Raw genomic sequence first — 56,798 nt, 5'->3', positions numbered from 1 at the left:
TACCTATGCCAAGGCGCAATACGACGCCTTCAACAAGGAAAAAGCGGCAGCGCCGACCAAGTAAGCGGCATCACCACTCGGTGCGCTGCGGCAACAGGCCGCGCAGTTCGGCATCGGTGAGATTGCGCCACTGCCCCGGCTTGAGATGGCCGAGCTTGACCGCACCGATGCGCACGCGCACCAGCTGTTTCACCCGATAACCGAAGTGCGTCGCCATCAGGCGGATTTGCCGGTTCAGGCCCTGCACCAAGGTGATGCGAAACCCGAACGGCCCGAGCTTGCCGGTCTTGCACGGCAAGGTGAGCTGGCCATGCACCGGCACCCCGCGTGCCATCCCGCGCAGGAACTCATCGACGACCTGGCGGTTGACCGCGACCAGGTATTCCTTTTCCAGCTTGTTTTCGGCGCGCAGGATCTCGTTGACGATATCGCCGTTGCTGGTGAGCAGGATCAACCCTTCCGAATCCTTGTCGAGCCGACCGATCGGAAAGACCCGCTGCTGGTGATCGACGAAATCGACGATATTGCCCTTCACGTCGGGCTCGCTGGTGCAGGTGATCCCGATGGGCTTGTTCAGCGCGATGTAGACATGACGGCGCTTGCCAGCGGCAGCTCCACGCACCGCCAGCTTCTCACCATCGATGCGGACATCATCGCCCTCGGCCAGTTCCTGGGCGACGCGGCCGCGTTCGCCATTGACGCTGACGCGGCCGGCAGCGATCAGACGATCGGCCTCACGGCGCGAGCATAGCCCGGTCTCGGAGATATATTTGTTCAATCGCATGGGACGATTGTCCCACGGAAGACCATGGTGGGTGCCGACGCTCAAAAAAGAGCCCGGTTGCCCGGGCTCCTCTTCTTCCTTTGATCAATGCCCTTGCGACATCGATTTCTGCTGTTGCAGGTGTAGAGCGTTTTGCTGTGTCTGTTGCAATTGCTGCACATCCTGCTGCAACTGTTGCGTGCTCTGAGCCACCGGCACCTGCGAGGCCTGCGCTTTGTTGGACAGCTCGCGTTGTTGCGCCGGATCGCGCAGATCGCCCTGGATCATCACCAGGTTCTGCTTGTTGGTGGTTTCCATCACGTGATCGACCTGCGTCAGGCCCGACGCGCGTGCTTGCCAGGTCATGTTGGCCAGGGCTTGCGTGTATTCCTTGTCGCTGTGGAATCCCAGTACCTTCGCGCCACCGAGCTTGTCGGTCTGCGCCTTGATCTGTTCGTACATGGCGTGCGATGGATGGCCAGCTTCGTTGATCAGCGGGTGACGAGCGGCATGTGCCTGAGTCGCGACATGGGCTCCATGGCCCGTTGTCGAGAAAGAATGATACCCAGCAGCTGTGTGATGACGAGGCACCATGTGACCATGCGGCGGGTCGGCATGAGTCGGTTGCCCGAGCTTGCCTTCCTTGATGTTTTGAATCGTCTCCGGCGTCAATACTTTTTGCCAGTGCTCGAAACGTTTCAGCCGATCGGGCAGGCCATTTTCCTTGCCATTGATATCATGGGTCGCAAGTTTGACGTTGCCGTGATGCTTCTCGGATACCCGCGTATCCCAGTACCACAGCGCAATCTTGGTCGCGTTTTCCGGCCTTGATGCCAACTCCGGATGATTGACCAGATCGAGTCCGAGATCCTTTCCGGCAGCGGTATAGTTCGCCTTCCCGGTCAATTGGATATATCCGCGACCGTGATATTTGAAGCCATCCCCGGGCAGGTCGTTGCCGAGATCCTTGCGCATCCCATACATCAACTCCGCAAGTGCGTCCGGCCGACCGTGCAACGCCTCGACTCGTGCAGCCTCCAACACTTTGTCGCCGTGTCTGTGGGCTTGAGCAACTGGTATCTGGCCAATGCCCTTGGTGTAACGAAAGCCTTCCTCCAACCGGCTCAGCCCCATCGACTCATGGGTCGTCTGGGCCATGAAATTCGCAAGTTCCCTCGGATTCGTGATCCCGTGGGCAACTGCGGCCTTCAATACTTCCTGCTCTCTATCCTGACTCATTTGCAACTCCTGTGTTACGGCGCGCTGACGACGCGGTGATCCTTGTCTCGCCTCTATCGAGGCTGTTTCTCCTGGAAATCATTCGGATTGAATTCCGAAAACGCAGCGCCATGCGCCTTCTGGAACTTCGTGATTTTTGGGTCCTTCCCGTCCTCCCAAACCGTATTGACGTAGCTCTCGGCAAACCAGCTCTTCTTTTCACTGGAATATTTGAAGGTCGCTTCGTCCCCCCATTTGTCCGAAGAGCCACCGCCCATCGCGATCACGAACACGCCTCCATCATCAATTCGAATAAAGGCAAACGGGTCTCCCGCAATTCCTCCACACGTCGCGCAGGGCACGATATGGTCGTTCGTCGCTGCGACGACGTATTTGCCACCTTGATCCCCAATCAAGATCATCAGCTTGCGCCTAGCGCCTTCACCGGCCACTTTGCTTGTGTTGACTGAATCCTCGACGAGCATCAAGACATCGGGAATGCCATCACCATTCAAATCACCTTTTTGGGTATCGACGATTGTGTAGCCACGTGGCACCAGTGCGTTCAGCTCCATAGGCTTCTGGTTTCCTGATTGGGGACGAGCTGTCGGTTGAGATATGGCCATGGCCGCTGTTGTTGCAGTCGGCTGTTTTGCATCAGATGCAGGCGCCTTTTGACCTTGGACGTCACTGCCGGGCGGTGGTTTGCAAGCCACGATAGCTCCACATATCAGTGCGATCGCAAAGAGTGGGCGCATCACCGAATCCTCACAGACAGGCTGCAGGCGCTATATTCAACTTTGCATGCTGTGCCACTAATCTGCTCGCAATTGTTCACGGACTCTTCTTCAGCTTTCCGCAGATCGACATTTGCCCCAAACCCAGATTTACCGCCCCCCCAAGCTGTAGCTAGGCAGGAATTACGCACTTGCGCTTGAATTTTGCAGCCGCCGCCACCGCAGTCTTCGATGGCCTCCTTAGCTGCTGCTCTTTTACTTCTAGCAACTGAAGCCCATCCGATAGAACCAGTCTTACTATCTAAGGCAATCGCACCGTATCGGTCCTGCCAAATCGGACCGGTGTAGGTTTGAGCTGATGAATTGCTCCCGTCGTCTCCGCCACATCCCGGCTGCCCCGGCACTACACCAGGGGGGCATCCGGGCACCTGTACTTGCGCATGTCCTGTAAGAGAACCGAATAACAGCAGAACCATCAGCAGAAATTTGTTCACGCCTGATCTCCATCCACACGCAACTTGCGCTGGGAATTCGACCGTATTTCATCCTGTGTCGGCTGAATGGATGATTGATTACCTGCCAAGTTCCTATTGGCACCATGATGGGAGCCGGGATTGCTTGCCCCTAGGTTTCTCTGCTCATGGTTCGCCGAAGGCGCCTGCTGCCCAATCACACTCCCTTGACCATCCCTCACCATGCCTCCGCCACCATGCGGATCCGGCTTGGTATGTCCGAATTGCGAATACGCGTTGAACCCACCCACCGTCGCATTGAAGAACTGTGCCGCCAGCGGCGGACAAGTCACCAGCAACACCGTCAGCACCATCCCCAATCCACCCTGCTGCATCGCGACGGTGTTCAAGCCCTCCATCGCCCCGACGTTGTTGATCGCCAGCGTGTATTTGACGAACATCGCCGCGCCTACCGCCGCCACCATCTTCATTGCTACTGACACCATGAAGCAAAGCACAGCCAGCGAGAAGCAGGTGCCGATACCGTATTGCAGCCACTTCGAGAAGAGGCTCTTGGTCGACTGGAACAGCAAGCACATGATGAACAACGGCCCAAGGCCGACGAACAGTGCCAGCGCGACCTTGTACATCAGCAGCAGCGCACCGCCGACCACTGCCGGGCCCGCGGTTCCCACAGCGCTCATCGTGGTGATATGGCTGAGCTGATCCTTCCAGGCATCCGCACTGCCGCCAGCGGTTGCATAGGAATCCAGCAAGGCGAATGTCGACTGCATCAACGTCAGGTTCTGGTCAATCTGCTGCGCCGGTGAGACCTCATCGACTGTCACCAGCCCGGTGATCGCCCGCGGCAAAGTGTTGCTCAGCAAGTCGGAAATGTCGTTGCCAAATAGCGAGAACGTACTCGCAACCAAGGTGATCAGCACTACCCGCATCGAGTTGGTCACCAGCGCCATCATCGGTTCGCGCGAACGACCGGTGACGATCAGCCAGCCTTGGAAGATGATCCACGACACCACCATGATCGTGCCAAACAAAAGGATCCACTGGATCAATCCGCTGACCAGGTTGGTGCGGAAGATCTCGATTTCCTTGTCCAGGAACTTGAAGATCAGGCTGAAGAATATCCATTGTCCGATGCTGCCCATGTGCTCTCCTCAATCCCCCTGAACGCAGCCGTTCACTGGCCGCGCTGCTTGCTGTGCAACGGCGAGTTGTCACCCAATGCAAGTGTCATTACAGCCATCGTCGCCGCGTCATTGGCCAACTGGCCGCCAACACCGCCCAATGGGCCGCCGCCACTGCTGTCGGTACCACTCGTGCCATTTAGTGCCATCTGACTCAGGCGATCCTGCACACCCCGCAGATAAGTCACACGCGCGCTATAGGCATCGTTGTAGGTCTTCTGTTGTTGCTGGTCGATCTGGATCAGCGCGATCAACGCCAACATGCGGTTGGTATTGTCCTGGAGCTTTCCGGCCGCGAGCTCATCGATGTTGCCGCGATCACGCTCGATCTGCTGCAAGCGCTGATAACGGACGTCGGCCAATTCGCTCATCATCACGTTGTATTTGAATTGCGCTTTTTGCGTTTCCAGAATGTCCTTGCACAACTTGTACTGCTGGTCCGGGATGCCGTCCCCGGCTGTACTGCTGGCGCTGGAAATCGCCGAGCCAGTGTCGATTCCATCCACCTTGGGCGCATCGGGCTTCTTCGGCTTGGGACACCTCGTTTCGTCGCTCATGTCGACACTGGACAGCTTGGCGGATGCATTGGCCGTCAAGGTCACATCCGTCGACTTGAACATGACATCAGGATCTTTGTAGCGCCCCTGCTGCTCACCCTTCTGAGCATCCGGACTGAGGTCACCTTTGGTCACATTACTTTGATTCTTTTGATAAGTGAGCAAATCATCGCTGTTCGGATCGCCGATGGACTTGTGGATCGCCTTGAGCTCATCTATCGCCTCGCTGTCATTCACCGCCCAATCCGCCCAGGCGCCCACGCTGATGGTGAGGCAGGCGGTCATGACGATCGCCATCGCGGTGCGCAGCCGGCGGCGGCCCGGATTATTGTTCTTGATTTGTGCGGTCGCCATGTGCGTGCCCTCCCTAGTTTGTGCGTTCAATTGCCGCGCCCGGCCATGCGGCGGGTTGTGGCATCTTTGTCGTCATTACCACGACGTTTGCCGGAACCCTTGCGGCGCTCGTAGAACTCGGGCAACCACTGTTCGGGTTTCAGTTCGTTCTGAGATACTTCGTGGCGCATCGCCTGTTCTTCCAGCAGTGCGTGCAGGATTTCGATGTTGTCGGTCGATGCGGAAATCACCGCGAGTTCGTCGTCCATGCCGCGCAGGTTGAGCTGGCAGACATTGGCGGCGTGGCCCTGCTTCACCAGGAAGCAGCGCGAGCGTTCATCCAGGCTCACCACCACGTTGTATTCGGCTTCGGTGAGCTTGAGGCCGTCGACGTAGTCTTCCTTGCTGGCGTTCGGGTTCGGCAGCAGGATCAGGGTCGCGGTCTGTTCGATCAGCGCGGCGGCGATGTCGCTCTGCAGCGCGTCTTCCGGGCTTTGCGTGGCGAAGATGCCGAGGCCGTTCTGCTTGCGGATGGTCTTCTGCTTGTTCTTGGCGAAATCCTTCAGGCCGCCCTTGCCTTCCAGGATCTTCCAGAATTCATCCATCACGTAGATCAGCGGACGGCCGTCGATCAGCGCTTCGAGGCGGTGGATCAGGTAGTTGATCACCGGCACGCGTACTTCCGGGTTTTCGATGATGTCGGTGTAGTCGAAACCAATGATGCTGGCGCGGCTGAGATCAACGGTATCGACCGGGTTGTCGAACACCCAGCCCAGCGAATTGCCCATGGTCCATTTGCGCAGGCGTGCGAACAGGCCGTCGTCGCCCATGTTGGGCAGGCTCTTCTGGAAGTTGGTCATGCTGCGCAGCTGCATCGGCATGTCGAGCATCGCCTCGACCGCGCGATAGATTTCTTCTTCCTCGCGCGCGGTGTAGACCGGCTTGGCCGCCAGCACCTTGATCAGGTCGGAGAGGAACTGGACGTTGGCTTCGCTGTTCTCGCACTGGAACGGGTTGAAGCCGGTGGGCTGGCCGCTTTCCAGCGCCAGGTAGTTGCCGCCGCAGGCGCGCACGAAGATTTCGGCGCCGCGATCCTTGTCGAAGAAGAAGATGGTTGGCACCGGATCGAACTTCTGCACCTGGCTCAGCAGGAAGTTGATCAGCGCGGTCTTGCCGGTACCGGACTTGCCGATCACCATGGTGTTGCCGATCGCCTTCTCTCCCAGCGAATTCTCGCCCGGGTGGGTGGCGTGGAAGTTGAAGAAGTACGGCTGACCGTTGGTGGTCTGCAACGTGGTGACGCACTCGCCCCACGGGTTGTTGTCCTTCTTGCCGACTGCGAAGTTGTGCAGCGGCGACAGCCCGAGGAAGTTCAGCGAGCTGACGTTTGCGGTACGGGTGCGATAACGCCAGTTGCCGGGGAATTGCGAATAGAACGATGGCGCGACGGCCATGTCTTCCTTCGACGAGACGAAGCCGGCATTGGAGAGTTCGGCGCGCGTTGCCGCGATCTGCTGGCCGAGTTTGTCCTGCGATTCGGCGTACAGCGCGATGATGAAGTGGTATTCGCCGAGCACGAAGTTGCCGGAGGTAAGCTGGTCCATCGCCACATCCAGTTCCTGGATCTGCGTATAGGACTTGTCGCCGGACGAGATCATCATGCCCTTGGTGCGTTCCAGTACCTTCAGCGCATCGGCGCGCCCCTTCGGGCTGAAGGAGTGGGTGATGACGTATTCGAAGTCGAGGTACTTCAATCCATTGAGGATGCCCGGCCAGGTGCCTTCCGGGTATTCCTTGACGTTGAGGATGGCGCCGTACTGGTTGACGTTGTTCGGCGGGTTGACGACGAAATCGCCGCTCTTGACCGAGAACATCAGGCGACTGACCGGCAGGTAATCCTTGATCGCCGCGTTGAGCACCGGCACCGGCTCGTCGATGCGATTGAGGATGTAGCCGTAGAGTTCGAGGATTTCCGAGAACACCACGCCGTTGTCGGCCTCATACATGCCGAGGCGATACGGCGAGTAATCCTTGAGCACGGCCTCGACGTTGGCGGCGAGTTCCTGGATGCGCGCGACCGCTTCCTTCTGCAAGCGTTCGAGGCGGCCGACGTCGCTGACCTTGTCCTTGATGCGCAGGCCGCCGTGCGGGCGATAGACCATGCACAGGTACAACTCGTTCTGCATGATCTTCTGCGACGACAGCGCTTCGAAATAGCGATCCGACATCTGCTGGTTGAAGTCATGCCTGAACTTGGCGCCACTGCCGATCCTGCGGCGGCGACGGATGTCGTGGACCCAGAACGCGACGTTGAGGAAATCCGGCGCGCGCAGGGTCTGCAACAGGCGGTTGAACGTGGCGTGCTTGTGCTCGATCTCCCATTCCTCGCGGCCAACGAACGGCAGCCCGCCAAGGTTCCACACCACGAGGTAATCGCCGCCCGTGGTCTTGATCACCGTGGGCGAGACATGGGTGGAGAACGGGAGGAATTCGCTGACAGGGGTATCGGGTCTGAACATCAGTCGCGTGGCGCCGGTTTTTCGCGGTAGGGATTGGGATTGAAGACCCACAGTCCATCGTGGTCGCCGGTATTGCGCATACGCGTGCGCATGCCCAGCTTCAATCCCAGCAAGGTGAAGATGTGTTCGTCACGCCGGGCCATCATCCGCATGATGTAGATGACGACCGGCGCGAAGACGATGAACAGCAGGTTGCCGCTGTACATCGCGATCAGCAGCACGCCGCCCGCCCCGAGGAAAAACGGGACATAGGGCACGCCCAGGAACATGGGCGGGCGGGTGCAGCCGCGGAACATGACGTTCTTATGCACGGTAGCCGCGATCGAGGGTGATCACGTAGCCGGTGGTGGTGGTACCGCCAACATCCGCTGCGCAATCGCCACTGCCCTTCATCTTGTCGTTGCCGATCACCATCGAGGCGATCTGGGCAGCGGCACCGATCAGCAGGCCACCGATCAGGATCGGGGCGACGTCGGAAATGCGCTTGTGGGCGAAGGCGATCTGGTAACCGGCGAAAATGACCGCAACGGTCACGATCAGGATCGAGGCAACCTTGAGGATGTCGTAGACGTTCTTCATCACGCCGCACAACTTGGTCTGCGCTTCGGTCTGCGCCATCACGTCAGGCGCGAACAGACACAACGTGGCCAGCAGCAGCATGGCGAGCAATGTCAGGTTGGGCTTGCGGGAAGAAAGTTTCAGTTTCATTTTCGACTCCTGGGTGGATGCAACGGTTAAAAGACGAAGGCATCGTCGCCGGCAGATTTCTGCGTTGGCGACGACATGGGTTGCGATTGCATTTGTGCCTGCATGGGTTGCGCCATGACCGGCTGTGCCATGACGGGCATGGCGACGGCAGGCAGCGCCTGCATCGGCAGTTGTTGGGTGGGAACGGCCTGCGCTTGCACCAGCGCAGGCAGCACGCCACCACGACGATCGATCAGGCTGCGGATATCAAGCTGGCCTTCGTTGCGGATCACGGCTGCCCGGATGGCCTTTCCGCGCGCGGCAACACGCGCACCCGCTGCGCCGCGCTGCGTGCGGTTGCGTGAATCAACCACCGGGATTGGCGCGACGCCATCGGCCTGCGCGACGCGATCGCCCCACATCGAGCGTTCGATCTTCTGCACATAGCCCTGGCGATAGCCGGTGACGAAATTGCCCGAGTAGTAGCAACTGAAGGACTTGCCCCAGTGGCCGCTGGCGCGCTGGTTGCATTCGGCCAGGATCTGCGAACCCGCCTTGAGGTTGGCGCAGGGCTGGAACGCGGCGGCATAGGTCTGCAGGCCGTACTTGCGCAGGTTGTAGCGATTCACCTGGGCCAGGCCGAGCGAGAAGTTGTAGCCGCGGTCTTCCAGCATGCGCACGGTCGCCAGCGCTTCCGGCAACGTCTTCGGCTGGCGCGCCAGATGGCCGCCGACGACCCCTATCGCATAGGGGTTGTAGGACGACTCGACGTTGACGACGTGCTGCATCACCTGGGCCGGAACGGCCAGCGGGCAACCCATCAGTTCAAGACCAAGCAGCATCTCTCCCCCCTGAAAGAAGTGTGCATACGGCAAGGAATGTGCCATTGCGCGACTGCATTGTCAATGAATTTGCGATGGCCATCACGTCTTCTCCACTAGGCTTCCGGAATCTGGCGGCCCGGCTGGTAGTCGATGCCGGTGATGTAGCGACGTCCACCGTGGGCCTTGATGTGGACCAGGATGTCGATGGTCAACATCAGCAGGCGCTTGATCGTGGCGAACTCCAGTCCTGCACCCTCCTGCGAGGCCTTCACCATCAGCGCCATCTGGTCCCAGGTCTGCTCGGTGCTGCCGGCGTGGCAACTGGTGATCGAGCCGGGGTGACCCGAGGCGCAGTTGCGGATGAAGTAAAACGATTCGTCGCCGCGCAGCTCGGCCAGGATGATCCGGTCCGGCTTCATGCGCAGACAGGCTTCCATGCAGGTCTTGGCGGTGACATGGCTGGCGCTCTGCCCGCCCTTGGAATACAGCAGGTGCGCCACGTTGTTCTGCGGGATGAACAGTTCGCGCGCGTCCTCGATGGTGATCAGGCGCTCGTCCATCGGAATGTGATCGACCAGCGCCTTCATGAAGGTGGTCTTGCCGCTGCCGGTGGCGCCGGAGACGACGATGTTCTTCTTGTAGTGCACGGCCTTGCGGAAGAATTCGCCGTAATCGCGTGCCTCGCGCAGCGCCAGCAATTCCTGGTCGTGTGCCGGCAGTTCGCCGTTGGTCTCGAGGATCTGGCCGAAGAACCCGTCTTCCTCGTACTGCTGCAGGGTGCGGCTCTGCTTGGCCGGCAGGCGGATGGTGATCGACACCTTGCCCGGATCGCAGGCGGGAGGAATCACGAACTGCGCGCGCTGGCCGGTCGGGAAAGTCAGCGACACCATCGGATCGATGTCGGTGATGCGCTGGCCGGTGTTGCTCTCGTTGACGACGGCGGTGCAGAACTGGCGGGCGCGTTCGAAGGTCAGGCCGGGCACCGACAGGTGTTCCCAGCCATCGCGCGTTTCCAGGTACAGCTCGCCCGGGCGGTTGATGCAGATTTCGGTGACGCGCGGCGAGTTGAGGTGCTCGAGGATGCCGAGCACCCCGTATTGATACTCGAGGAAGTCGTTGGAGATCCGCGCAACCGGGGAGCTGTCGTCTTCCACCGTGCCCCCGGTCAGCGCCGTGCCAGCACGTTGCTGAAGTCGACGTCCTGCGCCACGTACACGTTCAACTGCGTGCCCTGGTTGATGGTGACCGTCGGCTTGCGGTTGGCGCTTTCGTTGATGGCCTGTTCGGCCATGCTCTGAACGGTGCGCGCGGTATTGCTCTCGTACGGAGACTCGTAGGCGACGCCGCTTGGCGTTACCACCGTGCCGGAGGGGCCGTGTTTCTGGCCCTCGTACTTGAACAGGTCGCTGACCATGCTGATCAACATCGCGGTGGCGACACGACTTGGCCAATGGGCGTCGTACTGGCCGGGATGGCCGGCGCCACCGAGCTGGTCGGTGCCGGGGCTGGCCATGCTGATGTCATAACCGTTGGGCGTGGTGATGCGATCCCAGATCACCGCGACGCGACCGCGGGCGATGCCGGCACTGTCGTACTTGCCCAGCATCTTCGAGCCGCGCGGCAACAACAGGCGACGACCGTTGATCGAATACACCGGCTCGGTGACGATGCACGAGGTGAAGCCGGGAATGTCGGTGATGATGCGCGTTTCGAGGATGCAACGGATGTAGGTACCGCGCACCAGCAATGCATCGGGGTTGGACAGCAACTTGGCGCTGCTGTCCGCTTCTTTCACCATTTCCTTGTTGGGCACCCACATCGGGCCGTTCGGACCCATCACCATCATTCCGCCTTGCTGGCCTTGCGCACCAGCCATGCCTTGTCCCTGCGCTTGCGGCGCGGCATCGGGCGGCGGCATGTTGCCGTTCCACATGCGGCGCTCGACCAGGCTGGGCGGGCGCGGGCCGGCCGGCATCGCCTGTGACTGATCGCCACCATCGCCATAGTCACCGGCACGCGCGCGATTTGCCGATGCATGGTTCGGCGCGGGTGGCAACGGCGGTGCGTTGTTCACCACGTCGATCGGCTGGGCGGCATCGTTGTTGACCGGCGGCGCGGGCGCGGCGCGAGGCAGGTCGGGTGTTTCCACCACTTGCGTCGGGCGTTGCGCGTCGGCGGCCTTTTTCTTGCCGTCGTCGCGATTGGACAGCGAATGCATGATCCAGAACGCGACCAGCAACAGCAGGCCAACGATCGCGGCAAGGAAGAACATCGCCTTGCGATTGAGCTGCTGCATTTCCGTCTGCGTCAACGTCGGTGCGGCGGCATCGAGATCGGCTGCGGTGCCGCCCTGGACGCGATCGAAGTAGGGATTGCCCTGCGCCTGCGGTTCTTGCCCGCCCTGCTGCTGGGAGTGGTTGTTGTCGTCGGAAGGTGGGTAGTGCTGGCTCATTGCTGCGATCCCCTGCGCAAGCCGATGACATTGTCACCATGGCGGATGGTCAGGAACGGGTAGACCCCGTGGACGATGATGGTGTTGTTCTCGACGGTGGTATTGACCAGGAAATCACTGGTCCGCGCCTTCTCGCGGCCATACACCGCCGGGAAATTGCCGGTCGGGATGCTCTTGAGATCGCTCATGCGGATGTAGGTGAAACTGCCGTCGTCGTAAACGGCGACCGGCACCAGCCAACCCGCCTTGCTGCTGGTCGAATAGTCGTAGTTGTAGTTGTAGACGCGCCCCGCCGACAGCGCGGTATCCGCGGCGGCCGGTTCATCGGCCTTCTTCTGGGTGAAGCGTGTGTCTTCCGGATAGCGGAACGTCACCTTGTATTGCACGCCGGCGGCCTTGGCCTGGTCGAGCGCGCGCCAATCGGTGGCCACCACTTTCAGTTCGAAGATGTAGGTATGCGTTTCGGTGCGCACCATCAGGTTGGTGTCGACGTCGGTGTTCTTCGGGCGGATGTAGAACACGTTGTCACGCCGCTGCAGGTCCCAGCCGCCGCTGAAGCCGACGCTGTAGTCGACCACCTTCTCGCTGGGGCTCAGTTCGATCTGGGTGGTGATGCCAAGGCCGGTTCGGATTGGATAGATGCGATCGGCGGCATAGGTGTATTCCTGCACGACCTGCGCGGAGGCATTGCCCGCGAACAGGCATGCAACTGCAGTGACACCGGTGATCAGAAAGACAAACAGACTGCGCATGCGCATCATCAATGGACTCCTTGCGCCGGGCTGGCCGGTGTCGTGGGACTGGCGGTCGCCTGGGGCGACGCCGGAATGGCTTGCGGATTGACCGGTGCCGTGGTGGCCGGTGGCGCCGATGCCGCGGCATTGGTCGCTGCCGGTGCCGGCATCGCGCCGGGCTGCGCCGGTATCGCGGCCGGGAATTCGACAGGCACCGGTGTGGCGCTATCGAGATCGCTGCGGTAATTGATCACGCGGAAACGCAGCGGGTTGACCATGTTGTCGTCCTCGCGGTCCATCTTCAGCTCGGGCCGATAGGCGAATTCCATGGTGGCGATGCGGCTGTCGAGGACGCGGGTGGCGCCGTTCGACTTTTCATAGAGCTGGCGCTGGTAGCGCACGGTGGCGCCGGTCGGCGGCTTGCCCGGACGGGCACCAAGCGGCGTGACGCTGGTGATCTTGACGCGGATGGCGGTGCGCGCGCCGTACATCGTCGCCGGGCTTTCCGGATTGCGCGGATCGCGCGAGGCGGAATACGCGCTCCACACGTCCGGTTCCGACATGGTGTACACGGTGCGGTAGTCGCGTTCGTTGATCAGGCCGGAATCGTAGGACTCGCGGGCGAGGATGTACGAGGCGATGTTGGCGCGGCTGATCGCTTCCTTGGCGATGACGCTCTGGTAGCCGTCGTCACCGGTCACGCGCGCCAGGCGTGCGATGCCCGCGTAGGGATCGACCATCACCAGGTACGGCACTTCCTTCTTCAGCGGCACCATGTACGCGAGGATGCCGGCCATCACCAGCGTCAGCAGCAGCGACAGTCCCGCGACCCACCACGCACGTTTCTCGCTGCGCCGCGCCAGGTCGGACACGGTGATTTCGAAATTCGCGGCCTTGTTGACCGCAGCGTCGATCCCGGCCGACGCCTTCTTCTTGCCGAATGCCATGTCGCCCCCGGATCAGTTCTTGGCCGGACGGGCGGTGATGGCCCCGTTCTCGACCGCGAGTTCGATCCGCTGCGCCGCATAGACCTGCGCCAGCTGCTGCAGCGCCGCGGCGCCATCGGCGGTACGGATCTGCCCGACCGCGGCCGGCAAGGTGTAGTCCGCAGACAACTGGTAGGCCAGCCCGGCGTGGGTGTCCTTGGCCCAGCGCGTCAACACGCCCTTGAGCGTGCCATCCATCGGCAAGGCGTAATAGATGTAGGCAGGATTGAGCGGGATTTCCCGCGCGGTGTCGGCGAAACGGTTCACGGGCCGCCATTTGCCACCGAATTCCGGTGCTGGCGTGGTCGTACAGGCCGACATCAATACCGCTGTTGCCATGGCCAAGGCCATGTGTTTGGTCAGATTCTTCACGTGATCCCCTGTTGTACAGCCGTCACCCATCGCGCCCTCCAGCGGTCTTGCCCGTCTGGAAAGGCGACGGATGGCACGTTTTTCCGTGCCTGCATCCACGTTATCCCAGAATTTGTGACAACGTCAACCTCATGGAAGCGCATTCCGTTGCATGAATGGGTGATTTCCGCTCCAGCGAGGCGACGCGGCTAGAATCGGGCGATGCTCCGCATCGATACCCACGCCCACGTCCTGCCCCGCGATTGGCCCGACCTGGCAAGCAAATACGGCGAACCGCGCTTCCCGGTGATCCACCACGGCGAGGACGGCCGTCACCGGATTTATCGCGACGGCAAATTCTTCCGGGAAATCTGGCCCAAGACCTGGGACCCGCAGGAACGCATCGACGACTACGCGCGTTTCGGCGTGCAGGTGCAGGTGATCAGCACGGTGCCGGTGATGTTCAGCTACTGGGCGCAACCGCATCAGGCGCTGGAGCTGCACCGCTCGCTCAATGACCACATGGCCGAGACGATCCGCGCCTTCCCGCGCCACTACGCCGGCATCGGCACGGTGCCGCTGCAATCGCCGCAACTGGCGATCCGCGAACTCGAACGCTGCATGGATGAACTCGGCTTGCAGGGCGTGCAGATCGGTTCGCACCTGCAACTGCCCGATGGGCGCCACTGGAATCTCGACGCGGAAGAACTGTTCCCGTTCTTCGAAGCGGCGGCGCAACTCGATGCCGCGATCCTGGTCCATCCGTGGGACATGATGGGCAGCGAATCGATGCCGAAATACTGGCTGCCGTGGTTGGTCGGCATGCCGGCGGAACAGGCGCGCGCGGCATGCTGCCTGATCTTCGGCGGCGTGCTGGAACGCTTGCCGAAACTGAAGATCGCGCTGGCGCACGGTGGCGGCAGTTTTCCCTGGACCATCGGCCGCATCGAACACGGCTTCAACATGCGGCCCGATCTGGTCGCCACCGACAATTTCCGCAATCCGCGCGAATACCTGAAACGGTTGTATTTCGATTCCTGGGTCGCCGACGACCGCGCCTTGCGTTATCTGCTGGACGTCTGCGGCAGCGATCGCGTGATGCTAGGCACCGACTATCCGTTCCCGCTCGGCGAGCAGTCGCCCGGTGAGGGCATCGAGCGTTTGCAGTTGCCGCAACCGGACCGCGATCGCCTGTACCACGGCACCGCGCTGGAATGGCTGGGGTTGCCGGCATCGAGGTTTGCATGACCAACCTGCTTTCCCCCGGACACGCCGCGGCACTCGACGCCGCCGATCCCTTGCGCACATTCCGCGACGAATTCCTGATCCCGCGCCACGATGGCCACGAACAGGCGTATTTCTGCGGGAATTCGCTGGGCCTGCAGCCGCGCGGCGTGCGCGCGCATGTGGAGGAAGTGCTGGACAAATGGGCGGCAGAAGCGGTGGAAGGCCACTTCACTGGCCAGGCGCAATGGATGCCCTACCACGAGCTGGTGCGCGAACCGCTGGCGCATCTTGTCGGCGCGAAAGCGCAGGAAGTGGTGGCGATGAATTCGCTCACCGCCAACCTGCACCTGATGATGGTGAGTTTCTACCAGCCGACCATTGAACGCACCGCGATCCTGATCGAAGCCGGCAGTTTTCCCTCCGATCGTTACGCGGTGGAATCGCAGCTGCGCTTCCACGGATTGCCGCCGGACGCGACGCTGATCGAAGTCGAGCCCGACCTGCCGAATGGCGTGTTCTCGATGCAACGGATCGAACAGGCAATCCGCGACAACGCCCAGCGCTTGTGCATGATCCTGTGGCCGGGCGTGCAGTACCGCAGCGGCCAGGCCTTCGATCTCGCGCGTATCGCCGCGCTGGGTCATGAAGCCGGCGCAATCGTCGGCTTCGACCTCGCGCACGCGGTCGGCAATCTGCCGCTGCAACTCCATGACTGGAACGCCGATTTCGCCGTGTGGTGCCACTACAAATACCTGAACTCCGGACCGGGCGCGGTCGCCGGCTGTTTCGTCCACGAACGTCACGCCGCCACCCAACGTCCGCGCTTTGCCGGCTGGTGGGGCAACGACGCATCAGTGCGTTTCAGGATGGGCCCGCAGTTCCAGCCAACGCCGGGCGCCGATGGCTGGCAGTTGTCGAATCCGCCGATCCTCGGGCTGGCGCCATTGCGCGCGGCCAGCGAACAATTCCTGCGCGCGGGGATGCCGGCATTGCGCGAGAAATCACTGAGGTTGACGACCTATCTTGGCCAGTTGGTCGACGCGCATCTGGCCGACGCGATCGAGATCGTGACGCCGCGCGACGATGCGCAACACGGTTCGCAGTTCTCGCTGCGGGTGAAGGCCGGGCGCGATGGCGGGCGGGCGTTGTTCGAACATCTCGCCACCCAGGGCGTGATCGGCGACTGGCGCGAACCCGACGTGATCCGCATCTCCCCCGCCCCGCTCTACAACAACTTCGAGGACGTGCGGCGCTTCGCGTTGGCGGCGATCGATTGGATGAAGGCGCGATGACGCCTCCGGCATCACTCACCACACCGCTTGCGATCATCGGCGGCGGATTGGCCGGCGCGTTGCTGGCGACATTGCTGGCGAAACAAGGCTGGCAGGTCGATGTGTACGAACGCCGTGGCGATCCGCGCGTTGAAGGCTATGCCGGTGGTCGTTCGATCAACCTGGCATTGGCCGAACGCGGGCTGCATGCACTGCGACTGGCCGGTCTCGACGATGCCGTGCTGAAACAGGCGGTGATGATGCGCGGGCGCTTCGTGCATCCGCTCGATGGCGAGCCGCACCTGCAGCGCTACGGTCGCGACGACAGCGAAGTGATCTGGTCGATCAGCCGTGGCGAGCTCAACATCACCCTGCTCGACGCCGCCGAACGCGCCGGCGCACGTCTGCATTTCGACATGGGCCTGGAATCGGTCGATTTCGAGCGGCGCATCGCCACGTTCGACACCAACAGCGGCCCGCGCGAACTTCCGTTCACCACGTTGATCGGTGCCGATGGCGCGGGATCGTCGTTGCGCCAGGCGTTGCAGCACTATCGGCCGTGCGAGGAACGCAGCGAGTGGCTGGATCACGGCTACAAGGAACTGGAAATTCCGCCGGACGCGAATGGCGATTTCCGCATCGAAGCCAATGCCCTGCACATCTGGCCGCGTGGCCACTACATGTGTATCGCATTGCCGAACGACGAGCGCACCTTCACCGTCACCCTGTTCATGCCGCTGCAAGGCGCAGCCCCGAGTTTCGAGACGATTCGTGACGGCGCGCAGGCGCTGGATTTCTTCCACCGCGATTTCCCGGACGCGATACCGCTGATCCCGGAACTGGTCGAAGACTACGCTCGCAACCCGGTCGGCAAGCTGGCGACGTTGCATTACCAGCATTGGCATCTCGATGATCGCGCCGCGCTGATCGGCGACGCTGCGCACGCGATGGTGCCGTTCCACGGCCAGGGCATGAATTGCGCCTTCGAGGACTGCATCGCGCTGGCTAACCATCTCGCACGCGACCGCGGTCTCGCCGAGGCGTACGCCGCCTACGAAGCCGAGCGCAAGCCGAACGCGGCGGCGATCCAGCAGATGGCGCTGGAAAACTACATCGAGATGCGCGACAAGGTCGGCGACGCCGCCTTCCTGCTGCAACGCGAACTGGAGCTGGCCCTGCAGGCGCGCCACCCCGGGCGCTTCGTGCCGCATTACACGATGGTGACCTTCATGCGCATTCCCTACGCAATGGCGCTGGAACGCAGCGACATCCAGCGCGAGATCCTGGTGAATGCGACGCGCGGCCGCGAATCATTGGACGGCATCGATTGGGCTGCGGTGGATGGCGAGGTGATGGCGCGGCTGGAGCCATTGCCCGGATAATGCCGACATGACTGACAGCTTCCTGTTCTACGATCTGGAAACCTGGGGGCAGGATCCGCGGCGCACGCGCATCGCCCAGTTCGCCGCGATCCGCACCGATGCCGAACTCAACGAGATCGAGGCGCCGCACGAATTCTTCGTCCAGCCCGCGCAAGACCTGCTGCCCTCGCCCGTCGCCACGCTGATCACCGGGATCACGCCGCAGCATGCATTGCACCATGGCATCGTCGAGGCCGAAGCCTTCGCGCGGATTTCCGAGCTGATGTCAGAACCGGGCACCTGCAGCCTCGGCTACAACAGCATCCGTTTCGACGACGAATTCATCCGCTTCGGCCTGTATCGCAATTTCCACGACGCCTACGAACGCGAATGGAAGAACGGCAATTCGCGCTGGGACCTGCTCGACATGACGCGACTGGTGCATGCGCTGCGGCCGGAGGGCATCCCTTGGCGCGCACGCGAGGATGGCGGCGGCACCAGTTTCAAGCTGGAACATCTCGCCGAGGACAACGGCCTGCGCGATGGCGACGCCCACGAAGCATTGTCGGACGTGCGCGCGACGCTCGGGCTGGCGCGACTGCTGCGCGCGTCGCAACCGCGCCTGTGGGACTATGCCCTGCGCCTGCGCGACAAGCGCCATGTCGCCGATCTGGTCGATCCGATGCGGCCGCGCCCGCTGTTGCACGTCTCGCAACGCTATCCGGCTTCGCGATTGTGTGCGGCGCCGATCCTGCCGCTGACGCGCCATCCGGAATTCGACGGTCGGGTGATCGTGTTCGATCTCGCCAGCGATCCGCAACCGCTGTTCGATCTCGATGCCGACGCCATCGCCGCCCGCCTGTTCGTCGCCAGTGATGCCTTGCCCGAAGGTGTCGAACGCATCGCACTGAAGGAGGTCCACCTCAACCGCTCGCCGATGCTGGTGCAGTGGGACCATCTGCGCGATGCGGATTTCCAGCGTCTGGCGATCGATCCGGAGCTGGTCCACGCGCGTGGCGAACGCCTGCGCAACTCCGGCCCGGCATTCGCCGAGAAGATCCGTCAGGTGTACGCGCGCGCCAGGGAATTTTCCCCGAACGATGCCGACGGCGCGCTCTATGATCGCTTCGTTCCCGACAGCGACAAACGCATGTTCCCCTTGCTGCGCGGCACGCCGCCGCAACGCTTGCGCGAGGAGGATTTCCCATTCCGCGACGCCCGCCTGCGTGAGCTGCTGTTCCGCTACCGCGCACGCAACTGGCCGCAGACGCTGTCGTTCGCCGAACAGGATCGCTGGAACGCATTGCGCCGCGCGCGCATGGAAGAACCGGGCCTCGGTGAGGCCACGCTGACGTCGTATCGCGGCGAAATCGCGATCCTGCGCCAGCAACACGCGGAAGCCCCGGAGACGCTGGCGCTGCTCGACGCACTCACGCACTGGGGCGACCAGATCGAGGCTGGCCTGACATGAACCATTTCAGCGACAAGAGCTTCCGTTTCCTGCGCGCGTTGATGCGCAACAACAACCGCGAATGGTTCCTCGCGCACAAGGACGACTATGAAAAACACCTGAAGACGCCGTTCCAGCAACTGCTGCTGGACCTGCAGCCGGAACTGGCGAAGATCAGCCCGCGTTTCCGCGCCGACCCACGCGGCAATGGCGGTTCGCTGTTCCGCATCCATCGCGATACGCGTTTCTCCGGCGACAAGTCGCCGTACAAGGGCTGGCAAGGCGCCCGCCTCTACCACGAGCGTCGCAGCGAATTGCCAGCGCCGTCCTTCTACCTGCACCTGCAACCCGGCCATTGCTTCGTCGGCGCCGGCATCTGGCATCCTGAACCGGCGACGCAACGCAAGATCCGCCAGTTCATCGTCGAAAATCCGGCGGGATGGAAAGCCGCCGCGCACGCGCCCGCCATGCGCAAGCGCTTCGACCTCGAATCCGAAGAGATGCTGACGCGGGTGCCAGCCGGTTTTCCCAAGGATTTCGTGTTTGCCGATGATCTGCGTCATCGCAATTTCGTGATGGTGCGCGGCCTCGACGATGCCGACATGACATCGCCGAACCTGGTGCGCCAGCTTGCTAAGGACTTCGCCACGCTCGCGCCGTTTGTCGATTATCTCTGCGCCGCCCTCGACCTGGAGTTCTGAGCATGACCCGCACGCAACGCCGCATTTCGATCATCACTGTCGTCGTGCTGGCGCTCCTCGTCGCCGCGTGGTGTTCCGGCCCGTACATCGCCATGCACGGCCTGCGCAAGGCGATCGCCGACAAGGACCTGGCCGCGCTGGAAACCCATGTCGATTTCGTCGCGCTGCGTGCCAGTCTCTCGCCGCAGATCGAGGACCGCATCGCCCGCGGCATTTCCGCGCGCCTCGGCAGTGGCGCCAATGGCGGGCTGGCCGGTCAGGCAGCGAAGGTGATTTCCGACAATGCCGTGAACATGATGGCGACGCCGGCCGGCATCGGGGTGTTGCTGCAGGGCGACGCGCTCTACAAGCAGGCCAGCGGCGACACCGTCGGCGATGGCGTGGTCAAGCAGGCGCGTCCCGTCGACCCATTTTCCAACGCGCATGGCCGCTTCGAATCGCCGACGCGTTACGTCGCAACGGTGACCACCAGTGGCGGCGACGTCGGTTTCGTGTTCGAGCCGCGCGGCTTGCGCTGGAAGATCACCAACATTCGATTGCCTGCGCCAAAACACGATTGAGAACACCTGCTCACGATCCATCGCTGACGCAGGAAGTTCGTCATTCGTTGGCGATCCCGTGCGGCACGTGCCCGGCGGCGACGTGACGACGCGCCGAATCGATGTTGTGCAGTGAATCGTCGAAGAAGATGTCGGCGCCGAATGCGTTGAGGAATTCACCCTTGTCGCGGCCACCGAGGAACAGCGCCTCATCCAGCCGCACGTCCCACTCGCGCAGGGTGCGGATCACCCGTTCGTGTGCGGGCGCGGAACGCGCGGTGACCAGCGCGGTGCGGATCGGCGCGTCGTCGCCTGGTTCGAATGCCAGTTGCAGCTCGTGCAAGGCCTGCAGGAATGGCCGGAACGGACCACCCGACAGCGGTTCGTGCGCGTGCACGCGTTCGTGGCGACCAAAGGCTTCCAATCCGTGCGCGCGCGACACGCGTTCGCCCTCGTCGCCGAACACCACCGCGTCACCATCGAAGGCGATGCGCAATTGCTCGCGCCCGGACTCGCTGGCGCGCGCCGGCAGGATGGTCGCCGCGGCGATGCCGGCATCCAGTGCGCGGCGCACCGATTCCGGGTTGGCCGACAACAGCAGCGACGCGCCGAATGGCTTGATGTAAGGCCACACCGGTGCGCCCGAAGTGAAGGTGGCGCGGCGGATGTCGAGGCCGTGGTGCTGGATCGCGTTGAACACGCGCAATCCGGTATCGGGGGAATTGCGCGACAACAGGATCACCTCGACGCGCGGCGATTCCGCAGTCGCGCCGAGGCGCGCGTTCAACGCCAGCAGCTTGCGCACCAACGGGAAGGCGATGCCCGGCGCCAGCGGCTCATCCTCGCGGTCGCGCTGGTGTTGGCTGAACGCTTCGACGCCCTCGCGCTCGAACAGGCCGTGGCTGTCCTCCATGTCGAACAGCGCCCGCGAGGTGATCGCGACGACAAGGGTCGGGAGCGGCGATGATTGCATCGTGACAGTCTGCGGCGGCGGGGTCTCGTTCATTGCGACACGACTCAGCGCGCGCTCATTGAATACGGCTGGCGATCGGGATGCGTGCCCCACGCCTTGTTCGGTTCGGCCTGCATGTGGAAGCGCAATTCGCCACCGGCCATGAGTTCGTCGTGGCGCAGGAAGGCGCGATCCAGCGGCTTGCCGTTCAACATGACGCTGCCGACGTAGCCGTGCGCGGCATCCAGACCTTCGGCGACGATGCGGAAGGTCTTGCCGTTGGGCAGGTGCAGGCCCATTTCCGGCAGGAACGGCCGTCCGATGATGTATTCGTTGCTGCCGGGCGTGACCGGATAGAAACCCATCGCGGTGAAGACGTACCACGCCGACATCTGGCCGAGATCGTCGTTGCCGGACAGGCCATCGGGTCGGGGCGCGTACTGGGTGCGCATGATTTCGCCAAGGCGCGCCTGCGTGCGCCACGGCTGGCCGGCGTAGCTGTAGAGATAGGCGACGTGGTGGCTCGGTTCGTTGCCGTGCGCATACCAGCCGATCAGGCCGGTGATGTCTTCCATGTGCTCGAACAACTTCGGATCGACCTTGGCGTCGAACACCTGGTCGAGTTTCGCCAGCAACTTGTCGGCGCTGCCATGCGCCTTTGCCAAACCGGCGACATCCTGCGGCACGTACCACGAGTACTGCCAGGCATTGCCTTCGGTGTAGTCGCTGCCATAACCACTCACCGTCGGATCGAACGGCGTGCGGAACTTGCCGTCACGCAGGCGTGCGCGCATGAAACCGGTGGACGGATCGTAGGCGTGGCGCCAGTTCGCCGCGCGCTTGAAGTAACGCTCGGCGATGTCCTTCTTGCCCTGCGTTTCCGCCACGCGCGCTATGGTCCAGTCGTCGTAGGCGTATTCCAGCGTCTTCGATGCCGCCTCGCCTTCCTCGTCGATGGGGACATAACCGAGTTGCATGTAGCCGTCGAGTCCGCCGTAGGGGCCGTATTCGGCGCTGGCGGTCATCGCCTTCAGCGCGGCCGCGCCGTCATAGCCACGGATGCCTTTCATCCACGCATCGGCGATCACCGGAACCGCGTGATAGCCAATCATCGTCCACGTTTCCTGGCCGTGGAACGCCCATATCGGCAGGATGCCGTAGGGACTCTCGCGCTGGCTGGCGAGCAGCGAATTGACGATGTCGTTGGTCTGTTGCGGTGGACGCGTCAACGTCAGCAACGGATGCAGCGCGCGATAGGTGTCCCACAGCGAGAACGTCGAATAGTTCGTCCAACCCTTGGCCTGATGCACGGCGTTGTCGGGCCCGCGATAACGGCCATCGACATCCATGAACAGCGACGGCCCCATGTAGGCGTGGTACAGCGCCGAATAGGCCATGCGCGTGTCATCGTTGGGGGCGTGGATATCGAGCACGCCGAGCGCGTCTTCCCAGGTCTTCCGCGCTTGAGCGTGGACGCGATCGAAATCGAAGCCTGGCATTTCGGCATCGAGATTGGCGATCGCGCCCTCCTCGCTCACCGGCGAGATCGCGACTTTCACCACCAGCGGCGCATCCAGCGCAGCAAAATCGAAACTTCCGGTCAACTGCCGCCCTTCGATCTGCGCACGCTGTGTCGGCTGTTTCGATGCCGGCGTGGCGAAACCCTTGTAGGGCACGTCCTTGTCGCTGTCCTGCAGCGCATGGCCGCGCAACGGCTGCGAGAAACGCATGGCGAAATACAACTGCCGCCCCGGCGCCCAGCCGCGCGTTTCGCGGAAGCCGGTCACCGTGCCATCAGCGTGCACACGCAGGCGCGACCACAGCACCTTGCCGGGATAGTCGTACATCGACGTGCGCAGGTCGACCAGCACATGCGCCGGTTTGCCCTTCGGGAAGGTGTAGCGATGCACGCCGACGCGCGGCGTCGTGGTGAGTTCGACGCGGACATCGCGATCATCCAGCGTCACCGCGTAATAGCCCGGTTTCGCCACCTCGCTGGCATGGCTGAAATGCGCGGTGTAACCGCTGCCGGGCTTGTCGGGATCGCCGCGTTCGGTCTTGACCTCGCCCACTTGCGGGATCAGCAGCACGTCGCCGAGATCGGAATGGCCGGTGCCGGAAAAATGCGTGTGCGAAAAGCCAACAATACTGCTGTCGCGATGATTGTAGCCGGCGGCCCAGCCATAACCGTCCTTGCGCTGCTGGATGCGCGTGTCCGGGCTCAACTGCACCATGCCGAACGGCAGCGTCGCGCCGGGAAAGGTGTGGCCATCGCCACCGGTGCCGATCATCGGATCGGCGGCCTCGTAGCCACGACGCCCGGCATCGCGCCAATCATCCGCGCTCCACGCCGGTGTCATCGACATCAACGCGACTCCGCCAACAAGCATCGCGGCGATCGTTTTCCAATACATGGCATTGCCCTCATCAGGGTTGGACTCAGGCGATGAACTGTTCGCTGAGGATGCGTTCCTCGAGACCGTGTTCGGCATCGAACAGCAATGTCACCGCACGGCCGGGCGCCTCGCGCACCGCGACATCGACCACGTCGCGCACTTCGTGCGAATCGGCGGTGGCGCTGACCGGACGCTTGTAATGGTCGAGGATGCGGAAACGCACTTCCGTCGCGGCCTTCAGCACGGCGCCACGCCAACGGCGCGGCCGGAACGGAGCGATCGGCGTCAGCGCCAGCACGTTCGCGCCCAGTGGCAGGATCGGTCCACCCGCCGAGAAGTTGTAGGCGGTACTGCCCGCCGGCGTCGCCACCATCACGCCATCGCAGATCAGTTCTTCAAGTCGGTTCTCGCCCTGCAGGTCGATGGCAACATGCGCGGCTTGGCGCGTCTGCCGCAGCAGCGACACTTCGTTGTAGGCGAGCGACGTCACCGTCGCGCCGGATTCCGTTTGCACGGTCATTTCCAGCGGATGCAGCACCGCCGGTTCCGCACCGGCGATGCGTTCGGCGAGATCGCCGGTGTGGTACTGGTTCATCAGGAAGCCGACGGTGCCGAGCTTCATTCCATATACCGGCTTTGCCAAGCCACCGTGGCGATGCAAGGTCTGCAGCATGAAACCGTCGCCACCAAGCGCGACCAGCACGTCGGCGTCTTCCAGCGCCACGCGCCCGTGCGCCGATTCGAGCGCGGCCAGCGCCGACTGTGCGTCGCTGGAATTGCTGGCGAGGAAAGCGATGCGCGGAGAAGCCATGCGGGGAGGATAAAACGAAACCGGGGCCGTCGGGCCCCGGTTGTCGACATCAGGCGAGATTGCTCAGCTGCGATCGGCCAACTGCGCCAAGCGCTGCACCGCCACCGAGACCGTCGGGTAGTCCAGGGTCTTCTGCGCGGCCAGTTCCGACAGCATCGACAGGGTGAAGCGCAGCGTCGGGTCGTCGCGGTCCAGCCACGCCCTGACCTTGGCCTCGGCGTCCTTGCCCGGCATCGCCAGCGCCTGCTCGGTGAGCTTGCGCATTTGCGTCGCCAGTTCGTCGCGCAACACGCCACGCGCCACCGCGTGCCAGCGGCCTTCGACCTTGAGCGCTTCGATCTGTTCGCGCAGCCACGGCTCGCGCAGCGCATCGCCCAGGCGGTAATACACCTTGCCGATGTCGGTCGCGCGCATCTTGCGCTCGCGCGCCAGCTCGATGATGTTGGGGCACGGCTCGAGGTACGGCAGCGCCGCCAACTGGTCGGCCAGCGCCGCAGGCACGCCCTTGGCGCGCCAGTCCTTGCGGCTTTCCTCGTAGATCGGGCGTTGCGACGGATGGAGGATGCCTTCACCGGCACGGATGTCGCGGAAACCGTCGTGGTAGCGATCGACCGCCTGCTGGATGTTGGGGATCGCGCCGGGGCGCGACAGCAGCCAGCGGGTGAAGCCGCGCTGCAGTTCCCAGATCACCATCAGCGCATCGACCTGCACATCGCTGGCGACCTTGCCGTCGAGCGCATCGATCTGCGTCCACAGGTCGCGCGCGTCGAGCGTTTCGCGGGTGATGGTATACGCCTTGGCGATATCGCCGATGCTGCGGCCGCTGTCCTCCTGCATGCGCAACAGGAAGGTCGAGCCCATGCGGTTGATGGTCGAGTTGGTCACCGCGGTGGCGATGATCTCGCGCTTCAGGCGGTGATGCTCCATCGCCTTGGCGTACTTTTTCTGCAACGGTTCCGGGAAATAGCGCACCAGTTCGCGCGACAGATAGGGATCTTCCGGCACGTCGCTGGCCAGCAGCTGCGGATACGCCACCAGCTTGGAGTACGACAGCAGCACGCACAGTTCCGGACGCGTCAGCCCTTGGCCCTTGGCCTTGCGATCGGCGATCTCGGCATCGCTGGGCAGGAATTCGATCTGGCGGTCGATCAGGCCTTTCGCCTCGAGGGTGCGGATGAAATGCAGCTTGGAGCCGAGCCGCGACATGCTCATGCGCTGCATCATGTCGAGCGCCTGGTTCTGACGATAGTTGTCGTTGAGCACCAGCGCGCCGACTTCATCGGTCATCGATGCCAGCAGCTTGTTGCGTGCGGGCAAGGTCAGGTTGCCCTTCTGCACTTCGGCGTTGAGCAGGATCTTGATGTTGACTTCATGATCGGAGGTATCGACGCCCGCCGAGTTGTCGATGAAATCGGTATTGAGCAGCACGCCATGCAGGGATGCCTCGACGCGACCGCGCTGAGTGAAGCCGAGATTGCCGCCTTCGCCGATGATCTTGCAGCGCAGTTCGTCGCCGTTGATGCGGATCGCGTTGTTGGCGCGATCGCCGACATCGGCATTGCTCTCATGGCTGGACTTGACGTAGGTGCCGATGCCGCCGTTCCAGAACAGGTCGACCGGCGCCTTGAGGATCGCGCGCATCAGTTCGTCCGGGCTCAACGCGGTGACCGCGGCATCGATGCCGAGTGCCGCGCGCGCTTCCGCCGAGACCGGGATCGACTTGGCGGAACGCGGCCACACGCCGCCACCCTTGCCGATCAGCTTGGCGTCGTAGTCCGCCCAGCTCGAACGCGGCAGCTTGAACAGGCGCGAACGCTCCTTGAACGAGATCGCCGCATCCGGGTTCGGGTCGATGAAGATGTGGCGATGGTCGAACGCGGCGATTAGTCGCGTGTGCTTCGACAGCAGCATGCCGTTGCCGAACACGTCGCCCGACATGTCGCCGATGCCGACGCAGGTGAAGTCCTGCTTCTGGCAATCGCGGCCGAGATCGTGGAAGAAGCCGACCACCGACACCCACGCGCCCTTGGCGGTGATGCCCATGCCCTTGTGGTCGTAGCCGACAGAACCACCGGATGCGAAGGCATCGCCCAGCCAGAAATGGTGGGCTTCGGCGATGCCGTTGGCGATGTCGGAGAAGGTCGCGGTGCCCTTGTCGGCGGCAACGACCAGGTACGGATCATCGCCGTCGTGGCGCACCACGCCAGCCGGATGCACGATCTTGCCGTTCGGCGCGATGTTGTCGGTGATGTCGAGCAGGCCGTTGATGAAACGCTTGTAGCAGGCCACGCCTTCGTTGAACCAGGCATCGCGATCGACCGCCGCATCCGGCAATTGCTTGGGATAGAAGCCGCCCTTGGAACCGACCGGCACGATCACCGTGTTCTTCACCATCTGCGCCTTGACCAGGCCCAGTACTTCGGTGCGGAAATCCTCGCGGCGATCCGACCAGCGCAGGCCGCCACGCGCCACCGAACCGAAGCGCAGGTGGATGCCTTCCACGCGCGGGCCGCACACCCAGATTTCGCGATACGGGCGCGGCTTCGGCAGATCGGGAACGGCCGAGCAATCAAGCTTGAACGCGAGATAGTCGGCGGGGCCGCCGTCCATGCGTTTGTCGCCGGCATAGTCGATGTAATAGTTGGTGCGCAGGGTCGCATCGATCACGCCCATGTAGCTGCGCAGGATGCGATCCTCGTCGAGGCTCTTGACGCGATCGAGCAACGCCTTGATGGCCGTGCGCGTCGCTTCGGTCTGTGCTTCGCGCGACTTGCTGCGCGCGGCGACCACCGGCTCGATGATCGATTTCGCGATGTCGTCATCGCGGCACAGTGCATCGATCTGCGCGGTGAACGCCTTGGCGCCGGCAGCGATCTCGGCCTTGCTTTCCTTGCCGGTGTTGGGATCGAAGCGCGCCTCGAAATACTCCACCATCAGGCGCGCCAGCAGCGGATAACGCGTGAACGTCGCTTCGACATAACTCTGCGAGAACGGCACGCCCAGTTGCAGCAGGTATTTGCAGTAGGCGCGCAACATCGCGACCTGCTTCCAGCGCAATTCGGCGCCAAGCACCAGGCGATTGAAGCCGTCGTTCTCCAGCTCGCCGTGCCAGACGCGGCCGAAGGCCTCGATGAAGAACGCGGTGCTGTCGTCGTTCAGCGCCGCGCCCGCGGACGCACGCACTTCGAGATCCTGGATCGAATACGGCTGGCCATCCACCACCACCTCGTGCGGATATTCGGTGATGACCTGCAGGCCCATGTTGTCGAGCATCGGCAGCACTTCCGACAACGGCAGGCTGCCGTTGCGATGGAACAGCTTGACCTCGATGCAGTCGGCGCAATGGCTGGCCGCAGGATCGGTGCGCAGGTTGATGCCGAGGCTGTCATCGTTGCCCAACGCGGCCAGTTGCACGACATCGTTGGCGGCGGCTTCCGGCGTCGCTTCCTCGATATAGGCGGCGCTCAAGGCACGCCCGAAATGCTTGGCCAATGCCAGCCCTTCGCTCTCGCCGTGGCGCGCGATCAGCACGTCATTGAGGCGATCGTGCCAGTTGCGCACGGTTTCGGCCAGGCGTGCTTCCAGTCGGGCGATGTCGAATTTCGCCTCGCGCGCGTCTTCGCGCGGACGCACGATCAGGTGCAATTGCACCAGCGGCGAATCGCCCATCGTCACGTGGCTTTCGACGTGATCGGCGGACAACGCATCCTTCAGCATCGCCTCGATGCGCAGGCGCATGTCGGTATTGAAGCGTTCGCGCGGGACGTACACCAGCACCGAATAGAAACGCCCGTAGCGATCGCGGCGCAGGAACAATTTGCTGTCGACGCGTTCGCGCAGGCCGAGCACGCCGGTGCCGAGCGCCAGCAGTTCGTCATGGCCGGACTGGAACAGTTCGTCGCGAGGCAGCGTTTCCATGATGTGGCGCAAGGCCTTGGCGCTATGTCCCTGCGCCGGCAGGCCGGAATCCTTCATCACCCGCTCGTAGCGGCTGCGCACCACCGGGATATCCCACGGGCGATGGTTGTAGACACTCGACGTGAACAGGCCGATGAAGCGCTTCTCCGACACCGGCTTGCCCTTGGCATCGAACTCGACCACGCCGATGTAGTCCATGTAGCCGAGGCGATGGACGCTGGCGCGCGCGTTGGTCTTGGACAGGATCAGCGGTTCCAACAGGCCGGACTGCTGCACGCGATGCGCATCCAGCGACTTCAGCGGACGCGGCTTGCCGCCATCCTTGCCGCGCAGCAGGCCGAGGCCACTGCCCTCGACCGCCACCAGCACGTCTTCACCGCCGCGCTTCTCGACCTTGTATTCGCGATAGCCAAGGAAGGTGAAATGGTTGTCCGCGGCCCAGTGCAGGAATTCGCGCGATTCCGCCAGCACTTCCGTCGAGACCGTGCCGGCGGTTTTTTTCGCCAAGCCGTCGGCCGCGGCATCCATCTTCTCGCGCATGCGCGGCCAATCCTCGACCGCTGCGCGCACATCGGCCAGGACCTTGGCGATCGCGCGTTCGACGTCCTTGGCATCGGCGGCATCGAGGCGATCGATTTCGGCATGGATGAACGATTCGTGCGCGCCCTCGCCCAGCGCCTGCAGCTTGCCGGCCTTGTCGCGCTGCACCTGCAACACCGGATGCAGCAATGCGTGCACGGAGATGCCGCGTTCGGTCAGGGCATTGGTGATCGAGTCGACCAGGAACGGCATGTCGTCGTTGGCGACCTGCAGCACGCTGCGCGGCAAGTCCCAACCATTCCCCTTCTTGGTCGGATTGAACACGCGCACCGACGCCGCGCCGCGCTTGCGACTGCTGGCGAATTCGAGTGCATCGGCCGCGATCGCCGCCGAAGTCGCGGCGGACTGCATCCGCAATTCCTCGGGCGACAGGCGGGCATACAGCGCGGTCGCGAACGCGCGGGCATCGGAAGCGGGTTTCCTGGAAGTCATGGCGTCAACTCAGTTGCGAATGTGGGGGCCTGCTCAGCGCAGGCCGGTCTCGTGGCGGGCGATCACCAGGCGTTGAATCTCGCTGGTGCCCTCGTAGATTTCGGTGATCTTGGCGTCGCGGAAATAGCGCTCGATCGGCATTTCCTTGGAATAGCCCATGCCGCCATGGATCTGCAGCGCCTGGTGGGTGATCCACATCGCCGCTTCCGACGCGGTGAGCTTGGCCACCGCCGCGTCGGTGGTGAAGCGCTTGCCCTGCCCCTTCAACCACGCCGCGCGCAGCGTCAGCAGGAAGGCGGCATCGAGCTTGCACTTCATGTCGGCGATCTTGGCCTGGGTCATCTGGAACGCGCCGATCGGCTGGCCGAAGGCCTTGCGCTCCTTGACGTAGGCCAGCGTCGCCTCGTAGGCGGCACGGCCGATGCCGATGGCTTGCGAGGCAATGCCGATCCGCCCGGCATCGAGCACGCTCATCGCGATCTTGAAGCCGTGGCCTTCATCGCCCAGCACGTCTTCCGGCTGCGCCACGTAGTTGTCGAATTCGATCTCGCAGGTCGCCGAGGCGCGGATGCCGAGCTTGGGTTCGGTCTTGCCGCGATGGAACCCGGCGCGATCGCCATCGATCAGGAACGCGGTGATGCCGCGCGCGCCCTTGTCGGGATCGGTCATCGCGAACAGCACGAAATACTTGGCCACCGGACCGGAGGTGATCCAGCTCTTCTTGCCATTGATGCGGTAGCTGCCATCAGCCTGCTTCACCGCGCGGCAACGCATGGAGGTGGCATCGGAACCGGACTGCGGTTCGGTCAGCGCGAAGGCACCGATTTCCTTGCCCTCGGCAATCGCACGCACGTACTTCTGCTTCTGCGCTTCGCTGCCATAGGTCAGGATGCCGTTGCAGAACAACGAATTGTTCACCGAGAGGATGGTGCTGTGCGCGGCATCGCCCTGCGCGATCTCGATCATGGCCAGCACGTAGGCGATCGGGTCCATCGCCGCACCGCCGTATTCGGCCGGGACCTCGATGCCCATCAAGCCGTTTTCGCCCAGCAGGCGGATGTTGTCGAGCGGGAATTCGCCGCTGCGATCGTGCTCTTCGGCGGACGGGGCGATCTTCTCCTGCGCAATCCGGCGCGCCACGTCCTGAATCATCAACTGCTCTTCGGTGAAGCTGAAATCCACGATCACGTCCCCAATCGGAGCTCGAAAACGGAATTGTATCCCGCGAAACTTTCCATTCGCTCCCGACTTGACCGCTTCGGTCCTCTGCGCGACAATATATCTTTAAATCCGGATAGAGCGATATATGGATCTGGAAGGCTGGTCGAGCCGTCTCAAGATGTTCGCCGACGCGACCCGCGTGCGCCTGCTGGTGCTGCTCGCGCACGAGGAATTCACCGTCGCCGAGCTTGCCGCCATTACTGGCCTGGCGCAACCACGCGTGTCCACCCATCTGGCGCGATTGAAGGAAGCCGGGCTGGTACGCGATCGCCGCTCCGGCGTGTCCGCGTATTACCGCTTCGAAGAGAGTGCGCTCGATTCCTCGCAGCAAAGCCTGTGGCAGGCGTTGCGCGACGGCAGCAACGATCCCCTGTTGAACCAGGATGCCGCGCGCGTCCCCGAAGTGATGGCCGCGCGTGCCAGCGACCAGAACTGGGCCGACAGCGTCGCCGGCGACATGGAACGCCATTACTCGCCGGGTCGCACCTGGGAAGCGATGGCACGTTCGGCATTGCCGCTGCTGGAACCGGGCGACGTCCTCGATATCGCTTCCGGCGACGGCGTGCTGGCGGAACTGCTGGCGCCGCATTCCGATCGCTACATCTGCCTCGATGCCAGCAGCCGGGTGGTCAACGCCGCCAGCGAACGCCTGCGTTCCTTCCCGAACGTGGAAGTGCGCGAAGGCGACATGCACGCGCTGCCGTTCCCCGACGGCAGCTTCGACCTGGTGGTGTTGATGCATGCGCTGACCTATGCCGCCAAGCCGCAACAGGCGGTGATCGAAGCCGCGCGCGTGCTGCGCCCCGGCGGCCGCCTGCTCCTGTCCAGCCTCGGCAAGCACGCCCACGCGACTGCCGCGCAACCGTTCGGCCACGTCAACCTCGGTTTCACCGTCAAAGAACTGCAGAAGTTCATCGAGAAGGCCGGGCTGCGCAGCGACCAGCCACCGAGCATCACCCGCGAGCGGCGTCCGCCGCATTTCGAAGTCATTTCCCTGATTGGTGCCAAGTCATGAGCACGACCTTGCCGTGGAAGAACCCGCAACGCGCCGAGGCGCTGCAACGCGCACTGGACGAACGCATCCTCATCCTCGATGGCGCGATGGGCACGATGATCCAGCGTCACGAACTGGAGGAAGCCGACTACCGCGGCGAACGCTTCGCCGAAGGCTACGACGCCCTGTTCGCCGGCGACGGCCATGCGCACGGGCCGGGTTGCGGCTGCGAAGGCCACGACCAGCGCGGCAACAACGACCTGCTGACGCTGACGCGTCCCGAGATCATCCGCGACATCCACGCGCAATACCTCGATGCCGGCGCCGACCTGATCGAAACCAATACCTTCAACTCCACCAGCATCTCGCTGTCCGACTATCGCCTCACCCACCTGGTGCGCGAACTCAACCGCGAAGGCGCGCGGATCGCCCGCGAAGCCGCCGACGCTGCGGAAGCACGCGATCCGTCGAAGCCGCGCTTCGTGGTCGGCGTGCTCGGCCCGACCAGCCGTACTGCATCGTTGTCGCCGGACGTCAACCGCCCCGGCTTCCGTGCCATCAGTTTCGATGAACTGCGCGAGGCTTATCGCGAAGCCACCGAAGGCCTGATCGAAGGGGGCGCCGACATCCTGATGGTGGAAACGGTGTTCGACACCCTCAACGCCAAGGCCGCACTGTTCGCGATCGAGGAAGCCTTCGATGCTCATGGCACGCGCCTGCCGGTGATGATCTCCGGCACGATTACCGACGCCTCCGGGCGCACCTTGTCCGGGCAAACCGCGGAAGCGTTCTGGTATTCGTTGCGCCACGCGCGTCCGCTCGGCATCGGCCTCAACTGTGCGCTCGGCGCGAAAGACCTGCGGCCCCACGTGGAAGCGCTGTCCACCGTCGCCGACACCTACGTCACCGCGCACCCCAACGCCGGCTTGCCCAACGCCTTCGGCGGCTACGACGAAACGCCGGAAGACATGGCGGTGATCCTGCGTGAATTCGCCCAATCGGGCTTGCTGAACATCGTTGGCGGATGCTGCGGCACCACGCCACCGCACATCGCCGCGATCGCCGCGGCCGTGCGCGATGTCGCGCCGCGCGCCATCCCGGAACTGGAAGAAGTTGCATGACCACGTTGTCCCGCCACACCCGCCTCGCCGGCCTCGAACCGCTGGTGATCACCCCGGAATCGAACTTCATCAACGTCGGTGAACGCACCAACGTCACTGGCAGCGCGCAGTTCAAGAAGATGATCCTGGAAGGCCGCTATGACGACGCGCTGGTGGTCGCGCGCCAACAGGTCGAGAGCGGCGCGCAGGTGATCGACGTCAACATGGACGAAGGCCTGCTCGATTCCGAACAGGCGATGGTGACCTTCCTCAACCTGATGGCCGCCGAACCCGACATCGCGCGCATCCCGGTGATGGTCGATTCGTCGAAGTGGTCGGTGATCGAAGCCGGATTGAAGTGCCTGCAGGGCAAGGGCATCGTCAATTCGATCTCGATGAAGGAAGGCGAGGCGGAATTCCTGCGCCAGGCACGACTGGTTCGCCGCTACGGCGCCGCCGTGGTGGTGATGGCCTTCGACGAAGCCGGCCAGGCCGACACGCTGGAACGCAAGGTCGAGATTTCCTCGCGTGCGTACAAATTGTTGACCGAGGAGATCGGCTTCCCGCCCGAGGACATCATCTTCGATCCCAACTGTTTCGCGATCGCCACCGGCATCGAGGAACACAACGATTACGCCGTCGCCTACATCGAGGCCGCGCGCGAACTGCGCAAGCGCTTCCCCAAGAGCCATATCTCCGGCGGTGTCTCGAACGTGTCATTCTCGTTCCGCGGCAACGAACCGGTGCGCCAGGCGATCCACGTGGTGTTCCTGTACCACGCGATCAAGGCCGGGATGGACATGGGAATCGTCAACGCCGGCGCGCTGCCGCTGTACGACGATCTCGATGACGAACTGCGCGAACGCGTCGAAGACGTGGTGCTGAACCGTCGCGACGATGGCACCGAACGCCTGCTCGAGATCGCCGACAAGTTCAAGGGCAAGAAAGGCGAGAAGAAGGTCGAGGACCTGCGCTGGCGCGAACAGCCGGTCGCGGCGCGGCTGTCGCATGCACTGGTGCACGGCATCGACCTCTACGTCGAAACCGATACCGAGGAAGCACGCGTGCAGGCCAAGCGCCCGCTCGACGTGATCGAAGGCCCGCTGATGGACGGCATGAACGTGGTCGGCGATCTCTTCGGCGCCGGCAAGATGTTCCTGCCGCAGGTGGTGAAGTCGGCACGCGTGATGAAGAAGGCGGTGGCGCATTTGCTTCCGTACATCGAAGAGGAAAAACTGCGCACCGGCGACGCCGGAAAATCGAACGGCAAGATCGTGATGGCGACGGTCAAGGGCGACGTCCACGACATTGGCAAGAACATCGTCGGCGTGGTGCTGGCGTGCAACAACTTCGAGGTGGTCGATCTCGGGGTGATGGTGTCGGCGCAGAAGATCCTCGATACCGCGCGTGAAGTCGGCGCCGACATCATCGGCCTGTCCGGGCTGATCACGCCGTCGCTGGAAGAGATGAGCCATGTCGCCAAGGAAATGAAGCGCCAGGGCTTCGCACTGCCGTTACTGATCGGCGGCGCCACCACCTCGCGCGCGCACACCGCGCTGAAGATCGACCCGCACTACGACGCACCGACCATCTGGGTGAAGGACGCCTCGCGCGCGGTGAATGTCGCGCAATCGCTGATTTCCGCCGATCTGCGCGCGCCCTTCGTTGCTGCCAATGAAAGCGACTACGCCGACATCCGCGAACGTCATCGCAATCGCGGCGACGCCAAGCGCCTGGTGTCGATGGGGAAAGCGCGCGCGCAGGCCTTTGATGGCGACTGGGCCAACTACACTCCGCCGACACCGGCCAAGCCCGGCGTCCATGTCTTCAACGACTATCCGCTCGACGAACTGGTGCCGCTGATCGATTGGACACCGTTCTTCAATGCCTGGGAACTGGCCGGCCGTTATCCGGCGATCCTCACCGACGACATCGTCGGCACGCAGGCCAGCGAACTGTTCCGCGACGCCCAGGCGATGCTCAAGCGCATCGTCGCCGAAAAATGGTTGACTGCGCGCGGCGTGATCGGGCTGTTCCCGGTGCATTCCATTGGCGAGGACCTGGTGATCGCGCCGGCGAACGAACGGCCAGCCACCACCCTGCACTTCCTGCGCCAGCAGGTCGACAAGCCGGTGGAACGCCCCGACTTCTGCCTCGCCGATTTCATCGCACCCGCGACGTCGGGCAAGCAGGACTGGATCGGCGGTTTCGCCTGCACCGCCGGCATCGGCATCGACGAACGCGTCGCGCGCTTCGAAGCCGACCACGACGACTACAACGCCATCCTGCTCAAGTCGCTGGCCGATCGCCTGGCGGAAACGCTGGCCGAACGCCTGCACCAACGCGTGCGCAGCGAGTTCTGGGGATACGTGCCGGAAGAAACCCTGAGCGCCGACGAATTGATCGACGAAAAATACCAGGGCATCCGTCCCGCGCCCGGTTATCCCGCCTGCCCGGACCACAGCCAGAAGCGCACGCTGTTCGATCTGCTCGATGTCGAGACCAACATCGGCATGGAGCTCACCGAGAACTTCGCGATGATGCCGGCCGCTGCGGTCTCCGGCTGGTATTTCAGCCATCCGCGCAGCCAGTACTTCGTCGTCGGGCGTGTCTCGCGCGAACAGGTGGCGGATTACGCGGCGCGCCGCGGCATCACGCTGCAGCAGGCCGAGCGTTATCTCGCCGCCAATCTCGATTACGATCCGGAATAACCGCGGCGCATGGGCGATCAGGAAACCACTGCCGCGGCATCCGGGCCAACGGGAATTGGCAACCGCGAATTCATCGAACGCCACGCCGCACCGGGACGCATCGGCCTGTGCACCGGCAAGGAATGGATGAGCAAGCTGATCCGCAAGGCCCAATCGCCGCTGACCGGCGACGGCCATCGCAGCCTGTGGTCGCACGCCTTCATCTTCAACGAACGTCGCGCCGATGGCCATTGGTGGGTGCTCGAATCCGATCTCGACATCCACTACAAGCAAGTGCGACTGGGCGTGCAGGAAAACCGCGTCGATCGCTATTTCGACAGCGCGGACGTCCCCAATCTCGCCATCCTCGATTTCGGCCTCGACGATGCGCAGGTGAAACAGGTGCAAATCGCCGGATTGGAGCTGCTCTCTGGCCTCTCGCACTACTCGCTCACCGAACTGATCGGCACGCTGCTGGCCATGCCCAGCCGCCGCCTGCGCCGACACGGCAATGTCCTCGCCCGCAACAACGCGCTGTTCTGCTCGGCGATGGTGCAGCACTGCTACGCCGCAGCCAGCCTCCACCTGCTGCCGGAACTCGGCGGCAAACACATCACGCCGCAGGACATCGCGGAATCGCCGCTGCCGCACCAGAGCCATCGCTTGATCCGCGATCTCGGCGTCTCGCACCTGCGTCGCATCGGCCGTCGTACCGAGGCCTTGGTCGACGACCTGCTCGGTTCCTGATGGCCGGGAACATGACGCGCTAAGCTTGCGCGGATGAAGCCCAGCCGCGACAACTTCCTGCCCCTGCGCCATCTCGCGGCGGCCATGGTGATCTACGGGCACGCTTACGCGCTCACGCGCCACCCTGCCGGCGACGTCGACCTGGTGCAGCGTTTCATGCCGGGCTTCTACGCCGGCAGCCTCGCGGTGTTCTTCTTCTTCGCCATCAGTGGATATCTGGTCACGCTCAGCCTGCTGCGCCAGCCCTCGATCCTGCGCTACGCCCGCAATCGCGTCGTGCGCATCTGGCCGGCTTACATCGCTTGCATCCTGTTCTGCGCGTTCGTGCTCGGTCTGGCGTGGACGACACTGTCGCCATCGGCCTATCTGCACGACAAGGCAACCTGGCATTTCATCGCCGGGAATGCCATCCCGAAATCATTCGTGTGGACACTGCCCGGCGTGTTTTCCGCGAATCCCTACCCGAACATCGTCAACGGCAGTTTGTGGTCACTGGGCGTTGAAGTGCGCTGGTATCTGTGGCTCGGCATCCTCGCCGCGCTGACGCTGGTGCGTCGACGCATGGCGTTCACCATGGTCGCGATGGCGTGGATCGCATGGTGCGCGTGGCAGTGGTGGCATGGCGCCGCCGATGCACGCGACGTGCGCGCGCTCGGCTGCATCTTCCTCGGCGGCGGACTGTGCGCGGTGTGGCGCGAACGCCTGGCGATCACGCACGTCGGGATGGCCGCGCTCATCGTGTTGGCTGCACTCGTGCACGACAGTCGCTGGTTCGGCCCGATCGCCGGCATCGCCGCGTTGTATTTCTGCCTGTGGGTGGCCTATCGCCTGCCCGCGTTGCGCTGGCCGCGCGTTATCGATTGGTCGTACGGGTTGTTCCTGTACGGTTTCCCGGTGGAACAGTGCATCGCGGCGTGGAAACCGGAGATCGCGCCATTGGCGATGTTGCCGCTCGCGCTGATCGCCGCCGCGATAATGGCCGCGGCATCGTGGCAGTTCATCGAGCGGCCGTTGCTCGATCGCTTCAAGGGCAAATCATCGATCACCGATGCGCCATTGCCGGCAGTGTGATCGATCAGGTCACGATCAATCAACGCCCGCGCGTCAGTGCCATGGATACACCGAATCCGGCCTGCCAATCGGGACTGTTGCGATCCAGCCCGCGCAACAGCCAGCCATCCAGTTGCACGCGATGACGCAGCAGCATCGTCACTCCGCCGCCGGCGACGCGCGTGCGATCGACGCCACTGCCGGAACCCGCCTGCAGGTATCCGGCAACGCGCGAGCCGATGGGAAATCCGTAGGACAGCGACGTCAGCCAGCCATTGCCACTCGCCTGCAGGTCGCGTGCGACGGACCCGGTAAGACTCTGGTTGCCATCAAGGCTACGTGTCACCGTCACTGCCAGTTGCTCGGCACGGCCCTGTGTCCCGAAAGTCGCATCGCCCGATGCCAGCTTGTGCGTGCCCAATACGGCCCAGCTCCATGCTGCGGAAGGTGCTGTCGGCGTCCATTTCAGCGCCAGCGCACCATCGCCCTGCCCATGGGCATTCTGCCGGCTACCGCCACCACTCAGCCGTTGGAATGCATAAGGGCTGCCGATGAGTTGCAGCTCCAGGCCGTGCCCCATGCCGATCCGCAGATGACTGTCGGCTACAGCCTGGAACACATGAGCTTCGCCGTCGTGTTGCCATGTGGCATCGGGCAAGCCTTGCTCCCACGCTACTGAACCGGCAGGCAACGACCATGACGCAAAGGAGATCCCCGGTCGGTCGAACTGCGGGTCCACATCCTGTGCATCCTGGCTTTGCGCATGCACGATGCGGATCGGCGTCGCCAACACCAGGAGGCACATCATCCAGCGCAATGCAATCGCCATTGGATCTCCCGGGAGTGGTCTTCAGAACTCTGCATGGAGACGCGCGGACAGCACATGGACCGGTCCGCGCGCATGGTTGTATCCGGGATTGTCGATGTGCTGCCAATCCAGGCTGAGATGCGTACTCTTCGCCACCTGCAGCGCGTAATAGGTTTCGATGATGCGCTCATTGCGATAATCCAGCGCGCCATCGCCGAGGAAGAAACCGAGGCCACCGCGCGCCAGATAGTCGCGATGCGGCGGCGACAGGGCATTGACCGCCAGCGCCACGCCCAAGGCATCGTCGGGACGACCCCAACGCGCGCCCTTCAGCGACAAGCCTGCGCTGAGCGAACGGTCAACCTCGGAGAACGCATAGGTTTCGGTGCGACCGTCGGCATGCATCGCCCGCACGAACGCCCCGGCATCGCCGGTGATCGCCTGCTGCACATCGATGCCGACGCCGGTCTTGTCGTGTTCGCGCGTCCGCACCGCATCCAGCGACGGAGCGCCGCCGCTGGCATCGGCCAGGGCCAGCGCATCCGAATACCGCGCCATCACCGCGCGACCGCGGAATCCCAGCAGCAACACCTTGCCCGGCTGGCCCGAGATCGCATGATCGTGCTCGATCTCGACCTGATCGCCGAAATGACGGAACAACTGCGCATCCAATGGCAACTGGTTCGGCCACTTCGGTTGTTCGAAGCGGCCGGCGCGCAGCGCCCACGCATCGTGGTACCACTCGACTGCACCGCCCCAGGTATAGCCGCGTGCATCCGCCGGGAAATCCCAGGCTGCATGCGTGAGCAGCGACCAGTCGAGGAATTGTCCGCGCGGATCGCCGGCATAGTCATTGCGGTCGAAAATGTCGTTGACTGCAAGATTGCCGATCGTCACCACCAGCCGCCGGCTCTTGACCGTCGTGGCCAATTGGTTGGCTGCCGAGACGACCTGTTGGTCAGCGCCTCCCAGATCGAAACGCTGGCGGAAAAAACCGCGCGCCGCGTACAGCGTCAGGCGTGGGCCGGAGGTCTTCTGCATTTCGCCGTTGGTCGGTCCGCCCAATCCCGAGACATTCGAGATCGGCCGACCCTGGACGATTTCCGGATTGAAATACAGTTCGCCGCCTTGCCACAGTTTCGCGCCAAGGAACAACGTGCCGCTGAAGGTGTAACTGTTTTCGCGCGTCGCCAGCAAGCTGTGGTCGCCGGAATAGGCCGCCGCGAATCCCGATTTGCGCTGCCACACATAGGTTGCCTGCCCATGCACGGAAAATCGCTCGTCCTGCGCCGCTGTGCCATCCGCCTGCTGGGCCATCGCCGAAGTCGACACGAGCATGGCCAGCAACCATGGCGTACGCATCGGGATGCGTCCCGGGCATTGCACGACATGACGAAGAAATACGGAAAGGCGCATGCGGAATCGGCGCTGGCACGTTGCGTTGCACGCAGTCTGGCCGCGCTTTCTTTCGCAATGATTTCACCGTGCGCGCGGATAAAATAACGTCGCGATCGTTGTGATGTTATCGCCTCACGGCGATCACGCGATCACCACACCAAGTCGTCGGGCACCTGGAATTGCGGGTCGGCATAGGGATCATCAGCGGCCAGCGCATCGGGATCGACCTTGAACGCGACCGCTTGCGCGAAGATGCGTTCCGCTTCGACCAGCACGCCGGTATCCACCAGCAGATAACGCCCGTTCAACTGCACCACGCCCAGCTCGCCGGCATTGAGCCGCACCAGTTGATCGGCAGTGACGTAGATGCGCTTGATCTTGCCGCCGTATTCGAAATGGCGCGCGATGTCGGCATCCTCGGCATTCAATGCCTTGTCGGCGAGGAATACGGCCAATCGTTCGCGCGCTTCACGACGCAGTCGTGCTTCTTCCTGGCGCAGGCGCTCGGCTTCGATGCGTTCGGCCTTCTCGTGTTCCGCGCGCATCGCGTAGGCCTTGCCGAGATCCATCCCGCCACTCGGCGGTGCCTTGCGCTTGTGCGGCGGAGGCGAATTCCCCTTGCCGTCCTTGCGCACGGCATGTGCCGGCTTGCCCTTGGCGGGCGCAGCGGCAGGTCTTGCCGGCGGCTTCGCCGGCTTCGGTACCGGCTTGAATCCCAAGCCAAGCAATTGGTCACGCAGGGTATCGGTCATCGTGGATCAGTAGTGCGGCGGTGGCGGTTCATCGGCGGGATCGGCACTCGCGCCGGATCCACGCGCGGACTTCAGTTCTTCAAGCACGCGCCGCAAGACCACCTCATGGCGGGCGATCTCCGTGCGCGCGTCGGCCAGCGCATCGCTGAGTTCATTCAACGAATGCTCCTGGAAGGCCACGCGCGTCTCCAGCTCTTCAATACGCGACAACTCGCTCATGCCACGCGCACCGATCGGCCGCGACCGATGCCCCAGTACGCCAGGCCATTGGCTTCGACTTCTTCCGGATCGTAGAGGTTGCGACCGTCGAAGATCACGCGATCGTGCAAGCGTTCGGCCAGCATGTCGAAATCCGGGCTGCGGAATTGCTTCCACTCGGTGATTACAACCAAGGCATCGACGCCACCCGCCAGCGTGTCGGCGCGCAGATCGCACAGCATCAGATCATCACGATCGCCGAAGATGCGTTGCGCTTCCTCGCGTGCTTCCGGATCGTAGGCACGCACCTTGGCGCCGGCCTCCCACAACTGTTCCAGCAGGCGACGGCTCGACGCTTCGCGCATGTCGTCGGTATTCGGCTTGAACGCCAATCCCCACAACGCGATGGTCTTGCCGCGCAATGCCGCCGCGCCGCCGTAGTGACGCTCCATCAATTCGAACAGATGGCCCTTCTGGCGTTCGTTCACCGCCTCGACCGCATTGAGCAGCAGCGATTCGTAGCGATATTGCGCTGCCGTTTTCGCCAGCGCCTGCACGTCCTTGGGGAAGCACGACCCGCCGTAGCCGGCGCCGGGATAGATGAAGTGCCAGCCGATGCGCGGATCGGAACCGATGCCCTTGCGCACATGCTCGATGTCCGCGCCGACACGCTCGGCGATGTTGGCCATCTCGTTCATGAAACTGATCTTGGTCGCCAGCATCGCGTTGGCGGCGTACTTGGTCAGTTCCGCGGAACGCACGTCCATCGTCACCATGCGATCGTGGTTGCGATTGAACGGCGCGTACAACTTCTTCATCACCGCGATCGCGCTGTCGCTCGGCGAACCGATGACGATGCGATCGGGACGCATGCAGTCCTCGACCGCCGCGCCTTCCTTGAGGAATTCCGGATTGGAGACGACGTCGAATCGCAACTCGACGTCGCGCTTCGCCAGCTCCTCGGAAATCGCCGCGGCGACCTTGTCGGCAGTGCCCACCGGCACCGTCGACTTGTCGACCACCACCAGTGGCCTGGTCATGTGCTTGCCGATGGTGCGCGCCACCGCCAGCACGTACTGCAGGTCCGCACTGCCGTCCTCGTCGGGCGGCGTGCCCACCGCGATGAACACCACGTCGCCGAACGCGATCGCATCGGCGGCGTCGGTGGTGAAGCGCAAGCGGCCCGAGGCGTGATTGGCCTTGACCATCGGCTCAAGGCCGGGCTCATAGATCGGGATCACGCCGTGGTTGAGGCCGTCCACCTTGGCGGCGTCGATATCGACGCACACCACCTGGTGCCCCACTTCCGCGAGACAGGTCCCTGTGACCAGGCCGACATATCCAGTGCCGAAGATGGAAACGTGCATGCGTCTTCCTTGCGTGGCGCGTGGTTGCCGACGATCAGTGCTGCGGAGCCGCTGCCGGACGCGCGCCCTGCGGCTGCGCCTTCTCGATGCTCACCAACTCGACATCGAAGACCAGCGTCGCGTTCGGCGGGATCGGGCCGCCGGGCGTGCCCTGCTCGCCGTAAGCCAGCTTGGCCGGAATCCAGAACTTGTACTTGCTGCCGACCGGCATCAACTGCACGCCTTCCGACCAGCCCGGGATCACCTTGTTGACCGGCATCGCCGCCGGCTCGCCGCCATGCGCTTCGGTGCTGTCGAATTCCTTGCCATCCAGGGTGACACCCTTGTACTTCACCTTCACTACATCGGTCGGCTTCGGCTTGGGGCCGGTGCCTTCGCTCACCACCTGGTACTGCAAACCGGAAGCCGTGGTCTTCACGTCGGGCTTCTTGCCGTTGTCGGCCAGGAACTTCTCGCCGGCTTCGCCGTTCTTCTTGGCATCGGTCATCATCTTCTGCATCGTCTTCAGCTGCATGCGCTGGCCGAAGGCCTCGCCCACCGATGCTGCCTGCTTGTCATCCATCAACGGCTTTTCGCCCTTCAGGGTGGTGCGGATCGCCTTCATCATCACGTCAAGGTCGACGTCGTCCTTGGCGGGTTCCAGCGATTTGCCCATTTGCAGGCCGATCATGTAGCTGACCTGGTCCTTGTCGGTGGGGAGGCCGGCGATGGTCAACGCCGGCTTGTCGCCGGACTTGGCGGCATCGGCCGTCTTGGCATCGGTGGACGACGCGCTGTCGGCAGGCTTGTTGCAAGCGCCCAGCGCAAAAGTGACTGCGATCGCCAACGACGACACGGCAATGAGGGAACGGCGATTGGACATCGGTAACTCCGGGGTTTTGACCGCGCGATGCGGGTGAATGACTGCGGACGACACCGCAGGGGGGATTACTTTAGCGGCTCAGGCCAAGCAGTTCGACATCGAACACCAGCGTGGAGTTCGCCGGAATGCTCGGCGGCGAACCCTTGGCGCCATAGGCCAGCTGCGACGGGATCCAGAAACGGTAGCGGCTGCCAACCGCCATCAGCTGCAATCCCTCGGTCCAGCCGGGGATCACTGCCTTCAGCGGGAACATCACGTCCTTGTTGGCATCGAAGACGCGGCCATCGAGCGTGCGACCTTCATAGCTGACCCGCACCGTGGAATCCGTAGATGGGCGCATGACACCGCCGCCATCCTTGATGATCTGGTACTGCAGGCCAGTGCGGGTGGTCATCACGCCCGACGCGGTGCGATTGCGCGCGAGGAAAGCATCACCCTCGCGCTTGTTGCGAACGGCTTCCTCGGCACCCTTGTTGCGCATGCGCGCAGCCAAGGTGTCGTGCGCCTGTTTCGCCTGCGCTTCATCGAGCAGCGGGGTCTGGTGCAATGCCACCGCGCGTATGCCCTGCATGGCGATCGGCAGATCGAATTCGGCACGCGCCGGCGCCAGCGAGCGCCCGATCTCGATGCCGACCAATCGCGCGACCGTTTCCGGCGTCACGCCCGGCGGAAACGCCGGGACCGCCGCGCCCGACTGCCGGGCCTGGACGCGCTGCCCCAACGACATGCTGACCATGCGTGCCTCGTCCTGGGTGATCAGCGGCTTGCCGCCATCCAGCGCGTTGCGAATCGCGTGTTCGAGTTCGGGGAAATCGATGTCCTGCCCGATGTCCGCCAGCGACTTGCCGACTTCCATCCCGACCATGTAGCTGGTGCGGTCGCGTTCGTTATGGATATCCATCTTCCTCGGCGCTTGTACCTGCTGCGTCGCCGCCGGCTTCTTCGCCGCCTTGGCCTTGCCTTTTGCGGCGTGGGCCGTCACGGGCATGGCGACGATGGCGAACACGACAGCGAGTGCAGCGAGACGAACCGGGGGCATGGCGGAATCCGACATCTGGAAAACCGATATTCTGCGGGAAATCCATGCGCACGACGAGCGTCCCCGCATACCGGAGGTCACGACGGGTTCATTGCGGCGAACAAAAAAAAGCCCGCTTGCGCGGGCGTTTTCCTGAAGATGGCGTCCCCACGGGGATTCGAACCCCGGTCGCTACCGTGAAAGGGTAATGTCCTAGGCCTCTAGACGATGGGGACGTGTTTGACGCTGTTTCCCTTCGACATCGTTCGCTGGCCTTGATGCGATCGATGTTGGTGGAGCCAGGCGGGATCGAACCGCCGACCTCCTGCATGCCATGCAGGCGCTCTCCCAGCTGAGCTATGGCCCCACAGAGGGAAGCCCGCTAGTCTAGGGAGATCGATTTCCTTCGTCAACCCTCTTCGACAGCAGAAGCTTCGTCGAAGCGCAGCATCGTGGCCTGGCCATGGCCGCGGATGGCCAGCAGATCCAGCCATTTGCCGAGGAAAATGTTCATGCGCAGGCGGTGGTCGATGATCGCTTGTGGCGGCGGATACATCCCCACCACGTCCTGCCAGCGTCGCCCGACATGGCAATGGGTGGCTTCGGCCTGGCGCGCATCGCGATACAGGCGCACGAAGGCCGAGGGATCGGGTTCGCCGCTGACCGGGTCGATCACCGTGTAGGTCAGGCGCAATTCGGTGGTGTAGCGATGCTGTTCGATGATATCGAGGCGCAGATCGAGCCCGTCATCGCCATGCGAGAGATAGCTGCCGACAGGCAGGCGCGCCGGAGCCAGCAAGCGCGTGAGCTTGCCGTGATTCTCCGCATACAGTCCCATCAACAGGCCGAAGCGACTGAGATGGGGAATGCGAACGACAGGGGCGTGAACCAGTGCCATGGGGTGACCTATACGCGATCAGGCGCGATTCGGCAATGGCGGCCGATACAGCTTTGTGAGCTCGGTCAATACATTTCGCGATTGATTCCCAGTGTTTCCAGCACGCGACTGGAAATTTCCTCGATCGACGCATGCGTGGTCGACAACACCGGAATGTGTTCCGTGCTGAAGATCACATTCGCCGCGGCAACCTCGCGCTTGCAGGTGTCCATCTCGGAATAGCGCGAATTCGGCCGGCGTTCCTGGCGGATCTGGTGCAGGCGATCGGGATCGATGGTCAAGCCGAACAGCTTGTTGCGATATTGGCGCAGGCGCGGCGGTAGGCGGTCGCTTTCGAGATCGTCATCGGTTAGCGGATAGTTCGCCGCGCGCAGTCCATGATGCAGCGCCAGGTACACGCAGGTCGGCGTCTTGCCGGCGCGCGACACGCCGATCAGGATCACGTCGGCGTCGCTGTAGTCCACCCGCATGCCGTCGTCGTGGGTGAGCGCGTAGTTCATTGCGTTGATGCGCCGGTGGTACTGGTCGAAATCGACGATGCCATGCGCCTTGCCGACCCGCGGTTGGCGCTTGCGACCAAGCTCCTGTTCCAGTGGCGCGATGAACGGCGCGAACACGTCCAGCATCAACGCACCGCTGGTGGCGAGAACGGCGCTGAGATCACCGTCCACGCAGGAATTCACCACGATCGGGCGCACCCCGGCCTGCTCGCCGGCCGCGCGAATGAGGACTGCCGCTTCGCGGGCCTTGTCCGGGGTATCGACGAACGGCAGGCGATCGGTCTGGAATTCGCCCTCGCTGAACTGGGTCAGCAGGCTGTGGCCGATGGTCTCGGCGGTGATGCCGGTGCCATCGGAAACGTAGAAGACCGGGCGGATGTCGGACATGTGTCGGGCCGTTGATGAAAACGATTGCTAAAATAACCGGATTGCCGTTCGGCATCCCGAATCCCTGTCCGGAGCTTCCCCTTGACCGCCCCAGCCCACAGCAAGAATGTCCTCTGGCTGAAAGACCTGCGCCTGTCCGATCTCGCCCAGGTGGGCGGCAAGAATTCCTCGCTGGGCGAGATGATCGGCCAGCTCGCCGGCCTCGGCGTCTCGGTGCCGGGCGGTTTCGCCACCACCGCCGATGCCTTCAAGGACTTCATCGCCCACAACGACCTGCACGCGCGCATCTACGACAAGCTGAAGACCATCGATGTCGACGACGTGCCGGCATTGACCAAGGCCGGCGCCGAAGTCCGCGGCTGGGTGATCGACGCACCACTGCAGCCCGGACTCGAAGCCGATATCCGCAGCGCCTACGCGCAGATGAGCCAGGAGGCCGGTTCCGTCGATCTCGCCGTCGCCGTACGTTCCTCCGCCACCGCCGAAGACTTGCCCGACGCGTCGTTCGCCGGCCAGCAGGAAACCTTCCTCAACGTGACCGGCGCCGATGACGTCGTGCGCAAGGTCAAGGAAGTGTTCGCGTCGCTGTACAACGATCGCGCGATCGCCTATCGCGTCCACCACGGTTTCGCGCACGAGGACGTGTTCCTCTCCGCCGGCATCCAGCAGATGGTGCGCTCGGACGTCGGCGCAGCGGGCGTGCTGTTCACCCTCGATACGGAATCCGGTTTCCGCGACGTGGTGTTCGTCACTTCCAGCTATGGCCTTGGCGAGATGGTGGTGCAAGGCGCGGTGAACCCGGACGAGTTCTACGTCTACAAGCCGACGCTGATGGCGGGCAAGCCGGCGATCCTGCGTCGTGCGCTCGGCAGCAAGCAGTTGCGCATGGTCTATTCCGATGCACCCGGCGAACGCGTGCGCACCGAGGACACGCCGGTGGAATTGCGTTCGAAGTTCTCGATCAGCGATGCCGACGTCGCCGAACTGTCGAAGCAGGCGTTGGTGATCGAACAGCATTACGGCCGCCCGATGGACATCGAATGGGGCAAGGACGGCAACACCGGCAAGCTCTACATCCTGCAGGCGCGTCCGGAAACGGTGAAGTCGCGGGCGAAGGCGACGCAGATCGAACGTTACACGCTGGGCGAACGCGGCCCGGTGTTGTGCGAAGGCCGTGCGATCGGCCAGAAGATCGGCGCCGGCACCGCGCGCGTAGTCCGCCGTCTCGAAGACATGAACAACGTGCAGCCCGGTGACGTGCTGGTTGCCGACATGACCGATCCCGATTGGGAGCCGATCATGAAGCGCGCCTCGGCGATCGTCACCAATCGCGGTGGCCGCACCTGTCACGCCGCGATCATCGCGCGCGAACTCGGTGTGCCCGCAGTGGTCGGCACCGGCAACGCGCTTGACACCATCGTCGACGGGCAATCGATCACCGTGAGTTGCGCCGAGGGCGATACCGGCTTCATCTACCAAGGCAACCTGCCCTTCGAGCGCACCACGACCGATCTCGGCAACATGCCGCCGGCGCCGATGAAGATCATGATGAACGTGGCGAATCCGGAACGCGCCTTCGATTTCGGCCAGCTGCCGAACGCCGGCATCGGCTTGGCGCGCCTGGAAATGATCATCGCCAGCCATATCGGCGTGCATCCGAAGGCGCTGCTGGATTACGCCCGCCAGGACGCCGAGACCAAGAAGAAGATCGACGCACGCATGGCCGGTTATGCATCGCCGGTCGATTTCTACGTCGATCGCCTGGTCGAAGGCATCGCCACCATCACCGCATCGGTCGCGCCGAATCCGGTGATCGTGCGCCTGTCGGACTTCAAGTCGAACGAATACGCCAACCTGATCGGCGGATCGAAGTACGAACCGCATGAAGAAAACCCGATGATCGGTTTCCGTGGCGCCTCGCGTTACGTCTCGCCGGACTTCGCCGACGCCTTCGCGCTGGAATGCCGCGCTGTGAAGCGCGTGCGCGAGGAAATGGGCCTCGACAACCTGTGGGTGATGATCCCGTTCGTGCGCACGCTCGACGAAGGCCGCAAGGTGATCGAAGTGCTGGCGCGCAACGGCCTGAAACAGGGCGATGGCGCGACCAATGAAAAGCCGGGCCTGAAAATCATCATGATGTGCGAAGTGCCGTCGAACGCGCTGCTCGCCGACGAATTCCTCGACATCTTCGACGGCTTCTCGATCGGCTCCAACGACATGACCCAGCTCACGCTCGGCCTCGACCGCGATTCCTCGATCGTCGCCAACCTGTTCGACGAACGCGATCCGGCGGTGAAGAAGATGCTGTCGATGGCGATCCAGGCCGCGCGCGCCAAGGGCAAGTACATCGGCATCTGCGGCCAGGGGCCGAGCGATCATCCCGATCTCGCGCTGTGGTTGATGGAACAGGGCATCGAGTCGCTCTCGCTCAATCCGGACACAGTGGTCGATACCTGGCTGGCGCTGGCGAAAGCGAAGGCGGGCTGATCCCGACGCGCTACATGCGGTGCTTGATCTAGACTTCCGGGAGGCATGCTTTCCGGAGTCGCGCATGACATTCGCATTGGGTTGGCCGCACACGCTGCTGGACCTGTTCTCCTCGGCGCTGCTGTTCGCCCTGCATCTGGCCGTGGTCGCGCGCGCGATCACCCGCCCCAACCGCACGCCCGCGTCGCGCGTGGCCTGGGTCGCAGTGATCATGTTCCTGCCGTTGCTGGGCGTGATCGCCTATCTGTTCCTCGGCGAAACCAGCATCGGCCGCCGGCGCATCCACGATCTGCATCGGACCATCGAACGCATGCCATTGCCGGACGATTCCGCCGGCACGCCGCCGGATGTCGCACTGCGCTTCGCCAAACTGTTCGAGCTCGCGCGCTCGATCAACGGTTTCCACCCGGTCGCCGGCAATCGCATCGAACTGCTGGGGGATCCCGACGCGCCGATCGACGCCCCGATGGTGAACTCCGATATCGCGATCGCCGCCCTGGTCGCCGACATCGAACAAGCCCGCGAACATGTCCACATCAGCTTCTACATCTGGCTGGATGACAACAACGGCGGCAAGGTCGCCGATGCAGTGTGCGCCGCCGCCCGCCGCGGCGTGCAATGCCGGGTAATGGTGGATGCGCTGGGATCGCGCGCGTTCACCCGCTCGCCGCGCTGGCGCCAACTGCGCGATGCCGGCGTGCAGACGCTGGCGACGTTGAACGACATCCCGCGACTGGGAAATCTGGCGATCGGCCGCGTCGATCTGCGCAACCACCGCAAGATCGTGGTGATCGACAATCGCATCGCGTATTGCGGCAGCCAGAACTGCGCCGATCCGGAGTTCCGCACCGAACCGCGCTACGCGCCGTGGATCGACATCTTCCTGCGCTGCGAAGGACCGGTGGTGCGTCAGGAACAATTTCTCTTCCTCAGCGCATGGATCGCCGAAACCGGCGAGCAATCGCTGGAAGCGTTGCCCTCGGCCTTACCACTGCCGCAACGTGTCGAGCCTGGCGTGATCGCGCAGATGTTCGGCACCGGGCCGACCACCCGCGGCAATGCCATGTCGGACATGTTCGTCGCCACGATCTATGCCGCGCGCGAGGAATTGCTGGTCACCACGCCTTACTTCGTCCCCGACGAGGCACTGTTGCGCGCGCTGTGCGCGGCACCGCGACGCAGCGTCAAGACCACGATCATCTTTCCCGCGCGCAACAATTCCTGGCTGGTCGGCAGTGCCTGCTACAGCACCTACGACGACCTGCTCGCCTGCGGGGTGGAGATTTTCGAGTACCCGCTGGGCCTGCTCCACACCAAGTCGATGACCGTCGACTGCGAATTCGCGCTGGTCGGGTCGGCCAACATGGATCGCCGCAGCCTGCAACTCAATTTCGAGAACAACATGCTCGTTGCCGATCGCGGCGTCACCGATACGATCCGGCAACGCCAGCTGTCCTATCTCGCGGCGTCGCGGCCGGTGACCCTCGAATCGGTACGCGCGTGGCCGTTCCATCGCCGGTTGGTGCAGGATGCCGTGGGAATGACGGCGCCGCTGCTGTGACGCGCGACCACGCGCTCACTCCGGCGCGAACGCGCCCATGGATTTCCGGTAGTGGCGCAGCTCGGCGATGGAATCGCGCACGTCGCTCAATGCCGTGTGCGCGCTTTCCTTGGTGAATCCGGCCGACACCTGCGGTGCCCAGCGCCGCGCCAGTTCCTTGACGGTGCTGACGTCGATAGCGCGATAGTGGAAGTAACGCTCCAGCTCCGGCATCTGGCGATGCAGGAAACGCCGATCCTGGCAAATCGAATTGCCGCACATCGGCGACATCCTCGCCGGCACCCACCCGCGCAGGAATTCCAGCGTCTTCGCTTCGGCCTCCGCCAACGCCACGCCTTCCTCCAATACCCGTCGCCACAATCCTGACTTGCCGTGCTGGGTGCGGTTCCACTCGTCCATTGCCTCCAGCACGACCAACGGCTGCGCGATCGCGAACTCCGGCCCTTCGGCCAACACGTTCAACTGCGCATCAGTCACCACGGTGGCGATTTCGAGGATGGAATCGCGAACGGTATCGAGCCCGGTCATTTCGAGATCGATCCAGATCAACCGTTGTTCCATCTGATCTTCGGTCATGGCTCGCGCATTCCTTCGGGACGTCGCATGATAGCCCAGCCCGTCCCAGCATCCGCCCAGCCATGTCCTCCAATCCGACCTCGATCCATTACGTCATCCTGACAGCGATGCTGGCGCCGGCGTTCTTCCTGACCGCCACCGCCACCCTGTTGTCCGCCGCGAACAACCGGCTTGCACGCGTCGTGGATCGCCTGCGTTCGCTGATCGTCACGTGGGAGGCCGAGGCACCCGATCGCAAGGAGCGCGACGTGCAGATCGCGCGTCATCGCCAGCGCGCGCATCTCGTCCTGCGCGCCTGCCAATTGCTCTATACCGCACTCGCCTGTTTCGTCGGCACCAGCCTCACGCTGGCCATGGATGCCGGCCTCGATTTCCGCATGGGCGCGCTGCCGACATTGCTGGCCGTGCTTGGCGTGAGCTTCCTGCTCGGCGCGAGTTATTCGCTATGGCGCGAGGTGAATCTCGCCGTGCGCAGCTTCGATCGCGAACTTGACCACGAACTGGCACGACGCCTGCGCTGACGCTTACAGCGGCTGCTTGCCGCGCTTGTTGCGGAAATAGTTTGTCAGCCGCGTGCTCGCTTCGTCGGCAAGCACGCCGCCGGTCACTTCGATGCGATGGTTGTGACGGGGATCGCCGAGCAAATCGAAGACACTGCCAGCCGCACCGGTCTTGGGATCGTTCGCGCCGTAGACGACGCGTGCCATCCGCGCATGCACCGCAGCCATCGCGCACATCGCGCAGGGCTCCAGGGTGACGTAGAGCGTGCAACCGACCAGCCGATGATTGCCCAGCGCCTGCCCTGCCCTGCGCATCGCCACGATTTCCGCGTGCGCGGAAGCGTCATGCTCGGCGATGTTGCGGTTCCAGCCCTCGCCGACCACGTCGCCATCGGCCGACACCACGATCGCGCCGACCGGAATCTCGTCATCCTCCGATACCGCGCGTTCGGCCAGTTCCAGTGCGCGATGCATCCAGCGTTCGTCGTCGATCACTGTCATCCCACTCAACTCCGAAACGGGCCACCCGATGGCGCGCGATTATACGGATCGTTCCTCTGACCACCTGCCTACGGCTTGCCACCGCCACGCGGTCGGACATGATCCGGGCGTGACAGTGACGTCAAATTTTTCCCGCATTGCATGTTCGAAATGTGCTTGATGTCTCAATATTTCAAATGGCTTGTGCTAACCTGAACGAGTCAACTTTTGCTCGCCGATGCAACGGCCTTGGGGACGGTCGATCACACAGGCACCAAGAGTCGACTGCCTGCCAGATGTGCATCAACGACGACCGATATCGTTCTGGGGAGAGCAATGATGAATTCAGCCGAAATTTCCAACGTTCGCGATTCCTTGCGCGTGCGCCTGTTGCTGCCGGTATTGGCTCTGGTGCTGGTCGTCGTGATCGTGCTGACGATCGTGCTGGCCGTCACCCAGGCCAACCGCGTACGCACCAATGCCAACGAATCGATCGAGCGCCAGACGAGTGCCTTGCAAAGCCTATTCGCAGTCACCCGATCGATCATGCTCGATCGCGTGCATTCCTCCATGCGCCTGCTGCAACGTGATGGTGGCAAGCTGGGCCCGGTCAGCGTAGGTCCGCAGATCACCGTGGGTGGTCGCCCGGCCAACGACCTGTTGTTCGGTGGCCAGCCACAAGGCAACAACTTCGCCTTGGTCGACAGCGTTACCGCCATCGACGAAGGGACCGCGACGATCTTTGCGCGCACCGGCGACGAGTACGTCCGCATCGCGACCAACGTCAAGAAGGACGATGGCAGCCGCGCGATCGGTACCGTGCTCGACCCGCATGGAAAGGCAATCCAGTCCATTACCAAGGGCGAGCCCTTCTACGGCGTGGTCGATATCCTCGGCACGCCCTATGTCACCGGTTACGACCCCATCCTTGCCGGCGACGGTGGTGGCAAGCGCGCTGTCGGCATCTGGTACGTCGGCTTCAAGACCAATCTGGAGGCACTGGAGAAAGTGGTTGCCGATCGTCGCGTCCTCGACTCCGGCTTCATCGCCATCTTCGATGCCAACGGCAAGCTGCGCTTCCAGTCCAAGACCGGGGCGACCACCGATCCGGCGCAGATCGAAGCCATCTCCGGCAAAGCCCCGGACGACTGGACCGTCACCAAACAGGACGTGCCGGACTGGGGCTTCACTCTGGTCTCCGCGTATCCCAAGAGCGACATCAACGGCACCATCCTGAAGCAATCGCTGTGGATCATCGCGATCGGCGTGCTGGTTGGCGCACTGTTGCTCGGCATGCAATCGACACTGATCTGGAACCGCGTGCTGCGACCGATCCAGCATCTCACCACCGTCGCCGACGAGTTGAGCAAGGGCAAGTGGAACAACACGATCGAGGAAGTCGATCTCAAGGACGAAATCGGCACGCTGGCACGCGCGATCTCGCGCCTGTCGAACAGCGTGCGTCTCGCGATGGAACGGCTCAGCAAACGCTGAGCCGCCCTCACCTTCAAGCGATGACGCAAGGGAGGCACCATCGTGAGCAATGATTTCCGACCACTGATCGACATCCTGCGCGAACTGCGTTCGCTCGCGCAGAAAAAAGCGAGCGGAATCCTGTTCATCGTCACCGCGGACAACCACTCGTGCATGATCAAGCTTCATGCCGGGCAGATTGAAGAAGTGGTGTTCCGGATGTTGCGCAACGACGAGGCAGTGCAGCGACTGGGCATGGTCGAGGCCGCCAAGTCGCGCTTCCAGGCGGAGGAAACCGGACATGACCACGGCAGGCCATCCCATCTGAGTGAAGACGCACTGCTATGGTTGCTGGGCGGCTTCGAACGTGATCTCGCCGGGAAAACGCAGATCATCACCCCTGCTTCAGTCAAGCAGGACGCATCCGATCCCCGTGTGCGCAGCGCTGTCGAGGACGTCGCGCTCAATCACCTCGGGCCGATCGCCGGCATGCTGTGCGACGAGGTGTTCGAGGGCACGAACCAGATGCAGCAAATCATCGAACAGCTTGCGGCGAACCTGTCCACCGCGCACGAACGCCAGCAATTCACCGCCGAGGTGCATGCGGCCTTGGCGAAGATCGGGTAGGGCTCACTCCCATTCGATCGTCGCCGGCGGCTTGCCACTGATGTCGTAGACCACGCGCGAGACGCCGCGCAGTTCATTGATGATGCGATTCGACACCGTGCCGAGGAAGTCGTACGGCAGGTGCGCCCAGTGCGCGGTCATGAAGTCGATGGTCTCGACCGCGCGCAACGCGATCACCCATTCGTAGGCACGGGCATCGCCGACCACGCCGACCGATTTCACCGGCAGGAAGACCGCGAATGCCTGCGAGGTCTTGTCGTAGAGATCAGCCTTGCGCAATTCGTCGATGAAGATGGCGTCGGCTTTCGCCAGCAGCTCCGCGTATTCGCGCTTCACTTCGCCGAGGATGCGCACGCCCAAGCCCGGACCGGGGAACGGATGGCGATACACCATCTCGCGCGGCAGGCCGAGTTCGACACCGAGACGACGCACTTCGTCCTTGAACAACTCGCGCAACGGTTCGACCAGGCCGAGCTTCATGTCTTCGGGCAGGCCACCGACGTTGTGATGGCTCTTGATGACATGCGCCTTGCCGGTCTTGCTGCCGGCCGATTCGATCACGTCGGGATAGATCGTGCCCTGCGCCAGCCACTTGGCATTCTGCAACTTGTTCGATTCTTCATCGAAAATGTCGACGAAGAGATTACCGATGATCTTGCGCTTGGTTTCCGGATCCTCGACGCCCTTCAGCTTGTCGAAATAGCGATCGGCGGCATTGACGCGAATCACCTTGATGCCCATGCCGCCTTTGTCGGCTTCGCTGGCGAACATCGCCATCACCTGGTCGCCTTCGTGCCAGCGCAGCAGGCCGGTATCGACGAACACGCAAGTGAGTTGATCGCCGATGGCACGATGCAGCAGCGCCGCGACCACCGAGGAATCGACACCGCCGGACAGGCCGAGGATCACTTCATCCGAACCGACCTGTTCGCGCACGCGCGCGATCTGGTCGTCGATGATGTTGGCCGGCGTCCACAAGGTCTTGCAACCGCAGACATCGACCACGAAACGACGCAGCAATGCTTCGCCGCCGCGGGTATGGGTGACTTCCGGATGGAACTGCACGCCATAGATGTGGCGCTGGTCATCGGCGAAGGCGGCGATGCCGAGGCGATCGGTCTTGGCGGTGACATGGAAACCCGGCGGCGCCTTCGAGACGTGATCGCCGTGGCTCATCCACACGTTGGCGCCATCGGCGACGCTGGCCAATGCCTGCATCAGCACGTCATCGCCGGCGAACTGCAACTGCGCGTGACCGAACTCGCGCTGGTTGCCCGCTTCGGTTTCTCCACCCAGTTGCACCGCAAGCGTCTGCATGCCGTAGCAGATGCCTAGCAGCGGCACCTTGGCGTCGAACACCTGCCGCGGCGCGGCAGGGCAACCTGCTTCGGTGGTCGATTCCGGACCACCCGAGAGGATGATGCCCTTGGCGCCGAACGCGGCGATTTCCGCCGGATCGTGGTCCCACGCCCAGATCTCGCAATAGACGCCAATCTCGCGAATGCGTCGCGCGATCAATTGGGTGTATTGCGCACCGAAATCGAGGATGAGGATCTTGTCGGTATGGATGTTGGTCATGCGTCGGATATTTATCGATAGTGGAAACAACAAAGGGAGTCTTGCGGCTCCCTTTGCGTGGATGGATCAACCCGCCCTGTAGTTCGGCGGTTCCTTGGTGATCTGCACGTCGTGGACATGGCTCTCGCGCTGGCCGGCGTTCGACACCTTCACGAATTGCGGCTTCTTGCGCATGTCCTCGACAGTGGCGCAGCCGACATAGCCCATCGTCGCGCGCAAACCGCCGGCGAGCTGGTGCACCACCGCCGACAACGGACCGCGATACGGCACGCGACCTTCGATGCCTTCCGGCACCAGTTTGTCGGCGTCGGAAGCATCCTGGAAATAGCGATCCTTCGAACCCTTCTCCATCGCGCCGAGCGAACCCATGCCGCGATAGCTCTTGTAGCTGCGCCCCTGGAACAGTTCGGTTTCGCCGGGCGATTCCTCGGTACCGGCGAACAGGCCACCGATCATGATGGTCGATGCCCCGGCGGCGAGCGCCTTGCCGAGATCGCCGGAATAGCGGATGCCGCCATCGGCGATCAGCGGGATGCGATCCCGCAAAGCCTCGGCGACCATCGAGACCGCGGTGATTTGCGGCACGCCGACGCCCGCGACCACGCGCGTGGTGCAGATCGAACCGGGACCGACGCCGACCTTCACCGCATCGGCGCCGGCATCCATCAACGCCAGCGCGGCGTCACCGGTGACGATGTTGCCGGCGATCACCTGCAGGTTCGGATAGTTCCTCTTCGCCCACGCCACGCGGTCGATCACGCCCTGCGAATGGCCATGCGCGGTATCGACGACGATCGCGTCGACCTCGGCCTCGACCAGTGCCTCGATGCGCTGCTCCGTGTCGCCACCCGCGCCCACCGCCGCACCGACCAGCAACTGTTCGTCGTGGTCGTAGGCGGCGTTGGGGTTGTCGCGCTTCTTCTGGATGTCCTTGACGGTGATGAGTCCGCGCAAGGCGAAGTCATCATTCACCACCAGCACCTTCTCGATGCGGTTGCGATGCAGTTTCTCCAGCACTTCCTCGTCGCTGGCGCCTTCCTGCACCGTGATCAGGCGATCACGCTTGGTCATGATGTGGCGCACCGGATCGTCGAGCTTGCGTTCGAAGCGCATGTCGCGGCCGGTGACGATGCCGACCAGATGGCCGTTCTCGTCCACCACCGGCACGCCGGAGATGTTGCGCGCGCGCGTCAGCTTCAACACGTCGCCGATGGTGGCGTCGGGATGCACGGTGAACGGTTCGCGGATGATGCCGGATTCGAAACTCTTGACCCGGCGCACGCTGGCGGCCTGTTCGGCCACGCTCATGTTCTTGTGGAGGATGCCGATGCCGCCCAGTTGCGCGATGGCGATCGCGAGTCGCGCGTCGGTCACGGTGTCCATCGCCGCCGAGACGATCGGCAGGTTCAGACGGAGCTTGTTGGTGAGATTCGCCGCCAGCGAGACGTCCTTGGGCAGGACGATGGAGTGGGCGGGAACCAGCGAGACGTCGTCGTAGGTGAGCGCTTCGGCCAGAATGCGGAGCATCGGGAGCTCGTTTGGCTTGGGAAGCGCGTCATTGTAGCGCGTTTGCGGCTTCCAGCGTGTTCTGCATCAGGGTTGCCACCGTCATCGGCCCGACCCCGCCCGGCACCGGGGTGATCCAGCTGGCGCGCTGTGCGGCCACATCGAAACCGACATCGCCAACCAGCCGGCCGTCCTCGAGGCGGTTGATGCCGACGTCGATCACCACCGCGCCGGGCTTGATCCACTCGCCCGGGATCAGCGCCGGGCGTCCCACCGCGACCACCAGGATATCGGCGCCGCGTACCGCGCTTTCCAGTACCTCCGACGGGGTGAACTTGTGGCAACTGGTGACCGTGCAGCCGGCGATCAGCAGTTCCAGCGCCATCGGCCGGCCGACGTGGTTGGAGACACCGATGATGGTCGCGCTCTGCCCGCGCACCGGCCTGTCGGTATAGGCGAGCAAGGTGGTGATGCCGCGCGGCGTGCACGGTCGCAGGCCGAACTGGCGCAGCACCAGATGGCCGACATTGGCGGGATGGAAGCC

The 56,798-nt window shown here is 63.2% G+C and carries 52 protein-coding genes and 2 tRNA genes (2 of these 54 cut by a window edge); 18 read left to right on the top strand and 36 right to left on the bottom strand.

Annotated elements, in window-relative coordinates; translation table 11 throughout:
* Positions 1 to 64 carry the final stretch of a hypothetical protein gene (locus Lysil_RS10795; RefSeq protein WP_103075581.1) on the top strand. The gene continues 320 nt to the left of window position 1, outside the view, so 64 of the gene's 384 nt are visible here — the last part of the coding sequence; its start codon lies off the left edge, out of view; the stop codon is at positions 62 to 64.
* A gap of 6 nt (positions 65 to 70) precedes the next feature.
* On the opposite strand, the gene Lysil_RS10790 is transcribed toward Lysil_RS10795, so the two are convergent.
* The 15 genes from Lysil_RS10790 to Lysil_RS10720 form a co-directional block, all read right to left on the bottom strand.
* Complete coding sequence (locus Lysil_RS10790; RefSeq protein WP_103075580.1) at positions 71 to 784, bottom strand: pseudouridine synthase; 714 nt, start codon at positions 782 to 784, stop codon at positions 71 to 73.
* A gap of 84 nt (positions 785 to 868) precedes the next feature.
* Positions 869 to 2,002 carry an XVIPCD domain-containing protein gene (locus Lysil_RS10785; RefSeq protein WP_103075579.1) on the bottom strand — a complete coding sequence of 378 codons (1,134 nt, stop codon included), beginning with the start codon at positions 2,000 to 2,002 and terminating at the stop codon, positions 869 to 871.
* Positions 2,003 to 2,055: 53 nt separating this feature from the next.
* A complete protein-coding gene (locus Lysil_RS10780) occupies positions 2,056 to 2,739 on the bottom strand; it encodes a hypothetical protein (protein WP_129588429.1) in 684 nt (227 codons plus the stop codon).
* Positions 2,739 to 3,194, bottom strand: coding sequence for a DUF4189 domain-containing protein (locus Lysil_RS13735; protein ID WP_425477174.1), 456 nt, complete (start codon positions 3,192 to 3,194; stop codon positions 2,739 to 2,741). Before Lysil_RS13735 ends, Lysil_RS10780 begins: the two co-directional genes overlap by 1 nt.
* A 14-nt stretch (positions 3,195 to 3,208) precedes the next feature.
* On the bottom strand, positions 3,209 to 4,336 hold the full coding sequence (locus Lysil_RS10770; protein ID WP_103075576.1) for a TrbL/VirB6 family protein: 1,128 nt from the start codon (positions 4,334 to 4,336) through the stop codon (positions 3,209 to 3,211).
* A gap of 32 nt (positions 4,337 to 4,368) precedes the next feature.
* Complete coding sequence (locus tag Lysil_RS10765) at positions 4,369 to 5,286, bottom strand: hypothetical protein (protein WP_103075575.1); 918 nt, start codon at positions 5,284 to 5,286, stop codon at positions 4,369 to 4,371.
* A gap of 26 nt (positions 5,287 to 5,312) precedes the next feature.
* On the bottom strand, positions 5,313 to 7,784 hold the full coding sequence (locus Lysil_RS10760) for a VirB4 family type IV secretion/conjugal transfer ATPase (RefSeq protein WP_103075574.1): 2,472 nt from the start codon (positions 7,782 to 7,784) through the stop codon (positions 5,313 to 5,315).
* Positions 7,784 to 8,095 carry a VirB3 family type IV secretion system protein gene (locus Lysil_RS10755; protein WP_103075573.1) on the bottom strand — a complete coding sequence of 104 codons (312 nt, stop codon included), beginning with the start codon at positions 8,093 to 8,095 and terminating at the stop codon, positions 7,784 to 7,786. The genes Lysil_RS10760 and Lysil_RS10755 overlap by 1 nt, the downstream gene beginning before the upstream one ends.
* Positions 8,088 to 8,492, bottom strand: a complete 405-nt coding sequence (locus tag Lysil_RS10750) for a TrbC/VirB2 family protein (protein ID WP_103075572.1) — start codon at positions 8,490 to 8,492, stop codon at positions 8,088 to 8,090. The genes Lysil_RS10755 and Lysil_RS10750 overlap by 8 nt, the downstream gene beginning before the upstream one ends.
* 26 nt (positions 8,493 to 8,518) lie before the next feature.
* On the bottom strand, positions 8,519 to 9,313 hold the full coding sequence (locus tag Lysil_RS10745; RefSeq protein ID WP_103075571.1) for a lytic transglycosylase domain-containing protein: 795 nt from the start codon (positions 9,311 to 9,313) through the stop codon (positions 8,519 to 8,521).
* Between the two features lie 95 nt (positions 9,314 to 9,408).
* Positions 9,409 to 10,449, bottom strand: coding sequence for a P-type DNA transfer ATPase VirB11 (gene virB11 / locus Lysil_RS10740; RefSeq protein ID WP_103075570.1), 1,041 nt, complete (start codon positions 10,447 to 10,449; stop codon positions 9,409 to 9,411).
* Between the two features lie 11 nt (positions 10,450 to 10,460).
* Entirely contained in the window at positions 10,461 to 11,747 is a 1,287-nt protein-coding gene (locus Lysil_RS10735) for a TrbI/VirB10 family protein (RefSeq protein ID WP_103075569.1), read from the bottom strand.
* Positions 11,744 to 12,505 carry a TrbG/VirB9 family P-type conjugative transfer protein gene (locus Lysil_RS10730; protein ID WP_425477162.1) on the bottom strand — a complete coding sequence of 254 codons (762 nt, stop codon included), beginning with the start codon at positions 12,503 to 12,505 and terminating at the stop codon, positions 11,744 to 11,746. The genes Lysil_RS10735 and Lysil_RS10730 overlap by 4 nt, the downstream gene beginning before the upstream one ends.
* 2 nt (positions 12,506 to 12,507) lie before the next feature.
* Positions 12,508 to 13,428, bottom strand: a complete 921-nt coding sequence (locus Lysil_RS10725) for a VirB8 family type IV secretion system protein (protein ID WP_103075568.1) — start codon at positions 13,426 to 13,428, stop codon at positions 12,508 to 12,510.
* 12 nt (positions 13,429 to 13,440) lie between these two features.
* Complete coding sequence (locus tag Lysil_RS10720) at positions 13,441 to 13,818, bottom strand: hypothetical protein (protein WP_103075567.1); 378 nt, start codon at positions 13,816 to 13,818, stop codon at positions 13,441 to 13,443.
* A 222-nt stretch (positions 13,819 to 14,040) separates the two neighbouring features.
* Here Lysil_RS10720 and Lysil_RS10715 point away from each other — a divergent pair, with 222 nt between their 5' ends.
* From Lysil_RS10715 to Lysil_RS10690, 6 genes are read left to right on the top strand one after another with little or no spacing between them, the layout of a single operon-like run.
* Positions 14,041 to 15,066, top strand: a complete 1,026-nt coding sequence (locus tag Lysil_RS10715) for an amidohydrolase family protein (RefSeq protein ID WP_103075566.1) — start codon at positions 14,041 to 14,043, stop codon at positions 15,064 to 15,066.
* Complete coding sequence (kynU, locus tag Lysil_RS10710; RefSeq protein WP_103075565.1) at positions 15,063 to 16,337, top strand: kynureninase; 1,275 nt, start codon at positions 15,063 to 15,065, stop codon at positions 16,335 to 16,337. The genes Lysil_RS10715 and kynU overlap by 4 nt, the downstream gene beginning before the upstream one ends.
* On the top strand, positions 16,334 to 17,698 hold the full coding sequence (locus tag Lysil_RS10705) for an FAD-dependent oxidoreductase (RefSeq protein WP_103075564.1): 1,365 nt from the start codon (positions 16,334 to 16,336) through the stop codon (positions 17,696 to 17,698). The genes kynU and Lysil_RS10705 overlap by 4 nt, the downstream gene beginning before the upstream one ends.
* 7 nt (positions 17,699 to 17,705) lie before the next feature.
* Positions 17,706 to 19,148: an exodeoxyribonuclease I gene (sbcB, locus tag Lysil_RS10700; protein WP_103075563.1), complete on the top strand. Its 1,443-nt coding sequence runs from the start codon at positions 17,706 to 17,708 to the stop codon at positions 19,146 to 19,148.
* Positions 19,145 to 19,828: a DUF2461 domain-containing protein gene (locus Lysil_RS10695; RefSeq protein WP_103075562.1), complete on the top strand. Its 684-nt coding sequence runs from the start codon at positions 19,145 to 19,147 to the stop codon at positions 19,826 to 19,828. Before sbcB ends, Lysil_RS10695 begins: the two co-directional genes overlap by 4 nt.
* Positions 19,829 to 19,830: 2 nt before the next feature.
* Positions 19,831 to 20,388, top strand: coding sequence for a DUF2939 domain-containing protein (locus tag Lysil_RS10690; RefSeq protein ID WP_103075561.1), 558 nt, complete (start codon positions 19,831 to 19,833; stop codon positions 20,386 to 20,388).
* A gap of 40 nt (positions 20,389 to 20,428) precedes the next feature.
* Here Lysil_RS10690 and Lysil_RS10685 read toward each other — a convergent pair whose 3' ends face one another.
* The 5 genes from Lysil_RS10685 to Lysil_RS10665 all read right to left on the bottom strand — a co-directional run bounded on the left by Lysil_RS10685 (position 20,429) and on the right by Lysil_RS10665 (position 30,664).
* Positions 20,429 to 21,340 carry a 5'-nucleotidase gene (locus Lysil_RS10685; RefSeq protein ID WP_103076026.1) on the bottom strand — a complete coding sequence of 304 codons (912 nt, stop codon included), beginning with the start codon at positions 21,338 to 21,340 and terminating at the stop codon, positions 20,429 to 20,431.
* A 44-nt stretch (positions 21,341 to 21,384) separates the two neighbouring features.
* Entirely contained in the window at positions 21,385 to 23,733 is a 2,349-nt protein-coding gene (locus Lysil_RS10680; RefSeq protein WP_103075560.1) for a GH92 family glycosyl hydrolase, read from the bottom strand.
* A gap of 25 nt (positions 23,734 to 23,758) precedes the next feature.
* Positions 23,759 to 24,526: an NAD kinase gene (locus Lysil_RS10675; RefSeq protein ID WP_103075559.1), complete on the bottom strand. Its 768-nt coding sequence runs from the start codon at positions 24,524 to 24,526 to the stop codon at positions 23,759 to 23,761.
* A gap of 63 nt (positions 24,527 to 24,589) precedes the next feature.
* A complete protein-coding gene (locus Lysil_RS10670) occupies positions 24,590 to 29,476 on the bottom strand; it encodes an NAD-glutamate dehydrogenase (RefSeq protein WP_103075558.1) in 4,887 nt (1,628 codons plus the stop codon).
* Positions 29,477 to 29,509: 33 nt separating this feature from the next.
* On the bottom strand, positions 29,510 to 30,664 hold the full coding sequence (locus Lysil_RS10665) for an acyl-CoA dehydrogenase family protein (protein WP_425477161.1): 1,155 nt from the start codon (positions 30,662 to 30,664) through the stop codon (positions 29,510 to 29,512).
* 118 nt (positions 30,665 to 30,782) lie between these two features.
* Between Lysil_RS10665 and Lysil_RS10660 the strand changes: the two genes are divergently transcribed.
* Genes Lysil_RS10660 through Lysil_RS10640 form a run of 5 tightly spaced genes read left to right on the top strand, consistent with a single transcriptional unit; the run spans position 30,783 to position 37,299 of the window.
* Entirely contained in the window at positions 30,783 to 31,712 is a 930-nt protein-coding gene (locus Lysil_RS10660) for an ArsR/SmtB family transcription factor (RefSeq protein ID WP_103075557.1), read from the top strand.
* Entirely contained in the window at positions 31,709 to 32,812 is a 1,104-nt protein-coding gene (locus Lysil_RS10655) for a homocysteine S-methyltransferase family protein (RefSeq protein ID WP_103075556.1), read from the top strand. Before Lysil_RS10660 ends, Lysil_RS10655 begins: the two co-directional genes overlap by 4 nt.
* A complete protein-coding gene (metH, locus tag Lysil_RS10650) occupies positions 32,809 to 35,502 on the top strand; it encodes a methionine synthase (protein ID WP_103075555.1) in 2,694 nt (897 codons plus the stop codon). The genes Lysil_RS10655 and metH overlap by 4 nt, the downstream gene beginning before the upstream one ends.
* A 9-nt stretch (positions 35,503 to 35,511) precedes the next feature.
* Entirely contained in the window at positions 35,512 to 36,228 is a 717-nt protein-coding gene (locus Lysil_RS10645) for a hypothetical protein (protein ID WP_103075554.1), read from the top strand.
* Between the two features lie 33 nt (positions 36,229 to 36,261).
* On the top strand, positions 36,262 to 37,299 hold the full coding sequence (locus Lysil_RS10640; protein ID WP_103075553.1) for an acyltransferase family protein: 1,038 nt from the start codon (positions 36,262 to 36,264) through the stop codon (positions 37,297 to 37,299).
* A gap of 19 nt (positions 37,300 to 37,318) precedes the next feature.
* Here Lysil_RS10640 and Lysil_RS10635 read toward each other — a convergent pair whose 3' ends face one another.
* The 7 genes from Lysil_RS10635 to Lysil_RS10605 form a co-directional block, all read right to left on the bottom strand.
* Entirely contained in the window at positions 37,319 to 38,107 is a 789-nt protein-coding gene (locus tag Lysil_RS10635; RefSeq protein ID WP_103075552.1) for a transporter, read from the bottom strand.
* Between the two features lie 21 nt (positions 38,108 to 38,128).
* On the bottom strand, positions 38,129 to 39,502 hold the full coding sequence (locus Lysil_RS10630) for a carbohydrate porin (protein ID WP_205756932.1): 1,374 nt from the start codon (positions 39,500 to 39,502) through the stop codon (positions 38,129 to 38,131).
* Positions 39,503 to 39,633: 131 nt separating this feature from the next.
* Complete coding sequence (locus Lysil_RS10625) at positions 39,634 to 40,236, bottom strand: DUF2058 family protein (RefSeq protein WP_103075551.1); 603 nt, start codon at positions 40,234 to 40,236, stop codon at positions 39,634 to 39,636.
* A gap of 6 nt (positions 40,237 to 40,242) precedes the next feature.
* Positions 40,243 to 40,455, bottom strand: a complete 213-nt coding sequence (locus Lysil_RS10620; RefSeq protein WP_103075550.1) for a SlyX family protein — start codon at positions 40,453 to 40,455, stop codon at positions 40,243 to 40,245.
* The gene (locus Lysil_RS10615) at positions 40,452 to 41,801 is read right to left on the bottom strand and encodes a UDP-glucose dehydrogenase family protein (protein ID WP_103075549.1); all 1,350 of its coding nucleotides are present in this window, start codon (positions 41,799 to 41,801) and stop codon (positions 40,452 to 40,454) included. Before Lysil_RS10615 ends, Lysil_RS10620 begins: the two co-directional genes overlap by 4 nt.
* A 34-nt stretch (positions 41,802 to 41,835) precedes the next feature.
* Positions 41,836 to 42,663 carry an FKBP-type peptidyl-prolyl cis-trans isomerase gene (locus tag Lysil_RS10610; RefSeq protein WP_103075548.1) on the bottom strand — a complete coding sequence of 276 codons (828 nt, stop codon included), beginning with the start codon at positions 42,661 to 42,663 and terminating at the stop codon, positions 41,836 to 41,838.
* A gap of 70 nt (positions 42,664 to 42,733) precedes the next feature.
* On the bottom strand, positions 42,734 to 43,702 hold the full coding sequence (locus tag Lysil_RS10605) for an FKBP-type peptidyl-prolyl cis-trans isomerase N-terminal domain-containing protein (RefSeq protein ID WP_165782470.1): 969 nt from the start codon (positions 43,700 to 43,702) through the stop codon (positions 42,734 to 42,736).
* Between Lysil_RS10605 and Lysil_RS13425 the strand changes: the two genes are divergently transcribed.
* Positions 43,701 to 43,838, top strand: a complete 138-nt coding sequence (locus Lysil_RS13425) for a hypothetical protein (RefSeq protein WP_165782469.1) — start codon at positions 43,701 to 43,703, stop codon at positions 43,836 to 43,838. The two genes, Lysil_RS10605 and Lysil_RS13425, sit on opposite strands and share 2 nt — an antisense overlap.
* A gap of 3 nt (positions 43,839 to 43,841) precedes the next feature.
* On the opposite strand, the gene Lysil_RS10600 is transcribed toward Lysil_RS13425, so the two are convergent.
* The 4 genes from Lysil_RS10600 to ppsR all read right to left on the bottom strand — a co-directional run bounded on the left by Lysil_RS10600 (position 43,842) and on the right by ppsR (position 45,466).
* Positions 43,842 to 43,917: transfer RNA gene (locus Lysil_RS10600), tRNA-Glu, on the bottom strand.
* A gap of 55 nt (positions 43,918 to 43,972) precedes the next feature.
* Positions 43,973 to 44,048, bottom strand: a tRNA-Ala gene (locus tag Lysil_RS10595).
* A 42-nt stretch (positions 44,049 to 44,090) separates the two neighbouring features.
* Positions 44,091 to 44,579: a DUF1249 domain-containing protein gene (locus Lysil_RS10590; RefSeq protein WP_103075546.1), complete on the bottom strand. Its 489-nt coding sequence runs from the start codon at positions 44,577 to 44,579 to the stop codon at positions 44,091 to 44,093.
* Between the two features lie 65 nt (positions 44,580 to 44,644).
* Complete coding sequence (ppsR, locus tag Lysil_RS10585; RefSeq protein ID WP_103075545.1) at positions 44,645 to 45,466, bottom strand: posphoenolpyruvate synthetase regulatory kinase/phosphorylase PpsR; 822 nt, start codon at positions 45,464 to 45,466, stop codon at positions 44,645 to 44,647.
* Positions 45,467 to 45,547: 81 nt separating this feature from the next.
* Here ppsR and ppsA point away from each other — a divergent pair, with 81 nt between their 5' ends.
* Both ppsA and cls read left to right on the top strand, forming a co-directional pair.
* Complete coding sequence (gene ppsA, locus Lysil_RS10580; protein ID WP_103075544.1) at positions 45,548 to 47,953, top strand: phosphoenolpyruvate synthase; 2,406 nt, start codon at positions 45,548 to 45,550, stop codon at positions 47,951 to 47,953.
* Positions 47,954 to 48,017: 64 nt separating this feature from the next.
* Positions 48,018 to 49,514 (top strand): cardiolipin synthase, encoded by a 1,497-nt coding sequence (cls, locus tag Lysil_RS10575; RefSeq protein WP_103075543.1) that lies wholly within the window; start codon positions 48,018 to 48,020, stop codon positions 49,512 to 49,514.
* A gap of 15 nt (positions 49,515 to 49,529) precedes the next feature.
* Here cls and orn read toward each other — a convergent pair whose 3' ends face one another.
* Positions 49,530 to 50,090: an oligoribonuclease gene (orn, locus tag Lysil_RS10570; RefSeq protein ID WP_103075542.1), complete on the bottom strand. Its 561-nt coding sequence runs from the start codon at positions 50,088 to 50,090 to the stop codon at positions 49,530 to 49,532.
* Between the two features lie 62 nt (positions 50,091 to 50,152).
* Here orn and Lysil_RS10565 point away from each other — a divergent pair, with 62 nt between their 5' ends.
* Complete coding sequence (locus Lysil_RS10565; RefSeq protein ID WP_103075541.1) at positions 50,153 to 50,611, top strand: DUF2721 domain-containing protein; 459 nt, start codon at positions 50,153 to 50,155, stop codon at positions 50,609 to 50,611.
* A 3-nt stretch (positions 50,612 to 50,614) separates the two neighbouring features.
* On the opposite strand, the gene tadA is transcribed toward Lysil_RS10565, so the two are convergent.
* A complete protein-coding gene (gene tadA / locus Lysil_RS10560; RefSeq protein WP_103075540.1) occupies positions 50,615 to 51,091 on the bottom strand; it encodes a tRNA adenosine(34) deaminase TadA in 477 nt (158 codons plus the stop codon).
* Between the two features lie 318 nt (positions 51,092 to 51,409).
* Between tadA and Lysil_RS10555 the strand changes: the two genes are divergently transcribed.
* Both Lysil_RS10555 and Lysil_RS10550 read left to right on the top strand, forming a co-directional pair.
* The gene (locus tag Lysil_RS10555; RefSeq protein WP_103076023.1) at positions 51,410 to 52,564 is read left to right on the top strand and encodes a Cache 3/Cache 2 fusion domain-containing protein; all 1,155 of its coding nucleotides are present in this window, start codon (positions 51,410 to 51,412) and stop codon (positions 52,562 to 52,564) included.
* Between the two features lie 42 nt (positions 52,565 to 52,606).
* The gene (locus Lysil_RS10550) at positions 52,607 to 53,170 is read left to right on the top strand and encodes a DUF8082 domain-containing protein (RefSeq protein ID WP_103075539.1); all 564 of its coding nucleotides are present in this window, start codon (positions 52,607 to 52,609) and stop codon (positions 53,168 to 53,170) included.
* A gap of 3 nt (positions 53,171 to 53,173) precedes the next feature.
* Here Lysil_RS10550 and guaA read toward each other — a convergent pair whose 3' ends face one another.
* The 3 genes from guaA to folD form a co-directional block, all read right to left on the bottom strand.
* Positions 53,174 to 54,748, bottom strand: coding sequence for a glutamine-hydrolyzing GMP synthase (gene guaA, locus Lysil_RS10545; protein WP_103075538.1), 1,575 nt, complete (start codon positions 54,746 to 54,748; stop codon positions 53,174 to 53,176).
* A 66-nt stretch (positions 54,749 to 54,814) separates the two neighbouring features.
* Positions 54,815 to 56,275, bottom strand: a complete 1,461-nt coding sequence (guaB, locus tag Lysil_RS10540) for an IMP dehydrogenase (RefSeq protein WP_103075537.1) — start codon at positions 56,273 to 56,275, stop codon at positions 54,815 to 54,817.
* A gap of 28 nt (positions 56,276 to 56,303) precedes the next feature.
* Positions 56,304 to 56,798: the 3' portion of a bifunctional methylenetetrahydrofolate dehydrogenase/methenyltetrahydrofolate cyclohydrolase FolD gene (gene folD, locus Lysil_RS10535; protein ID WP_103075536.1), read on the bottom strand. It continues 363 nt past the right edge of the window; only the last 495 of its 858 coding nucleotides appear in the window; its start codon lies off the right edge, out of view; it ends in the stop codon at positions 56,304 to 56,306.

The sequence above is a fragment of the Solilutibacter silvestris genome (assembly GCF_002895945.1).
Lineage (GTDB): Bacteria > Pseudomonadota > Gammaproteobacteria > Xanthomonadales > Xanthomonadaceae > Solilutibacter > Solilutibacter silvestris.
The sequence above is the reverse complement of the archived record's forward strand: the minus strand, read 5'-3'. Positions and strand labels throughout refer to the sequence as shown.

What these genes read in the sequence shown, in the direction of transcription:
- Lysil_RS10625 (WP_103075551.1), bottom strand. Translation starts at nt 40,236, where the DNA reads ATGACCGATACCCTGCGTGACCAATTGCTTGGCTTGGGATTCAAGCCG.
- Lysil_RS10615 (WP_103075549.1), bottom strand. Translation starts at nt 41,801, where the DNA reads ATGCACGTTTCCATCTTCGGCACTGGATATGTCGGCCTGGTCACAGGG.
- Lysil_RS10685 (WP_103076026.1), bottom strand. Translation starts at nt 21,340, where the DNA reads ATGCAATCATCGCCGCTCCCGACCCTTGTCGTCGCGATCACCTCGCGG.
- Lysil_RS10730 (WP_425477162.1), bottom strand. Translation starts at nt 12,505, where the DNA reads ATGCGCATGCGCAGTCTGTTTGTCTTTCTGATCACCGGTGTCACTGCA.
- Lysil_RS10640 (WP_103075553.1), top strand. Translation starts at nt 36,262, where the DNA reads ATGAAGCCCAGCCGCGACAACTTCCTGCCCCTGCGCCATCTCGCGGCG.
- Lysil_RS10765 (WP_103075575.1), bottom strand. Translation starts at nt 5,286, where the DNA reads ATGGCGACCGCACAAATCAAGAACAATAATCCGGGCCGCCGCCGGCTG.
- Lysil_RS10770 (WP_103075576.1), bottom strand. Translation starts at nt 4,336, where the DNA reads ATGGGCAGCATCGGACAATGGATATTCTTCAGCCTGATCTTCAAGTTC.
- Lysil_RS10605 (WP_165782470.1), bottom strand. Translation starts at nt 43,702, where the DNA reads ATGCCCCCGGTTCGTCTCGCTGCACTCGCTGTCGTGTTCGCCATCGTC.
- Lysil_RS10680 (WP_103075560.1), bottom strand. Translation starts at nt 23,733, where the DNA reads ATGTATTGGAAAACGATCGCCGCGATGCTTGTTGGCGGAGTCGCGTTG.
- guaA (WP_103075538.1), bottom strand. Translation starts at nt 54,748, where the DNA reads ATGACCAACATCCATACCGACAAGATCCTCATCCTCGATTTCGGTGCG.
- Lysil_RS10720 (WP_103075567.1), bottom strand. Translation starts at nt 13,818, where the DNA reads ATGGCCTTGGCCATGGCAACAGCGGTATTGATGTCGGCCTGTACGACC.
- Lysil_RS10690 (WP_103075561.1), top strand. Translation starts at nt 19,831, where the DNA reads ATGACCCGCACGCAACGCCGCATTTCGATCATCACTGTCGTCGTGCTG.
- Lysil_RS10735 (WP_103075569.1), bottom strand. Translation starts at nt 11,747, where the DNA reads ATGAGCCAGCACTACCCACCTTCCGACGACAACAACCACTCCCAGCAG.
- orn (WP_103075542.1), bottom strand. Translation starts at nt 50,090, where the DNA reads ATGACCGAAGATCAGATGGAACAACGGTTGATCTGGATCGATCTCGAA.
- Lysil_RS10630 (WP_205756932.1), bottom strand. Translation starts at nt 39,502, where the DNA reads ATGCGCCTTTCCGTATTTCTTCGTCATGTCGTGCAATGCCCGGGACGC.
- sbcB (WP_103075563.1), top strand. Translation starts at nt 17,706, where the DNA reads ATGACTGACAGCTTCCTGTTCTACGATCTGGAAACCTGGGGGCAGGAT.
- Lysil_RS13735 (WP_425477174.1), bottom strand. Translation starts at nt 3,194, where the DNA reads ATGGTTCTGCTGTTATTCGGTTCTCTTACAGGACATGCGCAAGTACAG.
- tadA (WP_103075540.1), bottom strand. Translation starts at nt 51,091, where the DNA reads ATGACAGTGATCGACGACGAACGCTGGATGCATCGCGCACTGGAACTG.
- Lysil_RS10745 (WP_103075571.1), bottom strand. Translation starts at nt 9,313, where the DNA reads ATGCTGCTTGGTCTTGAACTGATGGGTTGCCCGCTGGCCGTTCCGGCC.
- Lysil_RS13425 (WP_165782469.1), top strand. Translation starts at nt 43,701, where the DNA reads ATGGCGGAATCCGACATCTGGAAAACCGATATTCTGCGGGAAATCCAT.
- Lysil_RS10715 (WP_103075566.1), top strand. Translation starts at nt 14,041, where the DNA reads ATGCTCCGCATCGATACCCACGCCCACGTCCTGCCCCGCGATTGGCCC.
- Lysil_RS10790 (WP_103075580.1), bottom strand. Translation starts at nt 784, where the DNA reads ATGCGATTGAACAAATATATCTCCGAGACCGGGCTATGCTCGCGCCGT.
- Lysil_RS10725 (WP_103075568.1), bottom strand. Translation starts at nt 13,428, where the DNA reads ATGGCATTCGGCAAGAAGAAGGCGTCGGCCGGGATCGACGCTGCGGTC.
- guaB (WP_103075537.1), bottom strand. Translation starts at nt 56,275, where the DNA reads ATGCTCCGCATTCTGGCCGAAGCGCTCACCTACGACGACGTCTCGCTG.
- Lysil_RS10785 (WP_103075579.1), bottom strand. Translation starts at nt 2,002, where the DNA reads ATGAGTCAGGATAGAGAGCAGGAAGTATTGAAGGCCGCAGTTGCCCAC.
- kynU (WP_103075565.1), top strand. Translation starts at nt 15,063, where the DNA reads ATGACCAACCTGCTTTCCCCCGGACACGCCGCGGCACTCGACGCCGCC.
- Lysil_RS10655 (WP_103075556.1), top strand. Translation starts at nt 31,709, where the DNA reads ATGAGCACGACCTTGCCGTGGAAGAACCCGCAACGCGCCGAGGCGCTG.
- metH (WP_103075555.1), top strand. Translation starts at nt 32,809, where the DNA reads ATGACCACGTTGTCCCGCCACACCCGCCTCGCCGGCCTCGAACCGCTG.
- Lysil_RS10780 (WP_129588429.1), bottom strand. Translation starts at nt 2,739, where the DNA reads ATGCGCCCACTCTTTGCGATCGCACTGATATGTGGAGCTATCGTGGCT.
- Lysil_RS10660 (WP_103075557.1), top strand. Translation starts at nt 30,783, where the DNA reads ATGGATCTGGAAGGCTGGTCGAGCCGTCTCAAGATGTTCGCCGACGCG.
- Lysil_RS10705 (WP_103075564.1), top strand. Translation starts at nt 16,334, where the DNA reads ATGACGCCTCCGGCATCACTCACCACACCGCTTGCGATCATCGGCGGC.
- Lysil_RS10750 (WP_103075572.1), bottom strand. Translation starts at nt 8,492, where the DNA reads ATGAAACTGAAACTTTCTTCCCGCAAGCCCAACCTGACATTGCTCGCC.
- Lysil_RS10670 (WP_103075558.1), bottom strand. Translation starts at nt 29,476, where the DNA reads ATGACTTCCAGGAAACCCGCTTCCGATGCCCGCGCGTTCGCGACCGCG.
- Lysil_RS10565 (WP_103075541.1), top strand. Translation starts at nt 50,153, where the DNA reads ATGTCCTCCAATCCGACCTCGATCCATTACGTCATCCTGACAGCGATG.
- Lysil_RS10760 (WP_103075574.1), bottom strand. Translation starts at nt 7,784, where the DNA reads ATGTTCAGACCCGATACCCCTGTCAGCGAATTCCTCCCGTTCTCCACC.
- ppsR (WP_103075545.1), bottom strand. Translation starts at nt 45,466, where the DNA reads ATGTCCGACATCCGCCCGGTCTTCTACGTTTCCGATGGCACCGGCATC.
- Lysil_RS10610 (WP_103075548.1), bottom strand. Translation starts at nt 42,663, where the DNA reads ATGTCCAATCGCCGTTCCCTCATTGCCGTGTCGTCGTTGGCGATCGCA.
- Lysil_RS10620 (WP_103075550.1), bottom strand. Translation starts at nt 40,455, where the DNA reads ATGAGCGAGTTGTCGCGTATTGAAGAGCTGGAGACGCGCGTGGCCTTC.
- Lysil_RS10695 (WP_103075562.1), top strand. Translation starts at nt 19,145, where the DNA reads ATGAACCATTTCAGCGACAAGAGCTTCCGTTTCCTGCGCGCGTTGATG.
- Lysil_RS10590 (WP_103075546.1), bottom strand. Translation starts at nt 44,579, where the DNA reads ATGGCACTGGTTCACGCCCCTGTCGTTCGCATTCCCCATCTCAGTCGC.
- cls (WP_103075543.1), top strand. Translation starts at nt 48,018, where the DNA reads ATGACATTCGCATTGGGTTGGCCGCACACGCTGCTGGACCTGTTCTCC.
- Lysil_RS10675 (WP_103075559.1), bottom strand. Translation starts at nt 24,526, where the DNA reads ATGGCTTCTCCGCGCATCGCTTTCCTCGCCAGCAATTCCAGCGACGCA.
- Lysil_RS10555 (WP_103076023.1), top strand. Translation starts at nt 51,410, where the DNA reads ATGAATTCAGCCGAAATTTCCAACGTTCGCGATTCCTTGCGCGTGCGC.
- Lysil_RS10635 (WP_103075552.1), bottom strand. Translation starts at nt 38,107, where the DNA reads ATGGCGATTGCATTGCGCTGGATGATGTGCCTCCTGGTGTTGGCGACG.
- Lysil_RS10645 (WP_103075554.1), top strand. Translation starts at nt 35,512, where the DNA reads ATGGGCGATCAGGAAACCACTGCCGCGGCATCCGGGCCAACGGGAATT.